This window comes from Pseudomonas sp. C1C7, assembly GCF_013359595.1.
Taxonomy (GTDB): Bacteria; Pseudomonadota; Gammaproteobacteria; order Pseudomonadales; family Pseudomonadaceae; genus Aquipseudomonas.
This window is the reverse complement of record NZ_JABFMP010000014.1, coordinates 1-55,045: the sequence shown is the minus strand read 5'-3', so window position 1 is coordinate 55,045 and position 55,045 is coordinate 1. Positions and strand designations below refer to the sequence as shown.

At 60.9% G+C, this 55,045-nt stretch carries 59 protein-coding genes, 1 tRNA gene and 1 pseudogene (1 of these 61 cut by a window edge); 38 read left to right on the top strand and 23 right to left on the bottom strand.

The features are described 5' to 3' along the window. Positions 1 to 529 carry the 5' portion of a carbonic anhydrase gene (locus HNO86_RS13905; RefSeq protein ID WP_175377599.1) on the bottom strand. It extends 236 nt beyond the left edge of the window, so the window shows 529 of its 765 coding nt (coding positions 1-529); it begins with the start codon at positions 527 to 529; its stop codon lies beyond the left edge, outside the window. Between the two features lie 234 nt (positions 530 to 763). On the opposite strand from HNO86_RS13905, the gene HNO86_RS13900 reads away from it, so the two are divergent. Then, complete coding sequence (locus tag HNO86_RS13900; RefSeq protein WP_175377520.1) at positions 764 to 1,219, top strand: DUF2214 family protein; 456 nt, start codon at positions 764 to 766, stop codon at positions 1,217 to 1,219. A gap of 97 nt (positions 1,220 to 1,316) precedes the next feature. Here HNO86_RS13900 and csrA read toward each other — a convergent pair whose 3' ends face one another. Then, the gene (gene csrA / locus HNO86_RS13895; RefSeq protein WP_077044507.1) at positions 1,317 to 1,511 is read right to left on the bottom strand and encodes a carbon storage regulator CsrA; all 195 of its coding nucleotides are present in this window, start codon (positions 1,509 to 1,511) and stop codon (positions 1,317 to 1,319) included. 250 nt (positions 1,512 to 1,761) lie between these two features. Between csrA and HNO86_RS13890 the strand changes: the two genes are divergently transcribed. Beyond that, on the top strand, positions 1,762 to 2,130 hold the full coding sequence (locus HNO86_RS13890) for an SPOR domain-containing protein (protein WP_175377519.1): 369 nt from the start codon (positions 1,762 to 1,764) through the stop codon (positions 2,128 to 2,130). A gap of 81 nt (positions 2,131 to 2,211) precedes the next feature. On the opposite strand, the gene HNO86_RS13885 is transcribed toward HNO86_RS13890, so the two are convergent. From HNO86_RS13885 to HNO86_RS13875, 3 genes are all read right to left on the bottom strand, one after another. Further along, positions 2,212 to 2,949 carry an endonuclease gene (locus HNO86_RS13885; RefSeq protein WP_372242530.1) on the bottom strand — a complete coding sequence of 246 codons (738 nt, stop codon included), beginning with the start codon at positions 2,947 to 2,949 and terminating at the stop codon, positions 2,212 to 2,214. Further along, positions 2,906 to 3,145, bottom strand: coding sequence for a DUF1654 domain-containing protein (locus HNO86_RS13880; RefSeq protein WP_175377517.1), 240 nt, complete (start codon positions 3,143 to 3,145; stop codon positions 2,906 to 2,908). Before HNO86_RS13880 ends, HNO86_RS13885 begins: the two co-directional genes overlap by 44 nt. A gap of 206 nt (positions 3,146 to 3,351) precedes the next feature. Next, complete coding sequence (locus HNO86_RS13875; protein ID WP_175377516.1) at positions 3,352 to 4,440, bottom strand: asparaginase; 1,089 nt, start codon at positions 4,438 to 4,440, stop codon at positions 3,352 to 3,354. 317 nt (positions 4,441 to 4,757) lie between these two features. Here HNO86_RS13875 and HNO86_RS13870 point away from each other — a divergent pair, with 317 nt between their 5' ends. The 10 genes from HNO86_RS13870 (at position 4,758) to HNO86_RS13825 (ending at position 13,201) form a co-directional block, all read left to right on the top strand. After that, entirely contained in the window at positions 4,758 to 5,192 is a 435-nt protein-coding gene (locus HNO86_RS13870) for a hypothetical protein (RefSeq protein ID WP_175377515.1), read from the top strand. A 201-nt stretch (positions 5,193 to 5,393) separates the two neighbouring features. Continuing rightward, positions 5,394 to 6,347, top strand: a complete 954-nt coding sequence (locus HNO86_RS13865) for a sugar ABC transporter substrate-binding protein (protein ID WP_175377514.1) — start codon at positions 5,394 to 5,396, stop codon at positions 6,345 to 6,347. Positions 6,348 to 6,401: 54 nt separating this feature from the next. Further along, complete coding sequence (locus HNO86_RS13860; protein WP_175377513.1) at positions 6,402 to 7,955, top strand: sugar ABC transporter ATP-binding protein; 1,554 nt, start codon at positions 6,402 to 6,404, stop codon at positions 7,953 to 7,955. Continuing rightward, the gene (locus HNO86_RS13855; RefSeq protein WP_175377512.1) at positions 7,952 to 8,929 is read left to right on the top strand and encodes an ABC transporter permease; all 978 of its coding nucleotides are present in this window, start codon (positions 7,952 to 7,954) and stop codon (positions 8,927 to 8,929) included. The genes HNO86_RS13860 and HNO86_RS13855 overlap by 4 nt, the downstream gene beginning before the upstream one ends. A 3-nt stretch (positions 8,930 to 8,932) precedes the next feature. Next, positions 8,933 to 9,952, top strand: coding sequence for a LacI family DNA-binding transcriptional regulator (locus tag HNO86_RS13850; protein WP_175377511.1), 1,020 nt, complete (start codon positions 8,933 to 8,935; stop codon positions 9,950 to 9,952). Positions 9,953 to 9,976: 24 nt separating this feature from the next. Continuing rightward, complete coding sequence (gene rbsK, locus HNO86_RS13845) at positions 9,977 to 10,894, top strand: ribokinase (RefSeq protein WP_175377510.1); 918 nt, start codon at positions 9,977 to 9,979, stop codon at positions 10,892 to 10,894. Then, positions 10,891 to 11,295, top strand: a complete 405-nt coding sequence (rbsD, locus tag HNO86_RS13840; protein ID WP_175377509.1) for a D-ribose pyranase — start codon at positions 10,891 to 10,893, stop codon at positions 11,293 to 11,295. Before rbsK (HNO86_RS13845) ends, rbsD begins: the two co-directional genes overlap by 4 nt. A gap of 37 nt (positions 11,296 to 11,332) precedes the next feature. Beyond that, the gene (locus HNO86_RS13835; RefSeq protein WP_175377508.1) at positions 11,333 to 12,361 is read left to right on the top strand and encodes a nucleoside hydrolase; all 1,029 of its coding nucleotides are present in this window, start codon (positions 11,333 to 11,335) and stop codon (positions 12,359 to 12,361) included. Between the two features lie 63 nt (positions 12,362 to 12,424). Next, positions 12,425 to 12,730 (top strand): hypothetical protein, encoded by a 306-nt coding sequence (locus tag HNO86_RS13830; protein ID WP_175377507.1) that lies wholly within the window; start codon positions 12,425 to 12,427, stop codon positions 12,728 to 12,730. 150 nt (positions 12,731 to 12,880) lie between these two features. Further along, entirely contained in the window at positions 12,881 to 13,201 is a 321-nt protein-coding gene (locus tag HNO86_RS13825; protein ID WP_175377506.1) for an I78 family peptidase inhibitor, read from the top strand. Positions 13,202 to 13,272: 71 nt separating this feature from the next. Here HNO86_RS13825 and HNO86_RS13820 read toward each other — a convergent pair whose 3' ends face one another. Then, complete coding sequence (locus HNO86_RS13820) at positions 13,273 to 13,485, bottom strand: cold-shock protein (protein WP_003179963.1); 213 nt, start codon at positions 13,483 to 13,485, stop codon at positions 13,273 to 13,275. Between the two features lie 291 nt (positions 13,486 to 13,776). Then, positions 13,777 to 14,079, bottom strand: a complete 303-nt coding sequence (locus HNO86_RS13815; RefSeq protein WP_175377505.1) for a hypothetical protein — start codon at positions 14,077 to 14,079, stop codon at positions 13,777 to 13,779. 373 nt (positions 14,080 to 14,452) lie between these two features. Between HNO86_RS13815 and thrS the strand changes: the two genes are divergently transcribed. The 9 genes from thrS to HNO86_RS13770 all read left to right on the top strand — a co-directional run bounded on the left by thrS (position 14,453) and on the right by HNO86_RS13770 (position 21,910). Further along, positions 14,453 to 16,375, top strand: coding sequence for a threonine--tRNA ligase (gene thrS, locus HNO86_RS13810; protein WP_175377504.1), 1,923 nt, complete (start codon positions 14,453 to 14,455; stop codon positions 16,373 to 16,375). Next, a complete protein-coding gene (infC, locus tag HNO86_RS13805) occupies positions 16,375 to 16,926 on the top strand; it encodes a translation initiation factor IF-3 (protein ID WP_175377598.1) in 552 nt (183 codons plus the stop codon). The genes thrS and infC overlap by 1 nt, the downstream gene beginning before the upstream one ends. Positions 16,927 to 16,986: 60 nt before the next feature. Then, positions 16,987 to 17,181 (top strand): 50S ribosomal protein L35, encoded by a 195-nt coding sequence (gene rpmI / locus HNO86_RS13800; protein WP_002553160.1) that lies wholly within the window; start codon positions 16,987 to 16,989, stop codon positions 17,179 to 17,181. Positions 17,182 to 17,209: 28 nt separating this feature from the next. Next, entirely contained in the window at positions 17,210 to 17,566 is a 357-nt protein-coding gene (gene rplT, locus HNO86_RS13795) for a 50S ribosomal protein L20 (protein ID WP_007905879.1), read from the top strand. 109 nt (positions 17,567 to 17,675) lie between these two features. Further along, complete coding sequence (gene pheS, locus HNO86_RS13790) at positions 17,676 to 18,692, top strand: phenylalanine--tRNA ligase subunit alpha (protein ID WP_175377503.1); 1,017 nt, start codon at positions 17,676 to 17,678, stop codon at positions 18,690 to 18,692. 26 nt (positions 18,693 to 18,718) lie between these two features. Beyond that, positions 18,719 to 21,100 (top strand): phenylalanine--tRNA ligase subunit beta, encoded by a 2,382-nt coding sequence (gene pheT, locus HNO86_RS13785; RefSeq protein WP_175377502.1) that lies wholly within the window; start codon positions 18,719 to 18,721, stop codon positions 21,098 to 21,100. Positions 21,101 to 21,103: 3 nt separating this feature from the next. After that, positions 21,104 to 21,406 (top strand): integration host factor subunit alpha, encoded by a 303-nt coding sequence (gene ihfA, locus HNO86_RS13780; RefSeq protein WP_002553164.1) that lies wholly within the window; start codon positions 21,104 to 21,106, stop codon positions 21,404 to 21,406. Beyond that, positions 21,387 to 21,743 (top strand): MerR family transcriptional regulator, encoded by a 357-nt coding sequence (locus tag HNO86_RS13775; protein ID WP_003179985.1) that lies wholly within the window; start codon positions 21,387 to 21,389, stop codon positions 21,741 to 21,743. The genes ihfA and HNO86_RS13775 overlap by 20 nt, the downstream gene beginning before the upstream one ends. A gap of 90 nt (positions 21,744 to 21,833) precedes the next feature. Then, a tRNA-Pro gene (locus HNO86_RS13770) sits at positions 21,834 to 21,910 on the top strand. A gap of 570 nt (positions 21,911 to 22,480) precedes the next feature. Here HNO86_RS13770 and HNO86_RS13765 read toward each other — a convergent pair. Further along, entirely contained in the window at positions 22,481 to 23,272 is a 792-nt protein-coding gene (locus HNO86_RS13765; protein WP_175377501.1) for a cysteine hydrolase, read from the bottom strand. Between the two features lie 191 nt (positions 23,273 to 23,463). Between HNO86_RS13765 and HNO86_RS13760 the strand changes: the two genes are divergently transcribed. From HNO86_RS13760 to HNO86_RS13750, 3 genes are all read left to right on the top strand, one after another. Continuing rightward, entirely contained in the window at positions 23,464 to 24,432 is a 969-nt protein-coding gene (locus HNO86_RS13760) for a GlxA family transcriptional regulator (RefSeq protein ID WP_175377500.1), read from the top strand. 49 nt (positions 24,433 to 24,481) lie between these two features. Next, positions 24,482 to 25,027, top strand: coding sequence for a LysR substrate-binding domain-containing protein (locus tag HNO86_RS13755; RefSeq protein ID WP_256672637.1), 546 nt, complete (start codon positions 24,482 to 24,484; stop codon positions 25,025 to 25,027). A gap of 84 nt (positions 25,028 to 25,111) precedes the next feature. Then, a complete protein-coding gene (locus HNO86_RS13750) occupies positions 25,112 to 25,336 on the top strand; it encodes a hypothetical protein (protein WP_175377499.1) in 225 nt (74 codons plus the stop codon). A gap of 19 nt (positions 25,337 to 25,355) precedes the next feature. Here the strand turns inward: HNO86_RS13750 and HNO86_RS13745 are convergent, their stop codons facing one another. From HNO86_RS13745 to HNO86_RS13720, 6 genes are all read right to left on the bottom strand, one after another. Next, entirely contained in the window at positions 25,356 to 25,877 is a 522-nt protein-coding gene (locus HNO86_RS13745) for a DUF3016 domain-containing protein (RefSeq protein ID WP_175377498.1), read from the bottom strand. 106 nt (positions 25,878 to 25,983) lie between these two features. Next, entirely contained in the window at positions 25,984 to 26,190 is a 207-nt protein-coding gene (locus tag HNO86_RS13740; protein WP_175377497.1) for a hypothetical protein, read from the bottom strand. Between the two features lie 202 nt (positions 26,191 to 26,392). Beyond that, positions 26,393 to 26,830 carry a hypothetical protein gene (locus tag HNO86_RS13735; RefSeq protein WP_175377496.1) on the bottom strand — a complete coding sequence of 146 codons (438 nt, stop codon included), beginning with the start codon at positions 26,828 to 26,830 and terminating at the stop codon, positions 26,393 to 26,395. 228 nt (positions 26,831 to 27,058) lie between these two features. Further along, positions 27,059 to 27,472: a VOC family protein gene (locus HNO86_RS13730; protein ID WP_175377495.1), complete on the bottom strand. Its 414-nt coding sequence runs from the start codon at positions 27,470 to 27,472 to the stop codon at positions 27,059 to 27,061. Positions 27,473 to 27,606: 134 nt separating this feature from the next. Then, a complete protein-coding gene (locus tag HNO86_RS13725; RefSeq protein WP_175377494.1) occupies positions 27,607 to 28,236 on the bottom strand; it encodes a TetR/AcrR family transcriptional regulator in 630 nt (209 codons plus the stop codon). Then, the gene (locus HNO86_RS13720; RefSeq protein WP_175377493.1) at positions 28,223 to 29,074 is read right to left on the bottom strand and encodes a 3-hydroxybutyryl-CoA dehydrogenase; all 852 of its coding nucleotides are present in this window, start codon (positions 29,072 to 29,074) and stop codon (positions 28,223 to 28,225) included. The genes HNO86_RS13725 and HNO86_RS13720 overlap by 14 nt, the downstream gene beginning before the upstream one ends. 166 nt (positions 29,075 to 29,240) lie before the next feature. On the opposite strand from HNO86_RS13720, the gene HNO86_RS13715 reads away from it, so the two are divergent. Beyond that, positions 29,241 to 30,251, top strand: a complete 1,011-nt coding sequence (locus HNO86_RS13715; RefSeq protein WP_175377492.1) for an AraC family transcriptional regulator — start codon at positions 29,241 to 29,243, stop codon at positions 30,249 to 30,251. A 3-nt stretch (positions 30,252 to 30,254) separates the two neighbouring features. Here the strand turns inward: HNO86_RS13715 and HNO86_RS13710 are convergent, their stop codons facing one another. After that, positions 30,255 to 31,211, bottom strand: a complete 957-nt coding sequence (locus HNO86_RS13710) for an alpha/beta hydrolase (protein ID WP_175377491.1) — start codon at positions 31,209 to 31,211, stop codon at positions 30,255 to 30,257. A 308-nt stretch (positions 31,212 to 31,519) separates the two neighbouring features. Between HNO86_RS13710 and rbsK (HNO86_RS13705) the strand changes: the two genes are divergently transcribed. The 3 genes from rbsK (HNO86_RS13705) to HNO86_RS13695 are packed head-to-tail and all read left to right on the top strand — an operon-like array spanning position 31,520 to position 34,889. Continuing rightward, positions 31,520 to 32,458: a ribokinase gene (gene rbsK, locus HNO86_RS13705; protein ID WP_175377490.1), complete on the top strand. Its 939-nt coding sequence runs from the start codon at positions 31,520 to 31,522 to the stop codon at positions 32,456 to 32,458. A 44-nt stretch (positions 32,459 to 32,502) separates the two neighbouring features. Further along, complete coding sequence (fucP, locus tag HNO86_RS13700; protein ID WP_175377489.1) at positions 32,503 to 33,834, top strand: L-fucose:H+ symporter permease; 1,332 nt, start codon at positions 32,503 to 32,505, stop codon at positions 33,832 to 33,834. Then, positions 33,831 to 34,889 carry an aldose 1-epimerase family protein gene (locus HNO86_RS13695; RefSeq protein ID WP_175377488.1) on the top strand — a complete coding sequence of 353 codons (1,059 nt, stop codon included), beginning with the start codon at positions 33,831 to 33,833 and terminating at the stop codon, positions 34,887 to 34,889. Before fucP ends, HNO86_RS13695 begins: the two co-directional genes overlap by 4 nt. On the opposite strand, the gene deoR is transcribed toward HNO86_RS13695, so the two are convergent. After that, positions 34,882 to 35,652: a DNA-binding transcriptional repressor DeoR gene (deoR, locus tag HNO86_RS13690; protein ID WP_175377487.1), complete on the bottom strand. Its 771-nt coding sequence runs from the start codon at positions 35,650 to 35,652 to the stop codon at positions 34,882 to 34,884. The two genes, HNO86_RS13695 and deoR, sit on opposite strands and share 8 nt — an antisense overlap. Before the next feature lie 121 nt (positions 35,653 to 35,773). On the opposite strand from deoR, the gene deoC reads away from it, so the two are divergent. Continuing rightward, on the top strand, positions 35,774 to 36,457 hold the full coding sequence (gene deoC / locus HNO86_RS13685; RefSeq protein ID WP_175377486.1) for a deoxyribose-phosphate aldolase: 684 nt from the start codon (positions 35,774 to 35,776) through the stop codon (positions 36,455 to 36,457). On the opposite strand, the gene HNO86_RS13680 is transcribed toward deoC, so the two are convergent. Next, complete coding sequence (locus HNO86_RS13680; RefSeq protein ID WP_175377485.1) at positions 36,451 to 37,452, bottom strand: NAD(P)H-quinone oxidoreductase; 1,002 nt, start codon at positions 37,450 to 37,452, stop codon at positions 36,451 to 36,453. The genes deoC and HNO86_RS13680 overlap by 7 nt on opposite strands. 23 nt (positions 37,453 to 37,475) lie before the next feature. Continuing rightward, positions 37,476 to 38,699: a YbfB/YjiJ family MFS transporter gene (locus tag HNO86_RS13675; protein WP_175377484.1), complete on the bottom strand. Its 1,224-nt coding sequence runs from the start codon at positions 38,697 to 38,699 to the stop codon at positions 37,476 to 37,478. Positions 38,700 to 38,812: 113 nt separating this feature from the next. On the opposite strand from HNO86_RS13675, the gene HNO86_RS13670 reads away from it, so the two are divergent. Next, entirely contained in the window at positions 38,813 to 39,688 is an 876-nt protein-coding gene (locus HNO86_RS13670) for a LysR family transcriptional regulator (protein WP_175377483.1), read from the top strand. Positions 39,689 to 39,716: 28 nt separating this feature from the next. Here HNO86_RS13670 and HNO86_RS13665 read toward each other — a convergent pair whose 3' ends face one another. Continuing rightward, positions 39,717 to 40,439, bottom strand: a complete 723-nt coding sequence (locus HNO86_RS13665) for a pirin family protein (RefSeq protein WP_175377482.1) — start codon at positions 40,437 to 40,439, stop codon at positions 39,717 to 39,719. A 242-nt stretch (positions 40,440 to 40,681) separates the two neighbouring features. On the opposite strand from HNO86_RS13665, the gene HNO86_RS13660 reads away from it, so the two are divergent. Together HNO86_RS13660 and HNO86_RS13655 are read left to right on the top strand one after the other, a co-directional pair. Continuing rightward, complete coding sequence (locus HNO86_RS13660) at positions 40,682 to 41,632, top strand: GlxA family transcriptional regulator (protein WP_175377481.1); 951 nt, start codon at positions 40,682 to 40,684, stop codon at positions 41,630 to 41,632. A 162-nt stretch (positions 41,633 to 41,794) separates the two neighbouring features. Beyond that, complete coding sequence (locus HNO86_RS13655; RefSeq protein WP_175377480.1) at positions 41,795 to 43,267, top strand: winged helix-turn-helix domain-containing protein; 1,473 nt, start codon at positions 41,795 to 41,797, stop codon at positions 43,265 to 43,267. Here the strand turns inward: HNO86_RS13655 and HNO86_RS13650 are convergent. Beyond that, positions 43,232 to 46,036: a winged helix-turn-helix domain-containing protein gene (locus tag HNO86_RS13650; RefSeq protein WP_175377479.1), complete on the bottom strand. Its 2,805-nt coding sequence runs from the start codon at positions 46,034 to 46,036 to the stop codon at positions 43,232 to 43,234. The genes HNO86_RS13655 and HNO86_RS13650 overlap by 36 nt on opposite strands. A gap of 282 nt (positions 46,037 to 46,318) precedes the next feature. Between HNO86_RS13650 and HNO86_RS13645 the strand changes: the two genes are divergently transcribed. Next, on the top strand, positions 46,319 to 46,909 hold the full coding sequence (locus HNO86_RS13645; RefSeq protein WP_175377478.1) for a flavodoxin family protein: 591 nt from the start codon (positions 46,319 to 46,321) through the stop codon (positions 46,907 to 46,909). A 123-nt stretch (positions 46,910 to 47,032) separates the two neighbouring features. Here the strand turns inward: HNO86_RS13645 and HNO86_RS13640 are convergent, their stop codons facing one another. Then, positions 47,033 to 47,464 (bottom strand): helix-turn-helix domain-containing protein, encoded by a 432-nt coding sequence (locus tag HNO86_RS13640; protein WP_175377477.1) that lies wholly within the window; start codon positions 47,462 to 47,464, stop codon positions 47,033 to 47,035. A 155-nt stretch (positions 47,465 to 47,619) separates the two neighbouring features. Here HNO86_RS13640 and HNO86_RS13635 point away from each other — a divergent pair, with 155 nt between their 5' ends. The 4 genes from HNO86_RS13635 to ycaC all read left to right on the top strand — a co-directional run bounded on the left by HNO86_RS13635 (position 47,620) and on the right by ycaC (position 52,171). Then, positions 47,620 to 48,546, top strand: coding sequence for a LysR substrate-binding domain-containing protein (locus HNO86_RS13635; RefSeq protein WP_175377476.1), 927 nt, complete (start codon positions 47,620 to 47,622; stop codon positions 48,544 to 48,546). Between the two features lie 466 nt (positions 48,547 to 49,012). Then, positions 49,013 to 49,624, top strand: a complete 612-nt coding sequence (locus HNO86_RS13630; RefSeq protein ID WP_175377475.1) for an antibiotic biosynthesis monooxygenase — start codon at positions 49,013 to 49,015, stop codon at positions 49,622 to 49,624. A gap of 9 nt (positions 49,625 to 49,633) precedes the next feature. Then, entirely contained in the window at positions 49,634 to 51,472 is a 1,839-nt protein-coding gene (locus HNO86_RS13625) for an amidohydrolase (RefSeq protein WP_175377474.1), read from the top strand. A 72-nt stretch (positions 51,473 to 51,544) separates the two neighbouring features. After that, the gene (ycaC, locus tag HNO86_RS13620; RefSeq protein WP_175377473.1) at positions 51,545 to 52,171 is read left to right on the top strand and encodes an isochorismate family cysteine hydrolase YcaC; all 627 of its coding nucleotides are present in this window, start codon (positions 51,545 to 51,547) and stop codon (positions 52,169 to 52,171) included. 207 nt (positions 52,172 to 52,378) lie between these two features. Here ycaC and HNO86_RS13615 read toward each other — a convergent pair whose 3' ends face one another. Next, complete coding sequence (locus HNO86_RS13615) at positions 52,379 to 53,401, bottom strand: alpha/beta hydrolase (protein ID WP_175377472.1); 1,023 nt, start codon at positions 53,399 to 53,401, stop codon at positions 52,379 to 52,381. A gap of 124 nt (positions 53,402 to 53,525) precedes the next feature. Here HNO86_RS13615 and HNO86_RS13610 point away from each other — a divergent pair, with 124 nt between their 5' ends. Then, positions 53,526 to 54,422, top strand: coding sequence for a LysR family transcriptional regulator (locus HNO86_RS13610; protein ID WP_175377471.1), 897 nt, complete (start codon positions 53,526 to 53,528; stop codon positions 54,420 to 54,422). Positions 54,423 to 54,674: 252 nt separating this feature from the next. Here HNO86_RS13610 and HNO86_RS13605 read toward each other — a convergent pair. Continuing rightward, positions 54,675 to 55,045: pseudogene (locus HNO86_RS13605) on the bottom strand (hypothetical protein); the annotation flags it as partial.

The following is a 55,045-nucleotide window of genomic DNA, read 5'->3' as shown; positions in this document are numbered from 1 at the left end:
TGTGATCCTTGACGGCTTTTATGCCGGCCTCGATGGCGCCGCAGCTTTCGTGTCCCAACACCAGAATCAACGGTGCGCCTAGCACGGCGACGCCGTATTCCAGGCTTGCCAGGCCTTCATCCGTGACGAAGTTGCCGGCGACGCGGATGGCGAAAAGGTCGCCTCGTGCGGTGTCGAAGGCGTATTCGGGAGCGATGCGCGAGTCGGAGCAGCTCAGCACTGCCACGAACGGGTTCTGGCCGGAGACCAGCGCTTCGCGTTCGTCCTTGAAGTCGTGGGTTTCGGAGTTGCCGCTGACATAGCGTTCATTGCCTGCCATCAGTCTCTTCAGTGCCTCATCCGGGCTGATGACGTTTTTCGGTTTGGGTGGCGTGGAGGTTTTCTCGGCTGCCTGAAGGAGCCGATCGGGGAGGGCGCCAGCAAGGAGCAGTGCGCCGGCTCCTAATCCGGCAAGACGGAGAAAACGTCGACGTTCATTGTTGTTGGAGGCAGGGTTGGAAGCAGAGTTTGAATCACATGATTTACACATGATTTTGTTCACTCGAGTCAATGCGGTGGGAGTTACTGCGATTGGGGGCAGCGCGGACGGGAGAACATGTCGCACTGGCGTATTGGAGTCTAGTTGCTCTGTGTAACGCGATGTCTTGTGCGACCTGTGGCGCCAGTTCGTACGTATTTGTTAATCATTGCCTGAATGCAAGCCGGCGATTGATGAGCTACTACTGACAGGCTTGATCAACTTGGTCCTGACAGGAGTTACCCAATGCTGGCTCACTGGCTTCTTGCGGCGCTTCACCTGTTGGCATTCGGCCTGGGGTTCTGGGCGGTGCTGACCCGAGGTACGAATTTCCGGCGTCTGGCGACGGGCGCCGGGGAAGCCCGCAGCGTTTTGACCGCTGACAATCTCTGGGGCATTTGCGCGCTGATCCTGTTGGTCACTGGTGGGATGCGCGCTTTCGGCGGGTACGAAAAGGGTACGGATTATTACCTGCACCAGCCGTTGTTCCACCTGAAGATGACCCTTTTCATTTTGATTTTGCTGCTCGAAGTGGCGCCGATGCTGACGCTGATCAAATGGCGGGTGGCGCTGGCTCGCGGCGCGGCAATCGACACCGGGCGCGCGACGCTGTTCGCACGAATCAGCCATGTGGAAGGTTTGTTGATGTTTTTGATGGTGATCGCGGCCACTGGCATGGCGCGTGGCTTCACGTTCGGTTAGCCGGATGACCTTGAGCGGGAGAGGGTGTTGCGGCACATGAATCTTTAGCCAGCCGTCGTTGCAGGGCGAACGGGCTGGCTACTGACTGCATCAGGATTCAAGGAGTCGGTGGTTTCGCCGGAGCGGTCAGGCCAGCCTGAATGCGCTGATAGATTTCTTCACGATGCACCGCAACGTCTTTTGGAGCGTTGATGCCAATCCTGACTTGCTGACCGCTTACGCCGAGGATGGTGATCGTAATGTCATCACCAATATTTATGCTTTCACCGACTTTGCGGGTGAGTATCAGCATGGTCTTCTCCTTAATTGCTTCGTGGGGCACCTGATTCGGACAGTGCAGAAGTCGGTGGTATGTATAGATTAGTGCGAACTCTCACGGTTTGGGTGCCTCTTTCTGACGCGCAGATACAGCATTAATTCCCAAGGCGTAACTATACAGAGGCCGCATCCATCATTCTCGTTGTTTTGCGCCCATTTTGCGGCACTCGGGAAGTATTCATGAGTGCTAAAATCCGCGCTTTTAGCCTTCAGAGGAAAACGCTGTGCGCAAAATGGTCTTGGTAATGGCGGTATTGGCACTGGCGGGCTGTGGTGATGACAAGCGTACCGAAGCGCCCAAGCCCGCGCCGGCCACGCAAGTCGCACCGGCTCAGGCGTCGGCACCGCAATGGGATCTGGAAGTGCGCGGAGCAACGCCCCAGGCTGTGAGCGACCTGAGCGGCTGGATGATCGAGCACCAGTTCATGGCCAATGTCATCCGCGAAGCCGATGGCAAGACCCGAATCCTGATGGGCCCTTACGCCTCGAAAGCTGAAGCCGAAGCCAAGCAGGCAGAAGTGAACGCAGCGATTGTGCGGGCAAAGAAACAGAACATCGAAGTGCTGGTTCTGGAGCGTCCTGCGGCTCAGTAGGGCATCGACCGCAGCGTACAGGCAGTAAAAAAACAAAGGCCTCGGGGATGAATCCGAGGCCTTTGTGCTTTGCGGTGGCGTTCAGCCGCAGGTTTTCATGTCGACGGGACCGACAAACTCGTTGCCGCGTCCCATGACGCACGCCACACGCTGATTGCGTTGGCGTTCCCAAGCCTGGGCCGGATAGGTCTTGTCCCAGGCTTCATACAGTTGCCGATCCTGTTTCGACAGGCGCAACCCGTACTGCTTGCTCATGTAGAAATAAGTCCGCGCGATCATCCCGCGGATGGACGGGCGCGGCATGACCTTCTTCGCCTTGAAGTCGATTTGAGTCAGGCACGAACCATACTGACCCGATTGCTCCGGCAGCCAGCCAAAGCTGAAATTACTGCGATCACCGTTCACCTCACCGATGCTCGGCACCAGGTTGTGCAGGTCGGCCTCGGCCTTCTGATAGACCGAATCGTAGCGTGTGCAGTTCTTGCGTCCGCCTTCCTGCCAGCACTGGCGCTGATGACCGATCTGCCAGGCCGGGACAATGTGTTCCCACTCGATGCGGGCCGCGCGCTTGGCATTCTTGCGCGGCACATAACCGCAGGCCGCCAGGTTCACCTTGTTGCCCGTGTACTTGCAGCCGCAATAGAACTCGGTGGACTGAGGCGCATACAGTTTCCAGGCGACTTTCTTGGCTTCGGTGAACGTGCGCGGCGCCTCGGCCTGGGCGCCCACGGTGAACAGCAAAAACAGCAAACCCAAACAGCGGACACTCTTCAACTCAATCTTCCTTCGGCACAACCCAGAAAACCTGCACACCGCCATCGTCGCGATAGGCGAGGGTGACGTTGTCGTTTTCATCGATCTCTTCGAGCAGACGCTCCCATTCATCCATCGGCTCGTCCGGCAGGCGAAAAATCAGCGCGGCCTTGGCTTTTTGAGCGGTGGGGGAGTTGATGATTTTCTGAACGCGCAGGCCCATGCGGACATAGGCATCAGCGGAAGCGGAAGTGGAGTCCATCGAATTATCCTTGTTAAGCTGTACGTGCATACAGTATTTAACTGTCGGCATTTTCGCAACCGCTTAAAATTCAAGAGAATCCTCTGACAGCGACTTTTCCCATTCGATGTAGGACAAAGAGAATTTTTTTGCAGGAAGGAGCCACTCGCCAAGGTCGGCGAGTGGCGAAACCGGTGCCCGAGCGGAATCGCTCGGGCGAGGGCGAATCAGTATTCCCAGAACATCCGCTGCAGCTCTTTGCTGTCGTTGGTCTTGGTCAGGGCGACCATCGCCAGGATGCGGGCCTTCTGCGGGTTCAGGTCATGGGCCACGACCCAGTCGTATTTGTCGTCAGGCTGCTCGGCGTTGCGCAGTACGAAACCGCCGGCGTTGACGTGGGAAGAGCGGATGATTTGCACGCCATCCTTGCGCAGTGCCTGCAGGGCAGGGACGACGCGCGAGGAGACCGAGCCGTTGCCGGTGCCGGCGTGGATGATGGCCTTGGCGCCCGATTGAGCCAGGGCCTTGTAGGCGGTGTCGCTGACGTTGCCGTAACCGTAGGCGATTTCCACGTCGGGCAGGCTCTTGATGGACTTGATGTCGAACTCGGAATCCATGGTGTGACGCTTGGCCGGCAGGCGGAACCAGTAGGATTTGCCTTCAACCACCATCCCCAGCGGACCCCAGGCGCTTTTGAAGGCTTCGGTCTTGATGTTGACCATCTTGCTCACATCGCGACCCGACTGGATTTCATCGTTCATGGTCACCAGCACGCCTTTGCCGCGCGCCTCTTTACTGCTGGCCACGGCCACGGCGTTGTACAGGTTGAGCATGCCGTCAGCTGACATGGCCGTACCCGGGCGCATGGAGCCGACCACGATGATCGGCTTGTCGGTTTTTTCCACCAGGTTCAGGAAGTAGGCAGTTTCTTCCAGGGTGTCGGTGCCGTGGGTTATCACGATGCCATCGACGTCGTTGCTGTCGGCCAGCTCCGCTACGCGACGGCCCAGTTGCAGCAGGTTGTCGTTGGTGATGCTCTCGGAGGCGATCTGCATCACCTGTTCGCCGCGAACGTTGGCCAGTTGACCGAGTTCGGGCAAGCCGGCGATCAGTTTGTCGACGCCGACTTTCGCCGCTTGATAGGTCGCGCTGTTGGCGCTGCTCGCCCCTGCGCCGGCAATGGTGCCGCCAGTGGCGAGAATCACCACGTTGGCCAGTTTCTGTTGGGTTTCGGCTTCTTTTGCCTGGGAGGCAGTTGGCAGTAGCAGCAGGAGGGCGAGGGCGCCCGGAAGGATGGTCTTGAAAGCAGATGTCATTATTTTTCTCTCTAGGGGTGACGGTGCGGATGCAGGTTCATCTAGATGCGTCCAAGCGAATCTGAGCGTTTGGAGGCATTGTTGAAGAGCAGGATCTGTACCAGTCACATTCTGTGTAGAGAAAAGCGTTTAAATGGCTGATTTGTTTATATTTTTAAACAAATTGAAAGAAGCGCTGCGAGTCCGCTTCGTCCGGGTTTCCGACTGTGCGCCGTGATTTCGTTCGGCTCCCCGAAAACATCTTCATGAATCCCTGCTAAAGAAACCGCTGCCTTGGCCGATGCTGCTGTAAAGGATCTTTTTATCAGGGAGTTCACATGTCACTGACTATCGGCTTTCCACAAGCATCGGTCATCAATATCGGCGGCAAGCCTCCTTCGACGACCGACAGCTTGAGTGAATCGACCTCGGACACCGCCGCGCAAAGGTTGGGGGTGGAGGGGGAGAAATCCACCATTCTGGGCAAGGACATCAACCGCACCGAGAAAGTCGAAAGCGCCGACAGCAACCAGAGCCCGACCGTGCAGGAACTGCTCAAGCGCATGCGCGAATTGCAGGAGCAATTGCGCGAGCAACAGCAGCAACTGGCCGCGACTCAGGCCGCGTCGTTCCCGACGCCGGAAGCGAAAACCACAGCGATCATGGCGATCCAGGCACAGATCATGTCGACGACGGCGGCACTCATGCAGGTGGTGGCCAGTCTGGCGAAGGAATTGGCGGGTTCGGGAAACGTCGTCAACACTACGGCATGATTTCCATTCATTTCCCCAGCACGGCAATCCCGACTTCGACAGGAGCAATTCCTGTCGTTGACAAATTTCGACAAGATTCGCATAGTTCGGTCTACGCAAACGTTTGCGAGATGTTTCCGGTGGACAAAACCAGCCGGTGAACACCAAGCAGTTTACGTCAGCAAGCGTTGCTCACAATAATCATAAGACCGGAGTGAAAACATGAAGCTGCCATTCGCTGGACGTCTTCTCGCTGTCGCTATGCTGGCTGCCGCCTCCGCCGCGCTGCCAGTCTCTTCCGCATTCGCCCAATCCCCGGAAAAACCCAAAGTCGCGCTGGTCATGAAATCCCTGGCCAACGAATTCTTCCTGACCATGGAAGACGGCGCCAAGGCCTACCAGAAAGACCACTCCGGCGAATTCGAGCTGATTTCCAACGGCATCAAGGACGAGACGGACACAACCAACCAGATCCGTATCGTCGAGCAGATGATCGTCTCCAAAGTCGATGCGCTGGTCATCGCCCCTGCTGATTCCAAGGCCATGGTGCCAGTGATCAAGAAAGCGGTGGATGCCGGTATCACCGTGATCAACATCGACAACCAGTTGGACCCTGCGGTACTCAAGAGCAAGAACATCAACGTTCCTTTCGTAGGCCCGGATAACCGCAAGGGCGCGCGCCTGGTCGGTGACTATCTGGCCAAGCAGCTCAAGGCCGGTGACGAAGTCGGCATCATCGAAGGCGTTTCCACCACCACCAACGCCCAGGCCCGCACCGCAGGCTTCAAGGATGCGATGGAGGCGGCGCAGATCAAGGTGGTTTCCGTGCAGTCCGGTGACTGGGAAATCGACAAGGGCAACAAGGTTGCCGCCGCGATGCTCAGCGAGTACCCGCAAATCAAGGCCCTGCTGGCCGGTAACGACAGCATGGCGGTCGGCGTGGTGTCGGCCGTGCGCGCCGCAGGCAAGGCCGGCAAGGTGCAAGTGGTCGGCTACGACAACATCAATGCCATCAAGCCAATGCTCAATGACGGTCGCGTGCTCGCCACGGCCGACCAGTTCGCTGCCAAGCAGGCGGTATTCGGCATCGAAACGGCGCTGAAGATCATCAAGGGCGAAAAGGTCGACAGCGCCAATGGCGTGATCGAGACGCCGGTAGAGCTGGTTACCAAGTAGTCCTCTGGCGACACACTGGCGCTCGTCCGTCCGGGCGAGCGCATGGAGAGTTTTATGTCCGTTCATGCCCCGAACGCTGTCCTGTCGGTCAGCGGTATCGGCAAGACCTATGCCCAACCGGTTCTGACCGGCATCGACCTGACGCTGATGCGCGGTGAAGTGCTGGCGCTGACCGGTGAGAACGGCGCCGGCAAAAGTACATTGTCGAAAATCATTGGCGGACTGGTCACGCCGACCACCGGCCAGATGCAGTTTCAGGGGCAGGACTACCGCCCCGGCAGCCGTACCCAGGCTGAAGACCTGGGCATCCGCATGGTCATGCAGGAACTCAATCTGTTGCCGACGCTCTCGGTGGCGGAAAACCTGTTTCTCGACAACCTGCCCAGCAACGGCGGCTGGATCAGTCGCAAGCAATTGCGCGAGGCGGCAATCGAAGCCATGGCCCAGGTCGGGCTCGATGCCATCGACCCGGACACCCTGGTCGGAGACCTGGGCATCGGTCACCAGCAAATGGTCGAGATCGCCCGCAACCTGATCGGCGATTGCCACGTGCTGATCCTCGACGAACCCACCGCGATGCTCACCGCCCGCGAAGTCGAGATGCTGTTCGAACAGATCACCCGCCTGCAGGCCCGTGGTGTGTCGATCATTTATATCTCCCATCGCCTCGAGGAACTGGCCCGGGTCGCCCAGCGCATTGCGGTGTTGCGCGACGGCAATCTGGTGTGTGTCGAGCCGATGGCCAATTACAACAGCGAGCAGTTGGTCACGCTGATGGTCGGTCGTGAGCTCGGCGAGCACATCGACATGGGCGCGCGCAACATCGGCGCCCCGGCGTTGACGGTCAAGGGCCTGAGCCGCGCCGACAAGGTGCGCGACGTGTCCTTCGAAGTGCGGGCTGGCGAGATCTTCGGCATTTCCGGCCTGATCGGGGCAGGGCGTACCGAGTTGCTGCGCCTGATCTTCGGCGCCGATTCCGCAGACAGCGGCACGGTGGCGCTGGGTTCGCCCGCGCAGGTGGTCAGCATCCGCTCGCCGGTGGATGCGGTGGCTCATGGCATTGCCCTGATCACCGAGGACCGCAAGGGCGAAGGCCTGCTGCTGACGCAATCGATCAGCGCCAACATCGCGCTGGGCAACATGCCCGGCATTTCCAGCGGCGGCTTCGTCAACCAGGGCGATGAAACGTCCCTGGCCCAGCGCCAGATCGATGCCATGCGCATCCGCAGCTCCGGCCCGGCGCAGTTGGTGTCGGAACTGTCCGGCGGCAACCAGCAGAAAGTGGTGATCGGCCGCTGGCTGGAGCGCGACTGTTCGGTGTTGCTGTTCGACGAGCCGACCCGAGGCATCGACGTCGGCGCCAAGTTCGACATTTATGCACTGCTCGGCGAGTTGACCCGCCAGGGCAAGGCATTGGTCGTGGTGTCCAGCGACCTGCGCGAATTGATGCTGATCTGCGACCGCATCGGCGTGTTGTCCGCTGGGCGCCTGATCGACACCTTCGAGCGTGACAGCTGGAATCAGGATGACTTGCTTGCCGCCGCATTCGCCGGCTACCAAAAACGTGATGCGCTGCTCAACGAAGCAGCGCCTGGGGACCTTCGATGAATACCGCATCTTCAGCCGGCAAACGTAGCGGCAACTTTTACGGCCTGGGGACTTACCTCGGCCTGGCCGGTGCCTTGCTGGCGATGGTCGTGCTGTTCTCCATCCTGAGCAGCCATTTCCTGTCCTATGACACCTTCAGCACCCTGGCCAACCAGATTCCCGACCTGATGGTGCTGGCGGTTGGCATGACCTTCGTGTTGATCATCGGCGGCATCGACCTGTCGGTGGGTTCGGTGCTGGCGCTTGCCGCGTCGACCGTCAGCGTGGCAATTCTCGGCTGGGGCTGGAGCGTTCTGCCGGCGGCTCTGCTGGGCATGGCGGCGGCAGCGCTGGCCGGCACCATCACCGGTTCGATCACCGTGGCCTGGCGCATTCCGTCGTTCATCGTGTCCTTGGGCGTTCTGGAAATGGCCCGTGGCGTGGCCTATCAGATGACCGGCTCGCGCACGGCCTACATCGGTGATGCCTTTGCCTGGTTGTCCAACCCGATCGCCTTCGGCATTTCGCCGTCGTTCATCATTGCCTTGTTGATCATTTTCATCGCCCAGGCCGTCTTGACCCGCACCGTGTTCGGTCGTTACCTGATCGGCATCGGTACCAACGAAGAGGCGGTACGTCTGGCGGGTATCAATCCCAAGCCCTACAAAATTCTGGTGTTCAGCCTGATGGGCCTGCTGGCCGGGATCGCGGCGCTGTTCCAGATTTCCCGCCTGGAAGCGGCGGACCCGAACGCCGGCTCCGGCCTGGAGCTGCAAGTGATCGCTGCGGTGGTGATCGGTGGCACCAGCCTGATGGGTGGTCGCGGTTCGGTGATCAGTACTTTCTTTGGCGTGTTGATCATTTCGGTGCTGGCGGCGGGGCTGGCGCAGATCGGCGCCACCGAGCCGACCAAGCGCATCATTACTGGCGCGGTGATCGTGGTCGCGGTGGTGCTCGATACTTATCGCAGTCAACGCGCAAGCCGGCGGAGCTGAGTCATGGCAACAATCAAAGATGTGGCGGCACTGGCGGGGATTTCCTACACCACGGTTTCCCATGTGGTGAACAAGACCCGGCCGGTCAGCGAAGAGGTGCGGATCAAGGTCGAGGCCGCGATCAAGACCCTCGATTACGTGCCCAGCGCCGTGGCCCGGTCGCTCAAGGCCAAAACCACGGCCACCATCGGTTTGCTGGTGCCCAACAGCCTCAACCCGTACTTCGCCGAACTGGCCCGGGGTATCGAGGACTACTGCGAGCGCAACGGCTATTGCGTGATCCTCTGCAACTCCGACGACGACCCGGACAAGCAGCGCAGCTATCTGCGCGTGCTGCTGGAAAAACGCATCGACGGGCTGATCGTTGCATCGGCCGGCGGCGATAGCGGATTGGCCGAAGGCCTGGCGGGTGTGCGTACGCCGATGGTGATCGTCGACCGTGGACTGGAAGGCGTCGATGCCGATCTGGTGCGGATCGATCACGAGTACGGTGCCTACCTGGCGACCCGGCACCTGCTGGAGCTGGGTCATCGCGACATCGCCACCATCAGCGGGCCGACAGCCACCAGCGTGGCGCAGATGCGTCTGGCCGGTTTTTGCCGGGCGCTGAAAGATGCAGGGCTCGAAGTGCACGCCGAGCGCATGGTGGAAAGCGATTTCACTAGCACCGGCGGCTACAACGCCGCTGCGACGTTGCTGGAGCGCAAGCCGCCCAGTGCGATCTTCGCCGCCAACGACATGATCGGCATCGGTGTGTTGCGGGCTGCCGCCGAACGCAACATCCGCGTCCCGACGGAGCTGTCGGTGATCGGCTTCGACGATATCCAGATGAGCCGTTACGTCTATCCGGCATTGACCACCGTCGGGCAGTCGATCCTGCAACTCGGCGAGATGGCCGCCGGCGTGCTGCTGCGCCGGATCGCCACGCCGGACCTGGCCGTCGAGCAACGCATCGTGACGCCCAGCATCGTGATGCGCGAATCGACTGCGCCACTGGCCAGTGTGTTCACCGAATACCGCTAAAACCGAATGAATGAGTAGTGAGAAATGTCAGCAAAAGTAGTGGTGATAGGCAGCCTGAACATGGACCTGGTGACCCGGGCGCCACGGCTGCCGCGAGGCGGTGAAACGCTGATCGGCCAGTCGTTCGCCACGGTATCGGGTGGCAAGGGGGCGAATCAGGCCGTGGCCGCCGCGCGACTGGGGGCGCAGGTGTCGATGGTCGGCTGTGTGGGCAGCGATGCCTACGGTGCCGAGCTGCGCGCGGCCCTGGTGGCCGAGCAGATCGATTGTCAGGCGGTCAGCACCGTGGCCGGTTCCACCGGCGTGGCGCTGATTGTGGTCGACGACAACAGCCAGAACGCGATCGTGATCGTGGCCGGCGCCAACGGTGAGCTGACGCCTGCGCTGATCGGCTGCTTCGATTCGGTCCTTCAGGCTGCCGATGTGATCATCTGCCAGCTGGAAGTCCCGGATGCCACGGTGGGTCACGCACTCAAGCGCGGTCGGGAGCTGGGCAAGACCGTGATCCTCAATCCGGCGCCGGCCAGCGATCCGTTGCCGGCGCACTGGTACGCCAACATCGATTACCTGATTCCCAATGAGAGTGAAGCGTCGGCCCTCAGCGGCTTGCCGGTGGATTCCCGGGCGACGGCTGAAACCGCCGCGACGCGCCTGATCGACATGGGCGCCGGCAAAGTGATCATCACCCTCGGCGCCCAAGGCGCGTTGTTCGCCGATGGTCAGCGCTTCGAGCATTCTCCGGCGCCGACGGTGAAGGCGGTCGATACCACCGCCGCAGGCGATACCTTCGTCGGCGGATTCGCCGCCGCGTTGGCCAACGGCAAAAGCGAAGCCGAGGCGATCCGTTTCGGGCAGGTCGCTGCCGCGTTGTCGGTCACCCGTGCCGGCGCGCAGCCGTCGATTCCTACCCTGTCCGAAGTCCAGGCGTTCAATACACCATGAAAAAGACTCCCTTGCTCAACGTCGCGCTGTCGCGACTGATCGCCTCCCTCGGCCACGGCGACAAAATAGTGATCGGCGACGCGGGGCTGCCCGTGCCGCCCGGCGTCGAACTGATCGACCTGGCCCTGACCCATGGCGTTCCGGATTTCATCGGCACCCTGAAGGTCGTACTCAGCGAAATGCAGGTCGAGAGTCATGTTCTGGCCGAGGAAATCCTGCAGAAGAAGCCGACGGCCCTGGCGACCCTGGACGAGTTGAATGCCGAAGGTTCGCTGGGTCGGCGCGAGTTGCTCAGCCATGAGCAGTTCAAGGTACTCAGTCGACAGGCAAGGGCGGTTGTGCGCACCGGTGAATGCCAGCCGTACTGCAACATCGTGCTGGTCGCCGGAGTGACGTTCTGACGAATTGCTGTTTTCCATTCTGCGCAAGGAGTGCGCCATGTATCGTTGTGCCCGCAAACTGCATCACCTGTTTCGGAGTCTGCTGCTTTTGTCCCTGATGACCGCCACTGGCGCCCATGCGGCGGAAAAAATCGATCTGATCATCGACACCGATCCCGGTGCCGACGATGTGGTGGCCTTGCTGTTTGCGCTGGCCTCGCCGCAGGAGCTGAATATCCGCGCATTGACCACCGTTGCCGGCAACGTGCGCCTGGACAAGACATCGCGCAATGCGCGGCTGGCGCGCGAGTGGGCTGGGCGCGAGGACGTGCCGGTCTATGCCGGGGCGAAAAAACCGATGATGCGCACTCCCATCTACGCCGAGAACATTCATGGCGTGGAAGGGCTGTCGGGCGTTGCTGTCCACGAACCGAAAAAAGGCCTGGCGGAAGGCAACGCCATCGATTATCTGATCGATACGCTGATGGCGGCCAAGCCTCACAGCATCACCATCGCCATGCTCGGACCGCAGACCAACCTGGCGCTCGCACTGATCCAGGAGCCGGGCATCGTTCAGGGCATAAAGGAAGTGGTGATCATGGGTGGTGCGCACTTCAACGGCGGGAATATCACGCCAGTGGCCGAGTTCAACCTGTTCGCCGATCCGCAGGCGGCCGAGGTGGTGCTCAAGAGTGGCGTGAAGCTGACCTATCTGTCGCTGGACGTGACCCACAAGATCCTCACCAGCGACGCCCGCCTGAACAAGATCGCCGCGCTGAACAATCACGCCAGCAAGCTGGTGGTCGATATTCTCAATGACTACATCAAGGCCGACATGGCGCACTACGGCATCCCGGGTGGTCCGGTGCATGACGCGACGGTGATCGCCTATCTGCTCAAGCCCCAGCTGTTCAGTGGGCGCGAGGTGAACGTGGTGGTCGATAGTAGCGAGGGCCCGGCGTTCGGACAGACCATCGTCGACTGGCACGACGGCCTCAGGGCGCCGAAAAATGCGTTTTGGGTCGAGGGCGGCGATGCCGATGGTTTCTTCGATCTGCTGGTGGAGCGTCTGGCGCGTCTGAAGTAGCAGGTTTTTATGCCGGGTTTGCTATGCGACACTGGGGCTTTGAGGACTTTCAAGGACTGCGCTGTGCAGATCGATCTGAACACCCCTGACGGCTTGACCCTTGAAGCCGTGCGTCAAATGCTCGCGTCCGCCAGCGACGATGAGCACACGCAACTGCGTGTGACCAAGGGCGGCATCGCCTATATTTCATCGGGAGTCGTCGGCGGCACCGACATCGATGGCTTGCTGTTTCGCCTGGAAACCTGGGCGAAGGGCTCCGGTTATGTCGGCCGGGTCGCCGCCAGCGACGAGGTCTGGGTCATGCAGATTTTCAATGCGCTGAAGCAGAATTGGCCCAAGCCGGCGTTCGACTATATCGACGTTTATTGAGCGCTGTTCATATTCAGTCACGATTGCAGTGTGAAGGGCAGGGCGATGCTCAGGCAAACTCGCCGTTTATCATCGATAACGGCCTGTGAAACCAATCGCCGTATTGGCGGTCGCAAGATCTCAGCTTAACTCTGGAAATAAGGAGGCTTCATGCCTTGGAAGTTCGCGTCATTGGGTGCTTTGTTGGCCGTTGCCATGCTGTCGGGCTGCAGCACGGGTACATCCGAGTCGACCACAAACCCTGAAACGACGACTGACTCGGGTCATAGCCGTTGTGAGGCCAAGGCGGCCGAATTTGCCGTAGGCAAACAGGCTTCGCCCGAACTGCTGGAGCAGGCGCGTACCCGTTCCGGTGCACAGATGGCCCGGTTCCTCCAGCCTAACGACATGATCACGCTGGAATACCGTTCCGACCGTCTGAACCTCAACACCGATGCCGGTCGGGTCGTGATCCGCGTCAACTGCGGCTGATCGCCCGGGCCTTTGCATCACCCACAAAAAACCCCGTCACATGGACGGGGTTTTTTTAGTGCGCCTGGAAATTACTCTGGGCGAACTTGAGCAGCTTGCATACCCTTTTGGCCTTTCTCAGCCACGAAGGATACGGTTTGGCCTTCTTTCAGGCTTTTGAAACCGTCGCTTTCGATAGCTTTGAAGTGTACGAACAGGTCGTCACCGCCACCTTGAGGAGTGATGAAGCCGAAGCCTTTTTCATCGTTGAACCATTTAACGGTGCCGGTTTGGCGATTAGACATGGTGTATCTCCAAGAAACATATATTTTCAGTAGTACTGTGCTGCTCAGGCCAACTGGGCACACCCGGGTATCATAGTCGAAATGTTCGCTTTGGGAGCCCCCCGTGGCTGCTGTTTGCCCTGCAGTCGCACATTCTTTGTTGCCCGTTATCGCTGAAAGCCCCGTTTTAAAAGGCTTTCAGCCGAACGTAAAGACGATAAAAAAAGCTGTAAAACCTGCATAAATCACAGGAAAAACGACCTTTCCGGGACTTTTTACCCTCGAAAAACCCGTTTGCAGGCTAAGTCAGGCTTATTTTTTCGCCGGATTGTTGGCCTTGCACTTGCTGATCTGGGTCAGGGCCTGTTGTCTCAGGGCGTCACTGGCCTTGTTGTCCATCAGTGCCTGAAGGTCCTTGGCCGGGTACGATTTGATCGCGTCGGCACCGCAGGCGCAGTGGGCTTTTGCCGCCGCGTCACCGATTTGTTCCTTGGCAGCCTGGGTGCACTGCCCCATGTATTGCTCGCGCAGTCCCTTCGGCCAGTCGGCGTGGGCGGCCAACGGCAGCAGCAGAACGATGGGTGCGACTACAGCGAATAAACGATTCAGACGCATGCCTGGGTGCTCCTTGTGGGTCAATGTCTTGTCATCTGAGGGGTAAAGCGGCGATCTAGTTCATCACTCTGGCATAAAAACGCCGGATTTGCGCCGTCGCCAACCTTCGCGCCGCCACGACCGTTCATCTGTGCTAGGATGCTGCGCTCGGGCGCTTGCAGGCGCCGGTCGACCTTCAGTCCCGGCCGCGGCAGAAACCCGAATAATCCTGATTTGAATCCCAGTCACTCTGGTTCGGTTTTCCGGTTGGCCGCAAGGCTCCTGCCGCTGTAAGGCAGGCGTTCGTCATTGAATGGCCTGGATCGGATCTTGTACTGGCTCATCCCAACCCACGTGACCTTTGGTAGGGGTCACCACTAGGAGAGGAGGCGCCATGCCAACTATTACTCTTCCCGACGGCAGTCAACGTTCATTCGACCACCCGGTGTCCATCGCCGAGGTCGCCGCATCCATCGGTGCGGGTCTTGCCAAGGCCACCGTGGCCGGCAAGGTCAATGGCAAGCTGGCCGACGCCAGCGACATCATCGACAGCGACGCTACGCTGCAAATCATCACGCCAAAGGATGAAGAGGGGCTGGAGATCATTCGTCACTCCTGCGCTCACCTGGTTGGCCATGCGGTCAAGCAGTTGTACCCGACCGCCAAAATGGTCATCGGTCCGGTCATCGACGAAGGCTTCTACTACGATATCGCCTACGAGCGTCCTTTCACTCCGGACGACATGGCGTCAATCGAACAGCGCATGCAGCAGCTGATCGAGAAAGATTACGACGTGATCAAGAAAGTCACTCCGCGCGCCGAAGTGATCGAAGTGTTCAAGGCCCGTGGCGAAGACTACAAGCTGCGTCTGGTCGAGGACATGCCGAACGAACAGGCCATGGGCCTGTACTATCACGAAGAATACGTCGACATGTGCCGTGGCCCGCACGTGCCGAACACCCGCTTCCTGAAATCCTTCAAGCTCACCAAGCTGTCCGGTGCCTACTGGCGCGGCGATGCCAAGAACGAGCAGTTGCAGCGCGTCTACGGCACCGCATGGGCCGACAAGAAGCAGCTGGCTGCCTACATCCAGCGCATCGAAGAAGCCGAAAAGCGCGATCACCGCAAGATCGGCAAGCGCCTGGGCCTGTTCCACACCCAGGAAGAAGCGCCGGGCATGGTGTTCTGGCATCCGAACGGCTGGACCCTGTACCAGGTGCTCGAGCAGTACATGCGCAAAGTGCAGCGCGAAAACGGCTACCTCGAGATCAAGACACCTCAGGTCGTTGATCGCAGCCTGTGGGAAAAGTCCGGCCACTGGGCCAACTACGCCGACAACATGTTCACCACCGAGTCGGAAAGCCGCGACTACGCCATCAAGCCAATGAACTGCCCTTGCCACGTGCAGGTGTTCAACCAGGGCCTGAAGAGCTACCGCGAGCTGCCGATGCGCCTGGCCGAATTCGGTGCCTGCCACCGTAACGAGCCATCGGGTGCCTTGCACGGCATCATGCGCGTACGTGCGTTCACTCAGGACGACGCCCACATCTTCTGCACCGAAGAGCAGATGCAGGCCGAATCCGCCGCTTTCATCAAGCTGACCATGGATGTCTACGCCGACTTCGGCTTCAAGGACATCGAGATGAAGCTGTCCACTCGTCCGGAAAAACGCGTCGGTTCCGACGAGTTGTGGGATCGCGCCGAAGCTGCCTTGGCCGCAGCCCTCGATAGCGCGGGCCTGCCGTACGATCTGCAGCCGGGTGAGGGTGCGTTCTACGGTCCGAAGATCGAATTCTCGCTGAAAGATTGCCTGGGTCGTGTCTGGCAGTGTGGTACCCTGCAGCTCGATTTCAACCTGCCTGTCCGTCTGGGTGCCGAATTCGTATCCGAGGACAACAGCCGCAAGCATCCGGTGATGTTGCACCGGGCGATTCTGGGCTCGTTCGAGCGTTTCGTCGGAATTCTGATCGAACACTACGAGGGTGCATTCCCTGCGTGGCTCGCGCCGACGCAGGCTGTGGTGATGAATATCACTGATAAACAGGCAGATTTTGTCACCCAGGTAGAAAAAACTCTCAACGAAAGCGGGTTTCGTGCCAAGTCTGACTTGAGAAATGAAAAGATCGGCTTTAAAATCCGCGAGCATACTTTGCTCAAGGTTCCATTCCTCTTGGTTATTGGGGATAAGGAAGTCGAGACGCAGACTGTCGCTGTGCGCACTCGTGAAGGTGCTGACCTGGGCTCGATGCCCGTCGCCCAGTTCTCCGAGTTCCTCGCGCAAGCGGTTTCCCGGCGTGGTCGCCAAGATTCGGAGTAATTATTATTAAGCGTGATATGAGACAAGATAAACGAACTGCACCGAAAGCCCCGATCAACGAGAATATCTCGGCACGCGAGGTTCGGTTAATTGGCGCTGACGGCGAGCAGATTGGCATCGTCTCGATTGATGAAGCGCTTCGTATTGCTGAAGAAGCCAAGCTTGATCTGGTAGAAATTTCCGCTGACGCAGTCCCGCCTGTTTGCCGGGTGATGGACTACGGCAAATCGATCTTCGAAAAGAAGAAGCAGATTGCAGCGGCGAAGAAAAACCAGAAGCAGATTCAGGTAAAAGAAATCAAGTTTCGTCCAGGGACGGAGGAAGGGGATTACCAGGTAAAACTACGCAACCTGGTACGTTTCCTGAGTGACGGGGACAGGGCCAAGGTATCCTTGCGATTCCGCGGCCGTGAGATGGCCCACCAGGAGCTGGGGATGGAACTCCTCAAGCGAGTTGAAGTTGACTTGCAAGAGTACGGTTCGGTCGAACAGCATCCGAAGATGGAAGGACGCCAGCTGATCATGGTCATCGCCCCGAAAAAGAAGAAGTAATCAACAGGGCACGGCAGGCCTTCTGATTATGTTTATCAATTGAATGCGGAGTATCCGAACATGCCAAAAATGAAAACCAAAAGTGGTGCTGCCAAGCGGTTTCTGAAAACTGCTAACGGCATCAAGCACAAACACGCTTTCAAGAGCCACATCCTGACCAAAATGTCGACCAAGCGTAAGCGTCAACTGCGTGGTAGCAGCCTGCTGCACCCGTCTGACGTGGCAAAAGTCGAGCGCATGCTGCGCCTTCGTTAATTTTAGTCAAGAATAGAGGAAGTAACTCATGGCTCGTGTAAAGCGTGGCGTCATTGCCCGTAAGCGTCACAAAAAAATTCTGAAACTTGCTAAAGGCTACTACGGCGCTCGTTCGCGCGTATTCCGTGTTGCCAAGCAAGCGGTAATCAAGGCAGGCCAATACGCCTACCGTGACCGTCGTCAGAAAAAACGTCAGTTCCGCGCTCTGTGGATCGCTCGTATCAACGCTGGTGCTCGTATCAACGGTCTGTCCTACAGCCGTTTCATCGCCGGCCTGAAAAAAGCGTCCATCGAGATCGACCGTAAGGTTCTGGCTGATCTGGCAGTGAACGAAAAAGCGGCGTTTGCTGCGATTGTCGAGAAAGCTAAAGCCACCTTGGCTTAAGTACCCCCGACAGTCACCCGGCCTCACCTCTGTGGGGCCAGGTGTTAAACGTCATAAATAGGGGAAGAGCCTTCAAGCTCTTCCCCTATTTCGTATCTGGAGTCTGTACATGGAAAACCTGGACGCGCTCGTCTCGCAAGCACTAGAGGCTGTGCAAAGCGCTGAAGATATCAATGCCCTGGAGCAAATCCGGGTTCACTACCTTGGCAAAAAGGGTGAATTGACTCAGGTGATGAAGACCCTGGGAAATTTGCCGGCAGAAGAGCGTCCGCAAGTCGGCGCGCTGATCAACGTTGCCAAGGAGCGTGTCACAGAGGTTCTCAATGCGCGCAAGGCGTTGTTCGAGGAGGCCGAACTTGCGGCCAAGCTCGCCGCCGAATCCATTGACGTGACCCTGCCTGGCCGCGGCCAGACCTCTGGCGGTCTGCATCCGGTTACCCGGACTCTGGAACGTATCGAGCAGTTCTTCACCCGCATTGGCTACGGCATCGCCGAAGGCCCGGAAGTCGAAGACGACTATCACAACTTCGAAGCGCTCAACATCCCAGGCCACCACCCGGCCCGGTCGATGCATGACACCTTCTATTTCAATGCCAACATGTTGCTGCGCACCCATACCTCGCCGGTACAGGTCCGCACCATGGAATCGAAACAGCCGCCGATCCGCATCGTCTGCCCAGGCCGTGTGTACCGCAGCGACTCCGATATCACCCACTCGCCGATGTTCCACCAGGTCGAAGGCCTGCTGGTCGATCGCGATATCAATTTCGCCGACCTCAAAGGCACCATCGAAGAATTCCTGCGCGTGTTCTTCGAAAAAGAACTGGCCGTGCGTTTCCGTCCTTCCTACTTCCCGTTCACCGAGCCATCGGCTGAAGTCGACATGGAATGCGTGATGTGCAGCGGCAAAGGTTGCCGCGTGTGCAAGCAGACCGGCTGGCTGGAAGTCATGGGCTGCGGCATGGTTCATCCGAACGTGCTGCGCATGTCCGGGATCGACCCGGAAGCCTTTTCGGGCTTTGCCTTCGGCATGGGCGTCGAGCGTCTGGCCATGCTGCGTTACGGCGTGAACGACTTGCGTCTGTTCTTCGACAACGACTTGCGGTTCCTCGCGCAATTTCGCTAGTCGTAACGAATTCTTAGGAGAGCAGGATGAAATTCAGTGAACAATGGCTGCGTGGCTGGGTTAGCCCGCAGGTAAGTCGCGATGAGCTGGTTGCTCGTCTGTCGATGGCCGGTCTCGAGGTCGATAGCGTCACTCCGGCCGCCGGCGAATTCAGCGGCGTGATCGTGGGTGAGGTGCTGAGCACCGAGCAGCACCCTGATGCCGACAAACTGCGCGTTTGCCAGGTCAGCAACGGCTCGGAGACTTTCCAGGTCGTGTGCGGCGCGCCAAACGTGCGTCCAGGCCTGAAGATCCCGTTCGCCACCCTCGGTGCCGAACTGCCGGGCGACTTCAAGATCAAGAAAGCCAAGCTGCGTGGCGTTGAGTCCAACGGCATGCTGTGCTCTCAAGCCGAACTGCAAGTAGGCGAGGGCAACGATGGCCTGATGGAACTGCCGGCCGATGCGCCAGTGGGCCAGGACATCCGTGAATACCTGAAACTGGACGATGCCAGCATCGAGGTCGACCTGACCCCGAACCGTGGCGACTGCCTGTCGCTGGCGGGGCTGGCCCGTGAAGTCGGCGCCCTGTACGCCGCTCCAGTGACTCGTCCGGTCGTGGCCGCCGTGCCGGCTGCGCACGACGAAGTTCGCCCGGTTGAAGTGCTGGCACCTGCTGCCTGCCCGCGTTACCTGGGTCGTGTGATCCGTAACGTCGACCTGTCCAAGCCAACCCCGCTGTGGATGGTTGAGCGTCTGCGTCGTGCCGACGTGCGCAGCATCGACGCTGCCGTCGACATCACCAACTACGTGATGATCGAGCTGGGTCAACCGCTGCACGCCTTCGATCTCGCCGAAATCAACGGCGGCATCCGTGTGCGCATGGCCGAAGAAGGCGAGAAGCTGGTACTGCTCGACGGTCAGGAAGTCAGCCTGCGCAGCGATACGCTGGTGATCGCCGACCACACCCGCGCCCTGGCGATTGCCGGCGTCATGGGTGGCGAGCACAGCGGCGTCAACACCGCGACCACTCGCGACATCTTCCTGGAAAGCGCGTTCTTCGATCAGATCGCCGTCGCTGGCAAGGCCCGTTCCTACGGCCTGCACACCGATGCCTCGCACCGTTACGAGCGCGGCGTGGACTGGCAACTGGCCCGTGAAGCCATGGAGCGCGCCACTGGCCTGCTGCTGGAAATCACCGGTGGCGAAGCCGGCCCGATCATCGAGACCGTCAGCGAGCAGCACCTGCCGTCGGTTGCCCCGGTCACCCTGCGTGCCCAGCGCATCACCCAGATGCTGGGGATGGAAATGGATTCGGCCGAAGTCGAAAGCCTGCTGAGCGGCCTGGGTCTGGTTGTCACGGCTGAAGGGGCAGGGCAGTGGCGCGTGGAAGTACCAAGCCATCGCTTCGACATCAGCCTGGAAGTCGACCTGATCGAAGAGCTGGCTCGTCTGTACGGCTACAACCGCCTGCCGGTTCGTTACCCGCAAGCGCGCCTGGCGCCACAAGCCAAGGCCGAAGCCCGCAGCGATCTGCCGGAGCTGCGTCGTCTGCTGGTTGCCCGTGGCTATCAGGAAGCGATCACCTACAGCTTCATCGATCCGAAACAGTTCGAGCTGTTTAATCCAGGTGTCGAGCCGTTGCTGTTGGCCAATCCGATCTCCAACGACATGGCGGCCATGCGTTCGTCGCTGTGGCCAGGTCTGGTCAAGGCGCTGCAGCACAACCTGAACCGCCAGCAGGATCGCGTTCGTCTGTTCGAGAGCGGTCTGCGTTTCGTGGGGCAGCTTGAAGGCCTCAAGCAAGAGCCGATGCTGGCGGGTGTGGTTTGCGGTAGCCGTCTGCCGGAAGGCTGGGCACAGGGTCGCGACGTCGTCGACTTCTTCGACGTCAAGGCTGACGTGGAAGCGGTACTGGGCTTCGCCGGTGCGCTGGATGCGTTCACGTTCGTACCGGGCAAGCACCCGGCGCTGCACCCGGGTCAAACCGCGCGCATCGAACGCGAAGGTCGTCTGGTCGGTTTCATCGGCGCCATCCACCCGGAACTGTCGAAAACCCTGGGCCTGGATCGTCCGGTATTCGTTTTCGAGCTGGTTCTGGCGGAAGTGGCTTCGGGCAAAATGCCGAAATTCCACGAGTTGTCGCGCTTTCCTGAAGTGCGTCGTGACCTTGCACTGATTGCGCACCAGGACGTTGCAGCCTCGGCGGTACTGGACGTAATCCGTGAAAATGCAGGCGAATGGCTGACAGACCTCAGGCTATTTGACGTGTATCAGGGTAAAGGCATTGATCCTGATAGAAAAAGCCTTGCCGTCGGCTTGACCTGGCAGCATCCATCGCGCACTCTTAATGACGATGAGGTGAATTCCACGACGCAAAACATCCTCACCTCGCTCGAACAAAGGTTGAACGCCACGTTAAGGAAGTGACGTATGGGGGCTTTGACGAAAGCTGAGATGGCGGAACGTCTGTATGAAGAGCTGGGCCTGAACAAGCGGGAAGCCAAGGAGTTGGTCGAACTGTTTTTCGAGGAAATCAGGCACGCTCTTGAAGACAACGAGCAGGTCAAATTGTCCGGTTTCGGCAATTTCGACCTGCGGGACAAACGCCAGCGGCCTGGCCGCAATCCGAAAACCGGGGAAGAAATTCCAATCACGGCTCGCCGTGTGGTCACCTTTCGTCCAGGGCAGAAGTTAAAGGCCCGAGTTGAGGCTTATGCTGGAACCAAGTCATAACGACGAGCTTCCCGTCATCCCAGGCAAACGCTACTTCACCATTGGTGAAGTCAGCGAGCTGTGTGCGGTAAAACCGCACGTGCTGCGCTACTGGGAGCAGGAGTTTCCTCAACTCAACCCCGTCAAACGCCGCGGAAACCGCCGGTATTATCAGCGCCAGGATGTGCTGATGATCCGGCAGATCCGCGCGCTTCTTTACGATCAAGGATTCACCATCGGCGGCGCGCGCCTGCGCTTGTCCGGCGATGAAGCCAAAGACGACACCACGCAATACAAACAAATGATCCGCCAGATGATCGCTGAGCTCGAAGATGTTCTGGTGGTCCTCAAGAAATAAAATTACTGCTTTTAAATACTTCCAGTTTTCAAAAGCTTGCGATATATTCTTGAGCGTTCTTCGAGGTGAAGAACAGGTTTCACGCCTAGTCGGGGCGTAGCGCAGTCCGGTAGCGCACTAGCATGGGGTGCTAGGGGTCGAGTGTTCGAATCACTCCGTCCCGACCATTTAATTCTAAGAAATCCAGTCACTTAGCGGTGACTGGATTTTTTTATGCCTGTGCTTTTTGTATACCTTCGAATCTAGGGCACATATAGGGCACAACGCCATTCGAGGTTGATCTGCATGTGCCCTCTGTGTTGACTCCAGAACCTTACCGCTTTGGTTTCTGTCGCAATGACCTAACTCCAGCTTCCTCACGATCCCGTGATGCCTTCGAAGCCGAGTATGCAGGCCTCTGGTAGCGTCAAATTGCCTCCGATTAACGTATCCACCTCTTCCATACGTAAGCAGAAGGTTTTGTCGGATCTTAATGCGAACTCTGGAGAGTCTTTCGGCCACCAGGTGAATCGCCCTCAGACTGATCCATTTTCGCTGCCCGCATATGAGAAAAATGGAGAGGCGCTCAAAGCGAAAGCCAGAGCTGATATGCTCGGTTCAACAGCAAACCGAGGGTCAAAACCTTCCTGGATCTTAATGGTATTTACGATTAGAACCCTCTGGGAATTACACCTCATCCAATGAAATGGGAGCCGCAAGGGCTCCCATGTTGCTGTGAAGCTGGGCGGCGCCAAGTGTTAGCGTTTTTCCAGTTTTTTCACGACTTCGTCGGTGGTCATCACGCCGTTGGCGATGTAGCGGAAATTGACCAGCGCACTACCGTAACCGTCGCCGTCTGGCAGCTTCGGTCCAGCGACAGCATCACGTACGACCACAACTTCAAAACCGCGCTCCAGGAACTCGCGAAGGTGTGATTCGACGCAAAGGTTGGACGCCATGCCGGCAAGTACGATTTTATCGATCCGCTTCTTGCGAAGTTGCAGCATCAGGTCGTTGCTCTGTGGGCCGTACAGCTTGTGTGGCGAAGCAACAATTGTATTGCCGTCTTCGATGAAGGGCTTGAACTCCTGCATGAAGTCAGCCCCCGAGTTACGGAAGCCATCCAGAGTCAGGGCGCCTTTGCGATCAAAGAGTCCAAGTTTGTGCTGTACGGTTTCCGCAGGAGCTTCAAACTCCCATTTGTGATCATGGGGATAGTAGTAGTGTGGTGAGATGGCCACCGTGGATCCGGCTTGCTTGAACGCTTTGAAAAGCTTGGTGAGATGTGGCACCAGTTTTTGTTCGGTAACGCTTTGTCCAAAAATGGACCAGCCCGCCCCCTCAGGGCTCATGAAGTCAATCTGCGGATCGATCACGACCAGAGCTGTACGACTGGAATCCCATTCGAAAGTCGAGGCTGGAAGTGCCGGCTTGGCAGGATCTGCGTATGGGTCCTCAGCGGCGGAGCTAATGCCTGAAGCCATCAGCAATGCTGCCAGCAGGGCGGAGCAGGAGAACACTTTAGCTGGGTGAATTCTATTGAAGTTCATTTGCAAGTCCTCTGGAGTGGAAGTGCGTTTACGATATGTTCAGAGGACGCCAGCGATTGGACATTAATCCTTAGATTTCGGCCTACAGCGTCTGAAACTCCGATGTGCCCGTACGTAGCAACGCCTCTCGTGACCTGCCCACACGCAAGCGCGTACCATGGCTCACTTCATTCAGGCTGAGTGTTCCGCTCATGCAGCGTCATATCTGTTTTCTGGTCTATTCAGGCTTCGTATTGCTTGATCTGAGCGGCCCGCTCGAAGCCTTCACCAACACCAATCGTGCGCGCCCTTTGAGCTATCGCTTCAGCATCGTTTCACTGGAGGGGGGATTGATCCCAGCATCGAGCGGATTGCAAATCGCGACTGAAGCCATACAGGTAGTCGACCGCTTCGATACGCTCATCATCGTCGGTGCACCAACAGCACCGATCGATGACAGGATGCCTTCATTGGCCGCTGTGATTAGGAAGATGTCCGAGTGCTCGCGCCGTACTGCGAGTGTTTGTACGGGGGCGTTTTTGCTCGCCGAAAGTGGCCTGCTTGATGGTCGTGTCGCGACCACGCATTGGAACTACGCACCGCAGTTGCAGGCACGCTACCCATCGTTGCGCGTCGACGGAGACCGAATCTGGACGGTGGACGAGAATGTCTGGACGTCCGCGGGTATGTCGGCGGGCATCGACATGGCGTTGGCAATGATTGAGCAAGACCATGGCAAGGAGGTGTCGCGTTCGGTGGCGCGGATGCTGGTGCTCTACTATCAACGACCTGGTGGTCAGTATCAGTTTTCTTCATTGCTGGATCTCGATCCTGGCTCAGATCGCATCCGTGCGGTGCTGAGTTATGCACGTGATCATCTGCACGAGGATCTGCCTGTCGAGCGCTTGGCAGATGTCGCACATATGAGCGTGCGCCAGTTTGGCCGCGTATTCTCGGCGGCTGTTGGGGTAACCCCTGCGAAAGCTATTGAACGCTTGCGTATAGAAGCGGCGCGGCCGCTGGTTGAGGACGGGAACAAAACTTTTGAGGGAATTGCCAGGAGCTGCGGATTCGGTGATGCGGATCATATGCTTCGTAGTTTCCTGCGAGTGGTGGGGCGCACGCCACAAGAATTGCGCCGCAGTACTCGACAGGCAAAAGTCGACAGCTTTCGCGTCTGATCAGTGCACTAAATATTTGTGCCGAGTTTTCCTTGTTGAGTTGCCAAAGTTGCTCTCACGCTTCACGAAGCTGTACCCCGATCTGCAACTGGAGCTCACCACCGGGTTGAGCACCGATCTGTTGGCCGATTACGAAGCCGGGCAGCTTGACGTGGTGATTGCCAAGCGCAAGAAAAGCTCCACGGTGCAACGCGGCCGGATCATCTGGCGCGAGCCACTGGTATGGATCTGCGCGAAAGACTATGAAATCGAGCTGTCTCGTCCCGTGCGGCTGGTGATGATGCGTCCACCGTGCGCTTACCGCGCGATCATGATCGAGGCGATGGCTTCGGTGCGTCGCGAATGGTCTTCGGCCTGTCTTGCCAGCAATCTGATCGGCGTGCAGGCGGCGGTCGCGGGTGGGCTCGGTATCACTGCGCTCGGTACGTCTTTCCTGCAGGAAGGCATGCGGATCATCGAGCCTTCGCAAAAGTTGCCGACCCTGCCCACCACCGAAGTCGCGGTCATCGGCGACGAATCCCGCACCCAGCATCTGGTGCAACCACTGGTGTCGTTGCTGACCGAGGGCTTGATGTCGAGCGGCAGCCTGACCTGATCGACCATTGTGCTTTGCGCAAACTGACGACAAGCTGGCGGGGTTTGTGCGCGCTCAAGTAAAACGGATCAAGGAAGACAGCAAATGACCCAATGGCGACACCAGGGATTCTGGAGCAAGGTTTGGTATTACACCGTTCTCGTGGGCGGCGCGTTGTTCATCTTGTACAGCGGCGCGATGTGGATGGGCGACGGCACTTCTTCTGGTCGCAAGCGCGTTTTCAGCACCGGCTTTATCGTGTTTTGCGTCTTCGTGGCTGTTGTTGAACTGATACTGCTGAACCACTTCTTTGGCGCGAAAGGGCGATGATCCCCGGTCGCGCGACTGTTCAATTCACCCCAACCTGATGTTGTCCCTTGAACTGTCTCTGGAACCAGTCCGAGAGCATGGCTTTCTCTGAATAGAGGCGGTCGCTCCTGCTGGCGCGACCCGGACGTTGCAGGTAGTTCTGATCAAGGACACGGGCGTCTTCCTGGCTCACGATCTGGCCATTTTGTTTGAGCACGTAGTGCAGGTCGATGCTCGGCCAGGTGATTTCGCGCATGAAGCGCACTTCATAGGCATCGGGATGCCAAGGCTCGAAGCGGCCGGCCAGGTCGATGTTGCGTATTTCAATTTGCAGTTGCTGGCCCTGTGGCAGATAGCGTTCGCCCAGCTTCTGGAAGTAGCTGCGCAGCTCTTTCATGACGTAGGCGTCGGCACCGCGCTCGTAGCCCGGGCTGTCCAGGCTGGCATCGGTGTATTTTTCGGGGTTCTTGAAGTCGACTTCGACCGAGGACGCTGCGCTGGCGGGCGGCAGCATGAACAGCGAGAGCAGTGCGATCGAGGCGCTGGCGATTGTTGAACGCATGACATCACCTCCAGGTGCAGCACTATTTATGCGTGCCGCACCTGTTCAGTTTACGCTCAAGGTGTATTTCGAACAGTTCCCGTCCGGTAAATCCTGCCCTGGGAAATCAGATCAAAAAGCCGACCACCTGACCACCCAGGCCATCTTGCGCCCCGGCGATCAGATGCAGCGGCACTTTCTGTTCATTCTCCAGCGACGGGATTTCGATGCTGCCCACGATGTGCAGCTGTCGCTCGCTCAGTCGAAGCGCCTCCTCTTCCTTTGCCTTGGCCATTCTCGCGTGGTTCGCTGCGATTTCATTGAGAGTTGACACGTTCCTTCTCCGGTGACTGACCAAGCGTGTTGCTGGTGCCCTTAAGCGTTAGTTTGAGGTGCTGCCGTGTCAGAAATATGTCGTTCTGCGGCTGCTACGCCCGCCTGTGCAAGCCGCAAGCCAGAGCTGGCGGCGGATTGCGCCCCTCGTTTGATTTACGACGAAAGGTTATGCGACAGAGTCGGGGCCGAGCTGTCAGCGACTACAACCGGTATTTGATGACGATTCCCTTGAGCTTGCGACCTTCCACGGCTCTCACGTCGCGGGCCCACAGTGGCCCGCTGGCATAGGCGCCGACGGTGCCGATATGGTCGTAGACCACCACCACGGCGTCACCGCCGAGCTTGGCGGCTTCCTCGCGCAGTTTCTGTTCGACTTCGGTAATCGGTGGGGCGGGGTCGACGCTGGCGTCGATCAGCACTTCACCCAGGCGGATGTGCGGGCGAAGGGGTTCGGAGCGCAGTACGGTGACTTCGCTGGGCAACGTCGGCGCCGGGTGTTCGACGCCCACGTAGGCGGTGGTCTGGGCGTCGACGGTGGCGCAGCCGTTGAGCGCGAGCAGGGTGGCGATGAGGCCGCCCGCCAGGAGCGAAAGTTTGACGCGGGCAGACCAGGACGCGGCAGGGGCGAGTGCGGGCATGGCTGATCTCCTCCGGACGAACGGCTGCTGAGCGAACGTTGCAAGGTTGACGTTAGCAGACGAGCGGGGAGTTGCCAGAAAGCCTCCCGTTGTCGTACCCATGGATCTGTGTAGGGATGTGTAGGAGCTGTCGGGCGAAACGAGGCTGCGATCTTTTGATTTTTCAAAGGGCAAGATCAAAAGATCGCAGCCTTCGGCAGCTCCTACAGGGGGTAATGCGCAGGCGAATTACTGATCCTTTTCGCAATTGACCATCCACGACACGCCAAAGCGATCCACCAGCATGCCAAAGCGTGCCGCCCAGAACGTGGCTTCCAGCGGCATTTGCACCGTGCCGCCCTCCGCCAGCGCGCAGAACACCTGTTCCGCCTCTTTGATGCTGTCGACATTCAGCGATACGGAGCAGCCGCTCATGGCATCGACCGGCCGGTCCGGTGTGGTGTCCGAGCCCATGATCGCCTGGTCGCCCACGGACAGGCGGGTGTGGATGATCAGGTTGTGCAGGTCCTTGGGGAAGTGTTCGGCGGCAGGGGATTCGCCGAAGGTCATCATGACTTCGAGCTGGCCCTTGAGGGCTTGGGCGTAGAAGGTGAAGGCTGCTTTGCAGTCGCCGTTGAAGATGAGGTAGGGATTGATTTTCATGGCTCGGCTCCCGATGGTTGATGAAATTCATCGATCTTCTGTAGGAGCGAGCTTGCTCGCGATGCACGCCTGGGCACCGCGGGGCGTCAGGCTGCCAGCGGAATCGTTCACGTCCATCGCGAGCGTGCTCGCTCCTACAGGATAGGGGACGGTCTTGCCAGGGTGAGGGTTTCGGACGCACGTCGTGGGGCCAGCACGCGCTCGATCGCGCCGCTGAGCATGTTTTCCAGCAGCTCGTCCTGCGCCTGTTCATCCAGCGAATGGTCGGACATCCAGCTCGGCGCATTGTTGAGCAGCGCGGCAATCGCATGCCCGGCCGCCAACAGGCCAGGCTCCTCGAGGCGGGAGCGGGCGACGAGCATCTTCAGCAACCGCCGCTCGTACTGCTCGCGCAGCTTCCGAACCCGCGCCTGCTGCTCTTCGTTCAGGCAGCCACCGTCACGCTCCACCAGGCGGAAATGACAGGGCATTTCACGATGCAGGTTCAGGTGCGCGCGGATCAGATTGGCGAGCCGGTCACGCTTGGCTGGCGCCTTCTGCTCGATCCGGCCGAGGGTGGCCAGCAGTTCCTCGTAGAACTCTTCGATCAAATCCAGCAGCAGGTGCTGTTTGCTCGGGTAATGGTGATACAACGAGCCCGGGGACAGCCCCAGGCACGTGGCGAGCTCACGCATGCCGACCTGACCGAAACCCTTGCTGGCGAACAACTCCAGCACCTTGTCCCGGTATTCGGCGAAACGCGAGCAACGCTCAGGCATAGGCATGGAAGCCGCGCCCCGTTTTGCGTCCCAGATAGCCGGCGGCAACCATTTCCTTGAGCAGTGGCGCCGGGCGGTATTTGCTGTCGTTGAAGCCGTCGTAGAAGGCTTGCAGGATCGCCAGCAGGGTATCCAGGCCGATCAGGTCGGCCAGGGCCAGCGGGCCGATGGGCTGATTGCAGCCAAGGCGCATGCCGGCGTCGATGTCTTCGGCGCTGGCCAGGCCTTCCTGGAACACCAGAATCGCTTCGTTGATCATCGGCACCAGAATCCGGTTGACCACGAACCCCGGACGGTTGCCGGCGGTGATGGCGGTCTTGCCCAGAGCGGTGGCCATGTGCAGCGCCAGGGCGTGGGTGGCGTCGCTGGTCTGCAGGCCACGGATTACTTCGATCAGGCCCATCACCGGCACCGGGTTGAAGAAGTGCAGGCCGATGAAACGTTCGGGCTGGCTGACGCTGGCGGCGAGCTGGGTGATCGACAGCGACGACGTGTTGGACGCGATCACGCAATCGGCGCTGACCTGCGCGGCGATCTGTTGCAGCACGCGCAGTTTCAGTTCGAGGTTTTCGGTGGCGGCTTCGATCACCAGCTGCGCGTTGGCCAGTTGGCTGTAGTCGGTGCTGGTGCGGATCTTGTCCAAGGCAGCGGCTTTCTGTTCCTGGGTCAGGGTCTCTTTGGCCACCTGACGATCGAGGTTCTTGCCAACAGTGGCGACGGCTTTTTGCAGCGCGCTCTCGGAGATGTCGAGCAGGGTCACGTTGAAACCGGCCAGCGCACAGACTTGCGCAATACCGTTGCCCATGGTGCCAGCGCCGATCACGCCGATGTTTTGCAGGTTCATCTTGCCGTCCTTCGTCCTAACCGCTGCGATACCTTCGCCGCAGTGGCGGTCGAAAGCGTACTATTGCCGCGAGTCTAGAGCTGGCAGGTCGGTTGTCCTATGCCGAAACTGTTCAACGGCGCTGGCGTTTTTTGCCATTTCCAACCCTGGGGAGAGAAGCATTTACATGCGGGAAAAGGACTCGGTGGCCGCCTATTTCGTGCAGGCAATGATTCACGGGCTTCGCGATCCGCGGCGGGTGCAGGCCGTGCTGGAGGAGGCCGGAGTGGATCCGACGCTGATCGGGCAGCCCACCGCGCGGGTGCCGGCCAACGCCTTCGCGGCGTTGTGGCTGATACAGATCCGCGAATTCAATGACGAGTTCTTCCGGCTCGACTCCCATGGCATGCCGCCGGGCGCGTTCGCGCTGATATGCCGCGCGCTGATCCAGGAGCCGGACCTGCACAAGGCCATGCGCCAGTGCCTGGCCAATTTCGCCCTGTTCCTGCGCGACTTTCGCGGCACCCTGATCGTGCGCGGCAAGAGGGCGGTCATCAGTCTGGAAAGCCAGGCAGCAGACGATGACGTCAGCCGTTTCGGCGAAGAAACCTTCCTGGTGCTGATGATCAGCCTGTTGTGCTGGCTGGGCGGCCGACGCATTCCCATCGACCGCGCCGACTTCCGCCACCAGCGCCTGCCCCTGAGCGACGATCCGTTGCTCTGGGGACCAAACCTGACCTTTGGCGCCGAGCGCACCGAGATCGAATTCGCCAGCCACTTCCTGCGCCTGCCGGTGGTTCAGGACCTGGCGTCGCTCAAAGTGTTCCTGCGCACCGCGCCGCAATGGCTGGTGATCCGCTTCCGCAACCAGCATGGCCTGGCGTCACAGGTGCATCAGCGCCTGCGCAAAAGCCATTACAGCGACTGGCCGACCCTGCAGGCCTTCGCCCTCGAACAGCACCTGAGCCCCAGCACTTTCCGCCGAAAGCTGGAGCGTGAAGGCTGCTCCTATCAGGAGATCAAGGACGAAGTGCGCCGCGCGGTGGCGTTCGAGCAGCTGCGCCAGAGCCGGGCGAGCATCAGCGACATCGCCGAACACCTGGGTTTTCAGGAGCCGAGTGCGTTTCATCGGGCTTTCAAGAAATGGACCGGGGAAAGCCCGGGGCGTTATCGGGCGAGGTTTCAGGATGAGGGGTAGACCTCAGGATTCCCGGGCGGGCTTTGGCGCGGTGGATCCTGCCATCTGCGGCGGCCTGGTTTTCAGCAAACCATCAAGCGCCTGACGATACTGGCTGCCGCCCAGGCTCATGCTGTTGTTGTGCGTGCCGCCGGGGATCAGCAGCAGGCGCTTGGGTTCGTTGGCGGCATTGAACAGTTGCTGGCTGAAGCGCGACGGCATGAACGGATCGGCCAGGCCGTGGACCACCAGCAGCGGCATGTCGATGTCGGTGATCTTGTCGATGGAATCGAATTTCTGCGACAGCAGCCAGCGCACCGGCAGCCAGTTGACCGGCAGATTGTTGCCGGCGACTTCGGCCACGGCATCGCCCAATGACGTGAAGGTCGACTCGATCACCAGACCGCGCACCGGGACTGCGGTCTTGTCCTTTTTCGCTTGTGCGGCCAGCTCTGCCGCAAGGTCGATGGCCACGGCGCCACCCAGGGAGTGACCGTAGATCAGGCGTTTGTTGGCGTCCGGTTGCATCTGCGTGAAGCGCTCCCAGGCTGCCCGGGCGTCTTCGTAGACGCTGGCTTCGGAGGGCAGGTCGCCCTTGCTCTGGCCGAATCCACGGTAGTCGATTGCCAGCACCGAATAGCCCATGGCGCGCAATTGTTCGATGCGGAAGGCCTGGCCGGTGAGGTTCCAGCGCACGCCGTGCAGGTAGAGGATCGATGGCGCGTCACGACGGGCGGCCGGCCACCACCAGGCGTGCAGGCTTTGCCCGGCCTTGAAGCTGGCGGGTTTGATGTCGAACTCCTGCACATCCTGCGGCAAGCCGCGATACCAGCTCGCCGTGCCCGGCTCGATGCGGAACAGCAGTTCGCGCTCTTTGTATTTGAGTGCGCCGCAACTCACCGGCAGGCCGACGACCAGCGCAGCCATGCACAACGTCGCCAGCCAGCGACGGCGCAGACGAGTGAAAAGGGCGGTTGGCATCAAGAGCGGCACCGGCATGGAGGGAAAGACCGCGTTTTAACAGATGCGCGCAGCGGGCGGGGAAAATTTCGACCATCCGCATGATCTGCACGCACCCATTCCCGCCCGTAACCCCAGACCCTGCAGGAGCGAGGCTTGCCCGCGAAGGCGGTGTGTCAGTCACCATCAATGTTGGCTGTACACCCGCCTGTCCAGCAAGCAAGGCATGCTTAATGAAAAAGATTGAATAATCACAAAAAATGTTATTTAAATAACAAAACAAAAACGCCAGGCAGCATCCTGGCCAGCCGGATCAAGGTGGGAAAGCAATGAGCAAGATCGCAGTCATCGGCAGCAACATGGTGGACCTGATCACCTACATCGATCGCATGCCGGCTCAGGGCGAGACGCTCGAAGCGCCGGGATTCGCCCTCGGTTGCGGTGGCAAGGGTGCCAATCAGGCGGTGGCGGCAGCCAAGCTGGGCGCCGATGTGTTGATGCTGACCAAAGTCGGCGATGACATGTTTGCCGACAATACCCTGGCCAACTTTCAGCGCTTTGGCATCGACACCCACCATGTGCAGCGGGTGCCGGGTGTGTCCAGTGGCGTGGCGCCGATCTTTGTTCAGGCCGATTCCCATAACAGCATCCTCATCGTCAAAGGTGCCAACGCGCACCTCGTGCCGACGGACATCGACAACGCCGCCGACGCGCTGCGCGAGTGCTCGCTGATCGTTCTCCAGTTGGAAATCAACCTCGAGACCGTTTACCACGCCATCGAGTTCGCCCGTGAACACAACATTCCTGTGCTGCTCAATCCGGCGCCAGCCCTGGCAGGCCTGAGCCGTCAACACTTGGCGCAGCTGGATTTCCTGGTGCCCAACGAATCTGAACTGGCGCTGATCAGCGGCCAGCCCGTGAACTCGCCGGAATCGGCGCGCAACGCCGCCCGATCGCTGGTGGCCGACGGAATTCGCCATGTGATCGTGACCCTCGGCGAGCAGGGCGCGCTGTATGTCGGCGAAGAAGGAGAGTTTCAGATTCCCGGCCTGCGGGTTGCCGCCCGCGATACCACCGGGGCAGGGGACGCGTTCATCGGTTGCTTCATCCAGCACTGGAGCCAGGAGCGCGACATTCGCGCCGCCATGACCCGCGCCGTGGCGTACTCCGCCTGTTCGGTCATGGGCCTGGGCACTCAGACGTCTTACCCGGACGCACCCGCATTCGCTGAATTTCAGCGCAGCTTCGGCGCTTCGGCGTCGAAGTGATTCAACTCGCTGCACCTTTCCCACATTGATCACGGAGAACAACAATGACAAAGCCTCCGCTCCAACAGACGCCCGATGGCTTCTACCTGAACCGCACGCCGTGGTTCGCCTTTATCCTGCTGTGCAGCATCTTCGCGTTGTGGGCAGCAGCCGCGAGCATGAACGACGTGCTCATCGCGCATTTCAAGAAGGCCTTCCTGCTCAGCGATTTCCAGACGGCATTCGTGCAGTCGGCGTTTTACCTGGGGTATTTCTTCGTGGCGATCCCCGCCGCTTTGGTGGTTCGCCGGTTCAGTTACAAGACCACCATCCTGATCGGTCTGATGTTGTACATGTTCGGTTGCCTGCTGTTCTTCCCCGCGGCCTCCACAGCCAAATACGGCATGTTTCTGTTGGCGCTGTTCGTGATCGCGGCCGGTCTGTCGTTCCTCGAGACCGCTTGCAACACCTATTCGACCTTGATGGGGCCACGGGAAACCGGTACCCGTCGCCTGAACATTTCCCAGACGTTCCACCCGTTCGGCGCGATGGCCGGGGTCTACGTCGGCAGCTTCGTGATGTTCAAGGACACCGATGCGACCCATGAGCAGCTGACGCAAATGAGCGCGTCGGAGGCCGCCATTCAGCAACTGCAAATGATCCAGTCCACCTTGCTGCCGTACAAATGGATGATTGCGGTGCTGGTGCTGATGTTCATCCTGATCGCCATCACCCGTTTCCCCTCCTGCAAAGGCAACCAGCCGGTCAGCAAGAAAACCACCCGCCTGGGGGCGAGCCTTTCGCGTTTGCGCCGCAACCCGCGTTTCACCTTTGGCGTGTTGGCGCAGTTCCTGTACGTCGGTGCCCAGGTGGGCGTTTGGAGTTTCACCATTCGCCTGGCCATGCAACTGGGTGGCATGAACGAGCGCAGTGCCTCATGGTTCCTGTTGACCACGTTCGCCGCTTATTTCGTCGGCAAAATGATCGCCAATGTGCTGATGCGCAAGTTGCACCCGGCCAAGGTACTCGCGGTGTACGGCGTGCTGTGCATCCTGTTGCTGGCTTACACCATTGTGGTGCCGAACATCACCGCGGTGTATGCGGCGGTGGGCGTTAGCGTGTTCCTCGGCCCGTGCTGGCCAACCATCTACGGCCTGACCATTGACGGCCTGGGCGAAGACACCGGTGTCGGTGGTTCGCTGCTGGTGATGAGCATCGTCGGTGGCGGGGTGATTCCGATCTTCCAGGGCCTGCTGTCCGACTACAGCGGCGGCAACATGCAACTGGCCTATAGCGTGCCGTTGCTGTGCTTCATCGTGATCGTGATGTACGCGGTACGTTGCCTGCGTCACTGCGAGAGTGAACGCGCGCCGGTGGGTGCGGCGGTGGCGTCATGAGCACGCGGATCAATCTTCATCAGGCGATGTTCGGCGAAGCGCGCAAGACGCTGCTGGAGTCTGCGGCTTTCAAGGTCAGCGCCTGGGTTTATCCCGGCGGAGTGCTGGCGGTTGAGGTGGCGAACAGTCGCGGGCATGTGATCGTGCTGCCCTATCAGGGGCAGATGATCTGGTCCGCCGTATTCGACGGTTGCGACCTGACCATGAAAAACCTGTTCAGTCAGCCCCGACCCAGTCCGACGGTGATCGGCACCTATGGTTGTTTCATGTTTCACAGTGGTTTGCTGCGCAATGGCTGCCCGAGCCCCGAGGACGATCATCCGCTGCACGGCGAAATGCCTTGCGCGGCCATGGACAGTGCCTGGCTGGAGGTGGGCGAAGGGGAGGAAGGGAGTTTCCTGCGAGTAGGCGGCGAGTACGAATACGTGCAGGGTTTTGGCGATCGCTATCGGGCCAGTCCGAGCGTGACATTGCGTGCGGATTCGGGGCTGTTCGACATCGACATGCGGGTGAGCAATCTGGCGGCAAAACCCATGGACCTGATGTACATGGCGCACATGAATTACGCCTACGTCGAAGGCGGGCGATTCGTCGAACCCCTTGGATTGGAACGCGTGCGCTTGCGCACCAGCGTTCCGGCGCACGTCAAGCCAACGCCGGCATGGAGTGCTTACATGGATCAGTTGGCGCTGAAACCCGAGCAGTTTCAGTGCCTGGATCAGCCGGAGCTTTACGATCCGGAAATCGTGTTCTTTTTCGACGGCGTACGGGCCGACTCTACGGGGCATGCGCATTTTCTGCTGAGCCATGCCGATGGCGCGGCGTTCTATACCCGCTATCGCCCTGACCAGTTCGAGCATGCCGCCCGCTGGATTTTGCACAATCCGGATCAGCAGGTGGCGGCGTTCGTATTGCCTGCCACCTGCGAGCCGGAAGGTTATCGCGCAGAGTCGGCAAAGGGCTATGTTCGCACGTTGGCAGCCGGAGCGAAGGCGGCGTTCAGCGTCACCACCGGCTACCTCAGTGCCGAGGAACAACAGGCCCTGATCAGATGATCAATTGCGCACCATTGGCAGCAATGGCGTCGCGATAAGCCTTGGGGATTTTCTTGTCGCTGACGATGTATTGGAAGTCTTCCAGGGCAGCGAAATGTGCGGTACGCACAGTGTCGAACTTGCTGTGATCGGCCAGCAGCAAACGCTGCTGCGCCTGGCGCAGGACTTTCTGCTTGACTTCCACTTCATTGAAGTTGAAGCAGGTCACGCCGAAGTCCTGGCTGATCCCGGCAGCGGACACAAAGGCCCAGGTCAGGCGCACGCTGTCGAGGATGCCGGTTTCGCTCTGGTTCTCGAACACCTGGTTCTTGCGGTGGAACGTGCCGCCGCAGACCACGATGTGGCAGTTGGGCTTTTGCGAGAGTTTGAGCAGCACGTTCAGGGAATTGCACACGGCGGTGAACTCCAGTTCGTCGGGAATGAAGTCCACCACGAAAGGCGTGGTGGTGCCGCAGTCGAAGAACACCGTATCGCCGGGCTGAATGAAACCGGCCGCCAGCTTGCCGATCCGGCGTTTCTCCTCGACGTGCCGGGTGTCCTGTTCGGCCACCCGGTAATCGCCGGGTTCGTTGCCGTCGTGGATTTTGGTGATGTACCCGCCCAGCAGTCGCAAGTGCTCGGTGTACTTGCTCAGGTCGCGGCGCAGGGTCATCTCCGAAACGTCCAGCAAGGCCGCCATTTCGCGCAGGTGAATGGCGCTCTGGTCTTGCAGGGCTTGTTGAATAAGCTTGAGGCGCTCGGCTTTTTTACTGTCCACAGGCATTCCGGGGTTGATTGTTGGTGTTAAATAAGTAACATTAAATGTGATTTTTGTAACGTTTTTGCGCGATTGATCCATGATTGTGGCGCAGGGGCATTTGAATACACAAACAGGAGTTTTCGCGATGGCACACCTTGAACCTCAGGCCTTGGCGCAATTCATCGATCATACGCTGCTGGCACCCGATGCTTCCCGCGAACAAATCGCGACCCTGTGCCGTGAAGCGCAGGAGCACGGTTTTTATTCGGTGTGCGTGAACTCGGGGCAAGTGCCCCATGCGGCGCAGAGCCTGGCCGGGCAGAGCGTCAAAGTGTGCGCGGTGGTGGGTTTCCCGCTGGGGGCCGGTCTGAGTGACAGCAAAGCCTTCGAGGCCGAGCGGGCGATTGCCGCCGGGGCGGGGGAGATCGATATGGTGTTGAACATCGGTTGGTTGAAGGACGGTCTGTTCGATCTGGTCCACGACGATATCGCCCTGGTCAAGCAAGCCTGCGGCAGCGTGCCATTGAAAGTCATCCTGGAAACCTGCCTGCTCAACGACGCCGAAAAAGTGAAGGCCTGCGAGATTTGCCGCGAGCTGAACGTAGCGTTCGTCAAAACCTCCACCGGTTTCAGCCGCAGTGGCGCCACCGTGGATGACGTGGCGCTCATGCGTCGGACGGTGGGGGCCGGAATCGGCGTCAAGGCCTCGGGCGGTGTACGTGATTACCCGACCGCAGTGGCGATGATCGAAGCGGGTGCCACGCGTTTGGGCACCAGTTCCGGTATCGCCATCATCAGTGGCGCGCAGGCAGCGGGTGAGGGTTACTGAGAGACGCTCAACACAATCTTGCCAACGTGATCGCCGGCCTCCATCCGCGCATGGGCCAGCGACGCGTCGGCCAGCGGGTAGACCTTGTCGATCACGGGCAGGCATCGACCGGCAGCCAGCACCGGCCAGACGTTTTCGCGCAACTGTCGGGCAATCTCGGCCTTCTCTTCCTTCGTCCGTGAACGCAACAACGACCCTGTGACCGAAGCACGCTTGGCCATGATCGCCAGCAAGTTGACATCCTTGGCCACCGCGCCGCCGAGGAAGCCCAGCATCACCAGCCGACCTTCCATTGCCAGGGCCGTGACGTTGTCGTTGAGGTACGAGCCGCCCATGATGTCGAGCACCACATCGACTCCGCGCCCCGAGGTTTTTTCAGCGATGACCTGTGCAAAATCCTGCTCGCGATAGTTGATCGCTTCGGCACCCAGTTCGCGCACGACTGCGCATTTTTCCGCGCTGCCCGCCGTGGCGAAGGCTTCGATGCCGAACTCGCGGCAGAGCATCAGCGCGGTGGTGCCGATGCCGCTGGTGCCGCCGTGAATCAATGCGCGCTGGCCCTTTCGTGCGCCGCCCATTTCGAACAGGTTGGCCCAGACGGTGAAGCAGGTTTCCGGAATCGCCGCGGCGTGCAGCCAGTCCATGCCTTCGGGGATCGGCAAGGCCTGGCTGGCCGGCACCACGCTGTATTGCGCATAGCCACCACCGTTGGTCAGCGCACAGACCCGGTCGCCGACGGCGAATTCGCTGACACCGGCACCGACGGCCACCACTTCACCGGCCACTTCCAGCCCGGGAATCGGGTTCATGCCGGGTTTCATCGGGTACTGGCCGGCGCGTTGCAGCACGTCGGGGCGGTTGACCCCGGCGGCGTGTACGCGGATCAGCAGTTCGCCGGCCTCCGGGGTGGGGACCGGTACCTGGCGCGGTTGCAGGACGTCGGGGGCGCCGGGGTGGGTGATTTCGATGTGGGTCATGGTTTGGGGCAGTGTCATGTTGGGTACCTATCAAGAGAATTTCAGTTCATACACCGATCAAGTGTGGGAGCGGGGCGTTCTTGCGAATGGCGTAGCAACCGCGCCACCCCCTCCAGCACCAGCGCCAGCACAATCGCCCCCGCCGCAATCGCGAACATCAGCGCGTGCTGCCCGCCACTGGCATTGAACAGTGCCGAATAGGCGAACCCGCTCAAGGCCTGGAACGTGGCGAAGGACACGGTGGCTCGGCTCCAGGCGATCTGTTGCTGGTGATGTTCGGGAATCAGTTCATGCACCCGGGCCAGCGCCAGCGGCACAATGCCTGGTGGAAAGGAGCCGATGATCACCGCCAGCAGGGCCAGTGCCGCAAAGGTGCTGGAAACCGACAGCAGGCCGACCGCGATCGCCTGCACCACCAGCACCACGCGAATGCTCAATCGGCCGCCCAAGCGGTCGGCCAGAAACCCGTAGCTCACCGGTCCCACAATCGCGCCAAGGCCGTACATCACCCAGACCATCGCGCCGACCTGTTGCCCGGCACCGAGGCCGCGGGCCACGTAATCCACCAGGAACACCATCGCCGGCACCAGCCCGGCCGCCATCAGCGCGTATTGGGCGAACAGCAGGTACACGCCCGGATTCATTGGCTTCGGTTGGGTCGTGACTGTCGCTGCAGTTGCATGGGGCGCGGAGGAGGGCCAGCCAAACCAGCTCATCGACGTCAGCACCAGCGCCAGCGCGCCCAGGCCCAGCCAGGTTTGCTGCAAGCCCAGGCTCAGCAGCGGCGGCACGAGGGTCCCGGAGCCCGCGATGCCCAGGCCGATGCCGAGAAAGATCGCGCCACTGGCCAGGCCCCGGCGCGCGGCCGGCACATGGGGCAGCACCGTCGCCGCCACCAGCACCATGATCGCGCCGCCGGCGATCCCGGACAGCAGGCGCCAGCCGAAGAACCAGCTCACCGAGAGCGGGAAGGCACAGGCGAAAAATGCCAGGGTCACCGCCAGCATCATCAGGCGCAGGGCGGTTCTGTTCGACGTGCGGCGAGCGAGGGGATGACCGATCAGGGCGCCGATCAGGTAACCCACCAGGTTGGCGGCACCGAGGTACACCACGTCGCTGGCGGAAAACCAATGGGCCTGGATCAGCGAGGGAATCAGCGGCGTGTAGGCAAATCGCGCCAGGCCGATGCTCACCAGGCTGGCGCAGAGGCCGGCGAGGATCGGCAGCCAGATCGCATGGCGGGGTTGGTTGGAAGTGCTGGCCATGAAGGGTGTCCCTGTCAGGTTTCAATGGCGTCCAGCATATCGGGGATCGACGATGCATTAATGCTGCGATTACACTTCGTACTGATGCACAAATGCATCGACGGGAGGAAAGCATGAACTGGGATGACGCACGGGTGTTTCTCGCGGTCTGTCGCGAATCGACGTTGCGCGGCGCCGCGCGGGTGCTGGGGGTGGATCAGGCCACGGTCGGGCGGCGGATCACCGCGCTGGAAAAGTCCCTGAGCGCGACGCTGTTCCTGCGCACCTCCGAAGGTTACGCGCTAACGGCCGTGGGGGAAGCGGCGATGCGCGCCGTGGAGAAAATGGAGCATTCGGCGCTGGAGCTGGAGCGGCGGATTCAGGGGCTCGATGATCGCCTGACCGGCACCGTGCGCGTCACCACCACCGATTCGCTGGCCATCGATTTTTTGATCCCGGCCGTTGCCCGTCTGCATCAGAAACACCCCGACGTGCGGGTGCAGCTGGACGCCTCGACGCAGATCTTGAGCCTGGCCAAGCGCGAGGCCGATATCGCCGTGCGCAACACCCGGCCCGATAACCCGGACCTGATCGCCCGGCGCATCGCCCGTTGGCCGTTGGGGTTGTTCGCTTCGCAAGCCTATGTGGATGCCCACGGCATACCGGAGCCGGGAACGGCATTCGAAGGGCATGATCTGGTGGCGTATCAGCCGTATTTGCAGAGTGGCCGGGACATGACGCTGGTGGGAGAGCCGATGGGCCGTGGGCGGATTGTTTCGAGCCTGAGTTCCAGCCTGCTGGTGCGTCGTTCCATTGCGGCGGGGATCGGGATCGGGGAGATTCCGGTGCCTGTGGGGCAGAGGGATGGATTGGTCAGGCTGTGGCCGGAGCGTACCCGGCCGTTGCCTTATGACGTGTGGCTGGTGACCCATGCCGATTTGCGGCACACCGCGCGGGTGCGGGCGGTGATTGAGGAGATTGTCGAGGCTTTTGCCGAGCCCACCCTGTAATCCACAAATGTCATTGCATTCAGAAACTTTATGGCATTTCCGGCAATTCCTTCGGCCGCAGATCGAACACCAGTACTTCCGCGTCCACCCCGTTGCTCAAGGTCAGTACCTGTTCCTCACGAACCCGCACGCCGTCGCCTTCCTTCAGGCTCAGACCGTTGAGTTCGACGCTGCCCCGCGCTACGTGCACATAGGCGTAGCGATTGGCAGCCAGTTCCAGGGTGGCGCTTTCCTGGCCGTCGATCAGGCCGGCGTAGACCCGCGCGTCCTGGCGCACCTTCAGCGAACCGTTGGCGCCGTCGGGGGAGATGATCAGTTGCAGGCGGCCGCGTTTTTTCTGCGGGCTGAAGTGCTCCTGCTGATAGCGCGGTTTGGCGCCGCTGACCTCGGGCACGATCCAGATCTGCAGGAAGTGCACCGGGCGTTTGTCCGAGTGGTTGAACTCACTGTGGGCCACGCCGCTGCCGGCGCTCATCAACTGCACATCGCCGGGGCGGATCACCGAACCTGTGCCCAGGGTGTCCTTGTGTTCCAGGGCGCCGTCGAGCACGTAGGAAAAGATTTCCATGTCGCGGTGCGGATGCTGGCCGAAACCCTTGCCGGCGGCCACACGGTCATCGTTGATCACCAGCAGATCGGAAAAACCCTGTTCTTTCGGGTTGCGGTAGTTGGCGAAGGAGAAGGTGTGGAACGACTTCAACCAGCCATGATTGGCCATGCCGCGATCAGAAGCTTTACGAAGGGTCAGCATGATGAATTCTCCTGTGGGGACGTTGATTCGTCCGAGTGAGGAGAAGGTTAATGGTTACTGGTAGGTGCAATAAGTAGGTGGAAATTGAAATACTGTCTCATTCGGGTTGACAGTAATCCTCGCAGGACGTTGCTCTTTCACTGCGCCATAATGCGCAACATGAACCCCGGCTGGACGCCGCCCCCACACGGGATCTGTGTGCAGTCAGTGATTCCATTTTATTTTTTGGTGATATCCAACCCATGAAAACCGTGGCCATGGTGCTGTTCCCCGATTTTCTCCTGCTCGACATGGCCGGGCCCATGGAGGTGTTTTCCATTGCCAATCGGTACCTCAAGCCCGACGACCACTACGTGCTGACCACCCTCGGCACCGAGCCCGGTCCGTTGCGCGCGTCCAATGGCGTCAGCGTGCACGCCGACCTGCACATCGACCAGGCCTGCGACGGTTACGACCTGCTGCTGGTGCCCGGCGGTCCCGGTGCCTACAACGAACGGCATCCGCCGCTGCTTGACTGGCTCCGGCACAACGCCAGCCGTTCCAAAGCCTACGGCTCGATCTGCACCGGCGCCTTTGTCCTGGGCCACGCCGGGCTGATCGACGGCTACCGCGTAACCACCCACTGGCACTACATCGAACGCCTGATCAAGGCCTTCCCGAACACCACCGTCGAGACCGACCTGATCTATGTGCAGGATCGCAACCTGATCACCTCCGGCGGCGTCACCGCCGGTATCGACCTGGCGCTGTCGGTGGTCGCCGAAGACCACGGCAAGAAAGTCGCCCAGGACGTGGCCAAGGTGTTGCTGGTGGTGATGAAACGCCAAGGCGGCCAGGCGCAGTTCAGCCCGTTGATGGCCACCGTGGCGCCTCAGGAAACCGCGATCACCCGGGTGCAGAACCATGTGCTGGAACACCTGGACGAAAGCTTCAGCATCGAACGCATGGCGGGCCTGGCGAACATGAGTGCCCGGCATTTCGCCAGGGTCTTTGCTCGTGAAGTGGGCATGACCCCCATGGAATTTCTGCAAGGCGCGCGGATCGATTGCGCACGCGCACTGCTGGAAACCAGTGAGCTACCGCTCAAGACCGTGGCCTTCAAGAGCGGTTTCGGCAGCGTGCGCCATATGCGGTTTCTGTTCGGTGAAAAGCTCGGCCTGACGCCGACCCAGTACCGCGAACAGTTCAGTTGACGCCAGGGTGTCCGTTGCGCGCATCGCAATGGCCGTGACGCTCCCCCCTGGATGGTTGTACCGTCATCAGAGCCTGCCAAGATAACCCTGAACTCATTACAAGGAAGGTACGGAGCCTGGATGGACTCGCGTGCCGGGCCGGCTCCTGGTGGATGACGTCAGATGAACAGCCTTGGAAATACCCACAGCGACACGGTGCTGCGCTTCGGCCCCTATGCATTCCACATGCAGCAGCGGCTGGTGCTGGATGGCGACGAGCCGATGCGCCTGGGCGGGCGTGCGCTGGATATCCTGCAGGTGCTGGTCGAACACGCCGGCTCCGTGATCAGCAAAGAGCAGATCATCGCCCAGGTGTGGCCGCGCTCGGTGGTCGAGGAAATCAACCTGCGGGTGCACATCGCGGCGCTGCGTCGGGCCTTTCGCGACGGGCAGGACGGCCACTGCTACATCGTCAACATTCCCCAGCGCGGCTACAGCTTCGTGGCACCGGTGCAGCAGGCCGCGCAAATCACTCCGATCCCCCTCGAACACCTGCATGAACTCCAGCACAACCTGCCGGCGCGACTGACCTCGATCATCGGTCGCGATGCGGTGGTGGGCAGTCTGATGCGACTGCTGCCGACGCGCCGTTTGATGACCCTGGTCGGCCCCTGCGGCATCGGCAAGACCACGGTCGCGCTGCGGGTCGGCGAGTTGCTGTTGCAGCATTTTCATGACGGTGTGTGGCGGGTGGATCTGGCGCTGATCGATGACCCGCAGCAACTGGCCGATCACATCGCACAGACCCTTGACCTCAGCCTGGAGGCGCTGGAACAACGGCACGTGCTGTTGATCCTCGATAACGGCGAACACCTGCTGGAGCAATGCCGGTCGCTGGTCGAAACGCTGCTGGCCTCGGCGCCGCGCCTGTCGATCCTGGTGACCAGCCGCGAACCGCTGCTGGCCACCGGCGAAACCCTGTTGCCATTGCCGCCGTTGGTGGTGCCGTCGGCCTCGGCGTTGCGCAGTGTCGAGGAAGTCATGGGCTATTCGGCTGTGCAGCTGTTCGTCAGCCGCGCCCGTGCCCGTCAGCAGGGGTTTGTCCTGCGCGAGCAGGACCTGCGGGTGGTACGCGACATCTGCCGGCGTCTCGATGGCTTGCCCCTGGCCATCGAACTGGCGGCCGCGCAGATCGACGCGCTGGCGTTGGTGGGCGTGCAGGCGCAACTGGATAACTGCTTTCAACTGCTGACCCAGGGCCGACGCACGGCGGTCCCCCGGCACCAGACCCTCAAGGCGGCACTGGACTGGAGTTACGAACGCCTGAGCCCGGTGGAGCAGACCGTGTTGCAGCGCCTCGCGGTGTTCAAGTCCGCATTCACCCTGGAGGCGGCGCTGGCTGTGATCAGCTGCGACACACTGGTGCCCGCCAGTCTGACCAAGGTGCTGGACAGCCTGGCCCTCAAATCACTGTTGTCGCTTGAGCAGGACCGGGGCGTGAGCCGTTACCGCTTCCTCAACACCACCCGCCGTTATGCCCTGGAAAAACTCGAGCACAGTGGCGACTTGCGCAGGTTCCAGACCCGCTACGCCGGCTTCATCGGCCAGGGGCAGCGGCCGTCAGAGCCGCAGGTGATTCTGCAACTGGCCGAGTAAGCCACCCACGGCGATCAGGTCGGGGGTGTGATGGCCTTCGGTGAAGCGCCGGTAGATCGGCGCCAACAAGTCATGGGCCTGACGGTAACGTCGCTGACGCTGCCACAGCCGTGCGAGCGACGTGGCACTGCGCAACTCCCACGCCAATGCACCTTGCGACCTGGCCACGTTGAGCGCCTTGAGCAGCACGGTTTCGGCGGTGCAATCCTTGATCGGGCAGTCGTCGGCCAGCAGCGCATCGGCCCTGGCCCGCAGAATCTCCGCGGTACTCCAGCCCGCCGCGCCGCTGTCGGCGCGCTTGAGCAGGTGCTCGTCGACGAAGCCGCCGTCCAGCGTGACCATGATCTCCTTGATCAAGCCGATGCCCGGACCTGGCGCGGCCTGTCCGTCGCCAGCGTCGATGACCTGCGCATAGTGCTGCGCCCAGGTGTAGAACAGCATCACCGAGTGTTTTTGCGCCTGCTCCAGCAGCATGCGCAGCAGGTCGCGGGCGGTTTGGCTGTCGCCGTTGTAATGGGCGATCAGGCAACCCGACAGGGCCAGGGTGTAGCAGATCGACGTGCCGTGGTTGATCTGCAGGGCGATGTCCAGCGCCTGTCGGGCGGTGCGCCAGGCCTGTTCCGGTTGTCCCTGGAGCCAGAGAATGCGCGCCAGGATGGTCAGGGCCGCCACGCTCTGGTCGTACTGCACGCCAAAGCCGTGGGTGAAGCGGTTGAGATGGCCGCTGTGGGCCATGCGCTGGATGACTTCTTCGGCATTGAGCCGCGCCCGTGACTGGTCGCCGGCAAAATGCAGCGCCAGCACCCGCAGGCGATGGGTACTGAGCGACAGCAGCGGATCGCCATGCAGGCCCAGGCGGTCGAACTGCTGAGTCTGCTCCAGGGCCATCTGGTACTGGCCGCAACTGAGGTTGACCGCCATGTGCCCGGAGACGGCGCGCAATTCTCCGACCACGTCATCGCATTGTCGGGCCAGGGCGCGGGCGGTGACGAAGGCGCCGATGGTTTCCGCGGTGCCACCCTGAACGTGATAGCAGGCGCTGCCCAGGGCCAGTTTCAGGGCCATTTGCAGGCGCGGGCAGGGTTCGGGCGCGGCTTCCAGCAAGGCCAGGGCCTTGCGCACATAACCGCCGTGTTCCTTGAGCAGCGACAGCTCCTGCCAGAGCGGCGTGGACGCCGCGGTCAGGCGGATCGCCAGCGCCTGCGGCCCCAGGGCATTCAGGCCCCAATCGAGCGCCGCGCGGATGTCTTCCAGGCCCCGGGCATAGCGCTCGATCCACAGGCTGGTCGGCGTGCGTTCCCATTCCTTTTGCGCCTGTTGCATCAAGGCCAGGCAGCGCTCGGTGTGGCGCTCGCGGGTGGCGGGCAGTTCGGCGGCCTGTTCGAGTTTTTCCAGGGCGTAGCGGCGGGTGGTGTCGAGCAAGCGGTAGAACACCTCCTCGTCGCCGACGTCCACGCTCAGCAGGGACTTGGCCACCAGTTGCGTGATCGAACCAAATACCTCGCGAGGTTCGATGTGTTCGCCGACGATCACCGCTGCCGCCGAGGCCAGGGTGAAGCCGCCACGGAAAATCCCCAGTCGGCGCAAACAAGTCTGTTCGCAGGGGCTGAGCAGCTGGAAGCTCCAGTCCAGTGTGGCGCGCAGGGTCTGGTGGCGGCCCGGGGAGGGCTGGCTGCTGTGAGGGAGCAGGCGGAAACTGTGGTGCAGTTGCCCCAGCAAACCATCAAGACCCAGGCTGGCGACTTGCGCGGCGGCCAGTTCCAGAGCCAGAGGAATGCCGTCGAGGCGTCGGCAGATGTCGATCACCAGCGGCAACTGGGCATCGCTGAATTCGAAGCTGTCATGGCTGGCCATGGCCCGTTCGATGAACAGCTGCAACGCGGAAAAACTCATGGCCTGGGCGCGGTCCGGAACGGCGATGGGCGGCGGGCAGTCGAGGGATTCCAGACGCTGCACGAACTCGCCTTCGGCCCGCAGGCTCTCGCGGCTGGTGGCCAGGATGTGCACCTGCGCCGCGCCTCGCAGCAGGCTCTCGCAGAGCACGGCCACGTCGTCGAGCAGGTGCTCGCAGTTATCGATGACCAGCAGCATCTGTCGCTCGCGCAGGAACAGGGCGAGGCTGGTCAGCGGTTCGGCGTCGTGCAGGGACAGTTCCAGCAGCGCGGCCAGATGGCCGCTGATCATCAGCGGGTCGGTGATCGGCGCCAGGTCCAGCAGGCGGATGCCGTCACGGTAGCGACCGATCAGTTGTTCGGCGACGCTCAGGGCCACAGTGGTCTTGCCGATGCCGCCGGGGCCGATCAAGGTAATGAAGCGCTGGCGCGGCAGTTGCTCCACCAGACTGTCGACCAGCGCCTGGCGACCGATCAGGCGGGTGCTGCGCAGGGGCAGGTTGTGCCCGCGGGATGCAAGCGGCTCGCCGGGTGGGCTCGGCCGGGTCTGCTCGAGAAAGAACGGGGCGACGAAGCTGTAGCCACGCTGGGCCACGGTGACGATATAGCGCTGGCCGGCCTGGCCATCGCCGAGGGCCTTGCGCAGGGCCGCCATGTGCACCCGCAGATTGATCTCCTCGACCACCGTGTCGGGCCAGACGGCGGCCATCAGTTGCTGCTTGCTGACCACGTTCCCGGCGTGTTCCAGCAGGATCAACAGGATGTCCATCGCCCGCCGCCCCAGGCGCAGGGGCTGGTCGGCCTCCATCACCAGGCGTTGCGCGGGGTAGATCCTGTAGGGGCCGAAATGCACGGCCTTTTCGAGGGAAAGGGTCAACGGGTCACTCCTGTCACAGCCGTCTGTTACGCGGCTTTCAGGCATGTTCTCAGGTTTTTGCGGCAGTGCAATGCGTGGCGGGCCTGACTGCGCGGTGTTCACTTCGACTGGCGGTTGTCCGGGAGTGGAGAAGGCTCCGTGTTTATTGGGTGTCGCCTGGGTTAAGCGGATGTCGAGGCGTTGGGCGGCCCAGGAAAATTAACAACGTTTAACTCGTCGTACTTTCGTTCCGGTTCAACACTGGCCCCGTGTTGGGATTTCATTCATCGGAAGGACGCCGTAATGATCAACGTGGTGGTGGTCTATCACAGTGGCTACGGGCATACCCGGGTCATGGCCGAGGCGGTGGCCCAGGGGGTGGAACGCCATCCCGGCAGCCAGTGCCGGCTCGTCTGCATCGAAGATGTGAACGACCACTGGGACCTCCTGCACCGAGCCGACGCCATCATCTTCGGCGCGCCCACCTACATGGGCAGCGCCTCGGCGGCGTTCAAGGGTTTCATGGAAGCTACTGCCGCCTTCTATCTGGCGCAACCCTGGCGCGACAAGCTGGCTGCCGGCTTCACCAATTCCGGCTGCCTGTGCGGCGACAAGCTCAACACCTTGCTGCAGATGGCGGTATTCGCGGCCCAGCATTCGATGATCTGGGTCGGCCTCGACGTGCTGCCTGCGCGTTCGGGTGTCGGGGTGTTCGACGGTCAGCTCAATCGCCTCGGCAGTTCGCTGGGCGCAATGGCCCAGTCCAATGTCGAGCAGTCACCCGAGCAGGCGCCGCCGGTGGAGGATCGCTGCACGGCGGCGCATCTGGGGGCGCGGGTGGCGCGGTTGGCGGCGCGGATGGCGATAGATCCGGATAAGCGCACGGTCATGTAGCAGCTGGCGAAGCCTGCGTCCGGCTGCGCAGCAGTCGCAAACCCTGTGCACCGGATTTACCTGATAGACCGCAGTGCATGATTTTACGACTGCTGCGCAGCCGGACGCAGGCTTCGCCAGCTGCTACAAAACCGCGCTGGCGCTGGGTCTGCTTTTCGGGCCCTGCATCACCCGGCAGCGCCAGGCAAACGGGTTGATGCCTTCGCTGCGGGTGAACATGTGGCAGAAGTGCGCCTGATCGCAGAAGCCGCATTCCAGGCTGATCTGGGTGAGACTCAGGTCCGTGTGCTGGATCAACAGCTTGGCCCGGGCGATGCGTTGCTGGCGGATCCAGTCCTGGGGCGAGAGACCGGTGCTGCACTTGAAAGCGCGGGAAAAATGACTGCGTGACAACGAGCAGGCGAGGGCCAGTTCGGTCACTTCCAGGGGGTCGCCGAGCCGCTCGAGAATCAGTTGTTTGACCAGTCGCTCACGTTGAGGGCTGAGGCCCCCGGCGTTCTTCTTCAGGGAATCTGCGACTGTCGCGAGGACGGCGTTTTGCTGTAATTGAGCCATGGCAAAGGTCCGTATCGGTAGACCTCATTTTTGAAGCCGGGCGCTCTGGCTTGCGAGTTAAACGTTGTTAATTCCTCGGCCATCGCGGGAAGACTCGCGTAAAGTCGGCCACATTCACCCCCGTACCTGGCCTGACACACAAGGAATCCGTGCCTGTGAATCGAAATGATCTGCGTCGCGTCGACATGAACCTGCTGGTGATTTTCGAAGCGCTGATGTTCGAGAAAAACCTCACCCGCGTTGCGGAAAAACTGTTCATGGGCCAGCCGGCTGTGAGCGCCGCGCTCGGTCGCTTGCGTGACCTGTTCGATGATCCGCTGCTGTTGCGTCAGGGCCGTGGCATGGAGCCGACGGGGCGGGCGCTGGCGATCCTCAAGGAACTGCAGCCGGCGATGGACGTGATTTCCGGCGCGGTCAGCCGGGCCAAGGAGTTCGATCCGGCGACCAGCAACGACGTGTTCCGCATCGGGCTGTCGGACGATGCCGAGTTCGGTCTGTTTCCGCCGCTGTTGCGTCAGTTGCAGGAAGAGGCGCCGGGGATCGTGGTCGTGGTGCGCCGCGCCAACTACCTGTTGATGCCGGCGCTGCTGGCGTCCGGGGAGATCTCCGTGGGGGTGAGTTACACCACGGAGTTGCCGGCCAATGCCAAGCGCAAGAAGCTGCGGGATATTCCGTGCAAGGTGCTGCGCGGTGATACTCGGCCGGGGACGCTGACACTGGATGAATACTGCGCGCGGCCCCATGCGATGGTGTCGTTCTCCGGGGACTTGAGCGGCAATATCGATCTGGACCTGGCCAAGGTCGGACGCTGCCGCAAGGTGGTGCTGGGCGTGCCGCAATTCAGCGGTCTGCGGGCATTGCTGGCGGGCACTGAGATGATTGCTACCGTGCCGGATTACGCGGCCTGCGCCTTGGTCGAAGGCTGCGGCCTGCGCGCCGAAGACCCGCCCTTCGAAATCGAAGCCGCGCAACTGTCCATGGCCTGGAGCGGCGTGCACGACAACGACCCGGCCGAACGCTGGCTGCGCTCGCGCATCAGCCAGTTCATGTCCGCGCCGCTGGACACCTCCGGCAGCGCCTGACCCACCGCCATCCTGTAGGAGCGAGGCTTGCCCGCGAAGGCGTTGTGTCAGTCAACATCGATGTCGCCTGAACCACCGCCTTCGCGGGCAAGCCCGCTCCCACAGGGTTATGTGTTGATCACAAAATCCGGGAGCACCGCGATCACTGTGGGAGCGAGGCTTGCCCGCGAAGGCGTCCTGTCAGGCAACATCGATTTCAGCTGACCCGCCGCCTTCGCGGGCAAGCCCGCTCCCACAGGGTTATGTGTTGATCACAAAATCCGGGAGCACCGCGATCACTGTGGGAGCGAGGCTTGCCCGCGAAGGCGTCCTGTCAGGCAACATCGATTTCAGCTGACCCGCCGCTTTCGCGGGCAAGCCTCGCTCCTACAGTGCTCGTGCCGCTTGCGCAAAAAGAGCACGTACATCCAATTTTTTCTCCCCCCACCCCGGCAATCTCTTTACTCGATTTGCCGGAGCCTTGCGTATGTCTGATTTCAACCGACCAGAACCCACCAGCCCCGGAGCGGGCGAAGTCGTCACCCTGATCGTCAAACACCGGATCAAGGCCGGGTTTGAAACGCCTTATGAAGCCTGGCTGCGCAACATCGTCAAGGTGGCGGGGCAGAGCGAGGGGCATTTGGGGGTGGATGTGGTCCGTGGCAAGCAGGCGGGCCTGCATCTGTTCACCTGTGTACTACGCTTTTGTTCCACCGAGGCGATGCAGCGCTGGCTCGATTCGCCGCAGCGCCAGGCGCTGGTCGACGAAGCCGCGCCGATGCTGGCCGACGGCGACCAGACCGAAGTCAATCCGGTCAACGAGTTCTGGTTCGCTCCGCTGGCCGATGCGGCTTCACCTCCGCCGCGCTGGAAGCAGGCCGTGGTGACGCTGCTGGTGATCCTGCCGCACACCTTGCTGGTGCCGCTGCTCTGGGGGCCGTTGCTTGCCCTCAATACGTTTCTGTCCAGCTACGTGGTCGCGACCTTCCTGATCACCCTGACCATCGTGCTGTCGGTGGTGTACGTCTTCATGCCGATGGCCACGCGCCTGTTTGCGCCCTGGCTGGAAGCCGGCCAATCCCATTCCTCTCAATCTTAAGGAAACGCGATGAACGCCGATCTGATTTTGTTCAATGGCCAGTTCCATACCGTTGACCGGGAAAATCCGCGCGCCAGCGCCGTGGCCATCCGCGAGGGTCGCTTCGTGGCGGTCGGCAGCGATGCCCAAGCCATGGCCCTGCGCGGCTCGGGCACCCAGGTGATCGACCTCAAGGGCCGCTGTGTGATTCCTGGCCTGAACGACTCGCACCTGCACCTGATCCGTGGTGGCCTGAACTACAACCTGGAACTGCGCTGGGAAGGCGTGCCGTCGTTGGCCGACGCACTGCGCATGCTCAAGGAGCAGGCCGACCGCACGCCGACCCCGCAGTGGGTGCGAGTGGTGGGTGGCTGGAACGAATTCCAGTTCGCCGAAAAGCGCATGCCGACCCTGGACGAACTCAACCAGGCCGCACCGGACACCCCGGTGTTCGTGCTGCACCTGTACGACCGCGCCTTGCTCAACCGTGCCGCGCTGCGCGTCGCCGGCTATACCCGCGACACGCCGAACCCGCCGGGTGGCGAGATCGTCCGTGATGCCAACGGCAACCCTACCGGCATGCTGGTGGCGCGTCCCAACGCGATGATCCTGTATTCGACCCTGGCCAAGGGGCCGAAGCTGCCGCTGGAGTATCAGGTCAACTCGACCCGCCAGTTCATGCGCGAACTCAATCGCCTGGGTCTGACCAGCGCCATTGATGCCGGCGGCGGTTTCCAGAACTATCCGGACGATTACCAGGTGATCGAGCAGTTGGCCAAGGATCAGCAACTGACCGTGCGCATCGCCTACAACCTGTTCACCCAGAAGCCCAAGGAAGAACTCACCGACTTCAAGAACTGGACCAGCAGCGTGAGCCTGCACCAGGGCGACGACTTCCTGCGGCACAACGGCGCCGGGGAAATGCTGGTGTTCTCGGCGGCGGACTTCGAAGACTTCCTCGAGCCGCGCCCCGACTTGCCGCAAAGCATGGAAGACGAGCTGGAGCCGGTGGTGCGCCATCTGGTCGAACAGCGCTGGCCGTTCCGTCTGCACGCCACCTACAACGAATCCATCAGCCGCATGCTCGACGTGTTCGAGAAGGTCAACCGCGACATTCCGTTCAACGGCCTGCCGTGGTTCTTCGACCACGCCGAAACCATCACCCCGCAGAACATCGAGCGGGTGAGGGCGCTGGGCGGCGGCATCGCTATTCAGGACCGCATGGCGTTCCAGGGCGAGTACTTCGTCGAGCGTTACGGCGCCAAGGCCGCCGAAGCCACGCCGCCGATCAAGCGCATGCTGGCCGAAGGTGTGCCGGTGGGTGCCGGTACCGATGCAACGCGGGTTTCGAGCTACAACCCGTGGACCTCGCTGTACTGGATGGTCAGCGGTCGCACCGTGGGTGGCCTGGAGCTGCACGCCGAAGGCCTGTCGCGCCAGACCGCGCTGGAACTGTTCACCCACGGCAGCGCCTGGTTCTCCTCGGAGCAGGGCAAGAAGGGCCAGATCAAGGTCGGGCAACTGGCGGACGTGGCGGCACTGAGCGCGGACTTTTTCAGCGTCGACGAAGAAGCGATCAAGTGGATCGAGTCGGTGCTGACCGTGGTCGGCGGCAAGGTCGTGTACGCCGCGGGTGATTTCGAGAAGCTGGGCCCGGCCAGCTTGCCGGTGCTGCCGGACTGGTCGCCGGTGGTGAAGGTGCCGGGCCACTGGCGCCCGACCTCACCGATGCAGGCCCAGGTTCATCAGTGCAGTGGTCCGTGCGCGGTGCATTCTCACAGTCATGAACGGGCGCGCCTGTCGAACGCGCCGGTCAGCGATTTCGCCGGTTTCTGGGGCGCGTTCGGCTGCTCCTGCTTTGCCTTCTGACGCATAACCAAAAACGCCGACGCTCTTGCGTCGGCGTGACAAGCAATAACCATCCACCAAGGAGTTTTTCCAATGAGCAACGTTCCTTACAAGCGCCTGAACAAAGATGACGCCGTTGTACTGCTGGTCGATCACCAGACCGGTCTGATCTCGCTGGTGCAGGATTTCTCGCCCAACGAATTCAAGAACAACGTGCTGGCTTTGGGCGACATCGCCAAGTTCTTCAACCTGCCGACCATCCTGACCACCAGCTTCGACAGCGGTCCGAACGGCCCGATCGTGCCGGAACTGAAAGCCCAATTCCCGGATGCACCGTTCATTGCCCGTCCAGGCCAGATCAACGCCTGGGACAACGAAGACTTCGTCAAGGCCATCAAGGCCACCGGCCGCAAGCAACTGATCATCGCCGGTGTGGTGACTGACGTTTGCGTAGCGTTCCCGACCCTGTCGGCCCTGGCCGAAGGTTTTGACGTGTTCGTGGTGACCGACGCTTCCGGCACCTTCAACACCACCGTGCAACAAGCTGCCTGGGCACGCATGTCGGCCGCCGGTGCACAACTGCTGAACTGGTTCTCGGTAGCCTGCGAGCTGCAAGGCGACTGGCGCAACGACATGGAAGGCCTGGCCAACCTGCTGTCCGAGCGCATCCCGAACTACCGCAACCTGATCAACAGCTACACTACCTTTACCGCAAAATAAGCCGCCAGGCTTACTGTAGGAGCCGAGCTTGCTCGCGATGGTCGTTAACGATAACGCTGGGCATCTGATGCTCCGCGGCGTTTCTGAATCCATCGCGAGCAGGCTCGCTCCCACAGGTAAAGCGTTAAAAGATCGCAGCCTGCGGCAGCTCCTGCAGGGGATTGGGTTCCCGTGCAGGAGCTGCCGCAGGCTGCGATCTTTTGCTGTTTAAGGTTTCAGATGAGTCTTGAGTTCCAGCCCCGCCTGGCGTACTGCCGCTTTCACCGCCGGAATCTGGCTCAGCGGGTTGAGCAGGCCGAAGTCGTGGATCATCCCGTTGTAGCGCACCGAGGTCACCGGCACGCCAGCGGCATCCAGGTGCCGGGCATAACCTTCGCCTTCGTCACGCAACACGTCGAACTCGGCGGTCTGCACCAGCGCCGCAGGCAGGCCCTTGAGTTGTTCGGCGCTGGCCTTGAGCGGCGAGGCGTGGATCTGGGCGCGTTCGCCCGGGTTGGTGGTGTAGTTGTCCCAGAACCACTGCATCATGCCCTTGGTCAGGAAATGGCCCTCGGCAAATTGCTGGTACGAGCCGTTGTCGAACCCGGCGTTGGTCACCGGCCACATCAGCAACTGAAAGCGCAGGGCAGGGAAGTTCTGTTCCTTGGCCATCAGCGCCACCACCGCCGCCATGTTGCCACCGACGCTGTTGCCTGCCACGGCCAGGCGCTTGCCGTCGACACCGATCTCCCGTCCATGCTCGGCCACCCAGCGGGTCGCGGCGTAGGCCTGGTTGATCGCAGTCGGGTAGTGCGCTTCCGGCGACGGCGTGTAGTCGACGTACACCGCTACGGTGCCGGACTCCACCACCAGGTCGCGAATCAGGCGCTGGTGAGTCGGGAAGTCACCCAGCACCCAGCCGCCACCGTGGAAGAACATGAACACCGGCAACTCGCCCTTGATCTTGGCCGGGCGGACGATCTTCAGGTTGATGGTCTGCTCACCGACCTTGATCGCACGGTCACTGACTTCGACACCGGACAAGTCCACCTTCACCGACGCCTGGGCACCGGTCAGCACCGCACGGGCGTCTTTCGGGCTCAGCTGTTCGAGGGGCTTGCCGCCACCTGCGGCGAGGGCTTCGAGGAAGGCCTGGGTGTTGTGCTCCACGCCCGGGCTGCCGGCGGCAAAAGCGTTGCCGACAGCGAAAGCGAGCAGTGTGGTGGTCAGGGTTTTCTGGACGATGTTCATCGGGTAATTCCTTTTAGTCTGTTGGTTGGCAGCTCGTGTACCGAGCCGATGTGTGCAGATTAATGAGGTGCCCGAATGAGAAAAAGCCGCTATAAAGCGTTTGACTGTCAACCAAGGTGTGACAATGAACCCGTTCGAAGACATGCGTATCTTTTGCCAGGTCATGGACTCCGGCAGCTTCACCGCCGCCGCTGATCAACTGGGCCTGTCCAAGCAATTCGTCAGCCGCCGGTTGATGCAGCTCGAAGAGCGGTTGGGCGTGCGTTTGCTCAACCGCTCCACGCGACGGCTGGACGTCACGCCGCTGGGGCAGAGTTACTACGAGTCGGCCTTGCGCCTGCTGGGTGAGATTGAGCAGGTGGAGCAGGGCATTGCCGGGCAGACCACGGAGCCGCGTGGAACCATTCGGGTGAGCGCGCCGCTGTCGTTTGCACTGGCGCATCTGGGGTGTCTGCTGCCGTTGTTTTTGCAGCGGTATCGGGATGTCACGGTGGAAGTGGATTTGAGTGATCGGCCGGTGGATCTGCTCGGTGAAGGTTATGACCTGGCGTTGCGTATCGGCACGCTGGAAGATTCGACGCTGATTGCCCGACGCATCGCATCGATCGAGCGTGTGTACTGCGCCAGTCCTGCTTATCTGGCTGAGCGTGGTACGCCGCTCAAACCCGAAGACCTGCATGACCATGACTGCCTGCCTTACGGCCACGGCCGCCAGGTGCAATGGCGCTTCGCCGGGCCGGGCAAGCCCATGGCCGTGAACGTCACCGGGCGGATGCGGGTCAACAATGGCGAGCTGCTCAAGGATGCGTCGGTGGCCGGGATGGGTATCACGTACCTGCCGACCTTTATCGTCGGCGCGGCATTGAAGGAGGGCAGGCTGGTGCCAGTGCTGGACGATTTCCGCCCCGAGCCCCTGACTCTGTCGGCGGTCTATCCGCAGCACCGCCAATCATCGCGACCGGTGCAGGCGTTGATCGAGTTTTTGCGCGAGCGGCTGAATCAGGCTGAATGTGAGCTCTAAACACCGGCCCCTGTAGGAGCGAGGCTTGCCCGCGAATTGGCCGGCACATTCAACATTGATGGTGCCTGACACACCGCCTTCGCGGGCAAGCCCGCTCCCACAGGTTCGGTGTGTAAATGAAGAATTTGCTGACAACCACAACCATTGTGGGAGCGAGGCTTGCCCGCGAAGAGGTCGGTACATTCAACCTTGATGTTGCCTGACACACCGCCTTCGCGGGCAAGCCTTGCTCCTACGGGTTCGGCGGCTGAATCAGTTGCTGCGTTTGTCGTCGCCGGGTTCACCGCCGGCGTGCAGGCCGCGGTCGTCGCCGACTTCACCGGCGCGGTGGGTGCCGTTGTCGTCGCCAGAGCGGTGGACGCCATTGTCATCGCCCGAACGATGTACGCCGTTGTCGTCACCTGAGCGGTGAACCCCGCGGTCGTCACCGGGTTCGGAGTGGGTGCCGCTGCGGCCGGAGTTCGAGGCGGTGCCGTCGGAATGGTCGCTGCCGCCATGGCCGCTGCCGCTGCTGCCGCCACTGCTACCACCATGACCACTGCCGCTTCCGCCACTGCCGCCGCTTCCACCACCGCCACTTCCGCCGTGACCGCCGCCATTGCCGCCACCACCATGACCGCCGC

Coding starts and splice junctions, on each gene's coding strand:
- HNO86_RS13710 (WP_175377491.1), bottom strand. CDS start 31,211: ATGCCAACCGCCCTTTTCACTCGTCTGCGCCGTCGCTGGCTGGCGACG.
- HNO86_RS13765 (WP_175377501.1), bottom strand. CDS start 23,272: ATGAACTTCAATAGAATTCACCCAGCTAAAGTGTTCTCCTGCTCCGCC.
- rpmI (WP_002553160.1), top strand. CDS start 16,987: ATGCCAAAAATGAAAACCAAAAGTGGTGCTGCCAAGCGGTTTCTGAAA.
- HNO86_RS13820 (WP_003179963.1), bottom strand. CDS start 13,485: ATGTCTAATCGCCAAACCGGCACCGTTAAATGGTTCAACGATGAAAAA.
- HNO86_RS13860 (WP_175377513.1), top strand. CDS start 6,402: ATGTCCGTTCATGCCCCGAACGCTGTCCTGTCGGTCAGCGGTATCGGC.
- HNO86_RS13660 (WP_175377481.1), top strand. CDS start 40,682: ATGAAAACCGTGGCCATGGTGCTGTTCCCCGATTTTCTCCTGCTCGAC.
- HNO86_RS13615 (WP_175377472.1), bottom strand. CDS start 53,401: ATGAACATCGTCCAGAAAACCCTGACCACCACACTGCTCGCTTTCGCT.
- HNO86_RS13695 (WP_175377488.1), top strand. CDS start 33,831: ATGAGCACGCGGATCAATCTTCATCAGGCGATGTTCGGCGAAGCGCGC.
- pheS (WP_175377503.1), top strand. CDS start 17,676: ATGGAAAACCTGGACGCGCTCGTCTCGCAAGCACTAGAGGCTGTGCAA.
- HNO86_RS13825 (WP_175377506.1), top strand. CDS start 12,881: ATGCCTTGGAAGTTCGCGTCATTGGGTGCTTTGTTGGCCGTTGCCATG.
- HNO86_RS13665 (WP_175377482.1), bottom strand. CDS start 40,439: ATGCTGACCCTTCGTAAAGCTTCTGATCGCGGCATGGCCAATCATGGC.
- HNO86_RS13775 (WP_003179985.1), top strand. CDS start 21,387: ATGCTGGAACCAAGTCATAACGACGAGCTTCCCGTCATCCCAGGCAAA.
- HNO86_RS13675 (WP_175377484.1), bottom strand. CDS start 38,699: ATGGCCAGCACTTCCAACCAACCCCGCCATGCGATCTGGCTGCCGATC.
- HNO86_RS13625 (WP_175377474.1), top strand. CDS start 49,634: ATGAACGCCGATCTGATTTTGTTCAATGGCCAGTTCCATACCGTTGAC.
- HNO86_RS13750 (WP_175377499.1), top strand. CDS start 25,112: ATGACCCAATGGCGACACCAGGGATTCTGGAGCAAGGTTTGGTATTAC.
- fucP (WP_175377489.1), top strand. CDS start 32,503: ATGACAAAGCCTCCGCTCCAACAGACGCCCGATGGCTTCTACCTGAAC.
- HNO86_RS13715 (WP_175377492.1), top strand. CDS start 29,241: ATGCGGGAAAAGGACTCGGTGGCCGCCTATTTCGTGCAGGCAATGATT.
- csrA (WP_077044507.1), bottom strand. CDS start 1,511: ATGCTGATACTCACCCGCAAAGTCGGTGAAAGCATAAATATTGGTGAT.
- deoC (WP_175377486.1), top strand. CDS start 35,774: ATGGCACACCTTGAACCTCAGGCCTTGGCGCAATTCATCGATCATACG.
- deoR (WP_175377487.1), bottom strand. CDS start 35,652: ATGCCTGTGGACAGTAAAAAAGCCGAGCGCCTCAAGCTTATTCAACAA.
- HNO86_RS13745 (WP_175377498.1), bottom strand. CDS start 25,877: ATGCGTTCAACAATCGCCAGCGCCTCGATCGCACTGCTCTCGCTGTTC.
- ihfA (WP_002553164.1), top strand. CDS start 21,104: ATGGGGGCTTTGACGAAAGCTGAGATGGCGGAACGTCTGTATGAAGAG.
- HNO86_RS13760 (WP_175377500.1), top strand. CDS start 23,464: ATGCAGCGTCATATCTGTTTTCTGGTCTATTCAGGCTTCGTATTGCTT.
- HNO86_RS13885 (WP_372242530.1), bottom strand. CDS start 2,949: ATGGCGGTGTGCAGGTTTTCTGGGTTGTGCCGAAGGAAGATTGAGTTG.
- HNO86_RS13725 (WP_175377494.1), bottom strand. CDS start 28,236: ATGCCTATGCCTGAGCGTTGCTCGCGTTTCGCCGAATACCGGGACAAG.
- HNO86_RS13870 (WP_175377515.1), top strand. CDS start 4,758: ATGTCACTGACTATCGGCTTTCCACAAGCATCGGTCATCAATATCGGC.
- HNO86_RS13835 (WP_175377508.1), top strand. CDS start 11,333: ATGTATCGTTGTGCCCGCAAACTGCATCACCTGTTTCGGAGTCTGCTG.
- HNO86_RS13855 (WP_175377512.1), top strand. CDS start 7,952: ATGAATACCGCATCTTCAGCCGGCAAACGTAGCGGCAACTTTTACGGC.
- HNO86_RS13720 (WP_175377493.1), bottom strand. CDS start 29,074: ATGAACCTGCAAAACATCGGCGTGATCGGCGCTGGCACCATGGGCAAC.
- HNO86_RS13815 (WP_175377505.1), bottom strand. CDS start 14,079: ATGCGTCTGAATCGTTTATTCGCTGTAGTCGCACCCATCGTTCTGCTG.
- ycaC (WP_175377473.1), top strand. CDS start 51,545: ATGAGCAACGTTCCTTACAAGCGCCTGAACAAAGATGACGCCGTTGTA.
- rbsD (WP_175377509.1), top strand. CDS start 10,891: ATGAAAAAGACTCCCTTGCTCAACGTCGCGCTGTCGCGACTGATCGCC.
- pheT (WP_175377502.1), top strand. CDS start 18,719: ATGAAATTCAGTGAACAATGGCTGCGTGGCTGGGTTAGCCCGCAGGTA.
- rbsK (WP_175377510.1), top strand. CDS start 9,977: ATGTCAGCAAAAGTAGTGGTGATAGGCAGCCTGAACATGGACCTGGTG.
- HNO86_RS13865 (WP_175377514.1), top strand. CDS start 5,394: ATGAAGCTGCCATTCGCTGGACGTCTTCTCGCTGTCGCTATGCTGGCT.
- HNO86_RS13730 (WP_175377495.1), bottom strand. CDS start 27,472: ATGAAAATCAATCCCTACCTCATCTTCAACGGCGACTGCAAAGCAGCC.
- HNO86_RS13655 (WP_175377480.1), top strand. CDS start 41,795: ATGAACAGCCTTGGAAATACCCACAGCGACACGGTGCTGCGCTTCGGC.
- HNO86_RS13850 (WP_175377511.1), top strand. CDS start 8,933: ATGGCAACAATCAAAGATGTGGCGGCACTGGCGGGGATTTCCTACACC.
- rbsK (WP_175377490.1), top strand. CDS start 31,520: ATGAGCAAGATCGCAGTCATCGGCAGCAACATGGTGGACCTGATCACC.
- HNO86_RS13610 (WP_175377471.1), top strand. CDS start 53,526: ATGAACCCGTTCGAAGACATGCGTATCTTTTGCCAGGTCATGGACTCC.
- HNO86_RS13680 (WP_175377485.1), bottom strand. CDS start 37,452: ATGACACTGCCCCAAACCATGACCCACATCGAAATCACCCACCCCGGC.
- HNO86_RS13645 (WP_175377478.1), top strand. CDS start 46,319: ATGATCAACGTGGTGGTGGTCTATCACAGTGGCTACGGGCATACCCGG.
- HNO86_RS13735 (WP_175377496.1), bottom strand. CDS start 26,830: ATGCCCGCACTCGCCCCTGCCGCGTCCTGGTCTGCCCGCGTCAAACTT.
- rplT (WP_007905879.1), top strand. CDS start 17,210: ATGGCTCGTGTAAAGCGTGGCGTCATTGCCCGTAAGCGTCACAAAAAA.
- thrS (WP_175377504.1), top strand. CDS start 14,453: ATGCCAACTATTACTCTTCCCGACGGCAGTCAACGTTCATTCGACCAC.
- HNO86_RS13880 (WP_175377517.1), bottom strand. CDS start 3,145: ATGGACTCCACTTCCGCTTCCGCTGATGCCTATGTCCGCATGGGCCTG.
- HNO86_RS13670 (WP_175377483.1), top strand. CDS start 38,813: ATGAACTGGGATGACGCACGGGTGTTTCTCGCGGTCTGTCGCGAATCG.
- HNO86_RS13900 (WP_175377520.1), top strand. CDS start 764: ATGCTGGCTCACTGGCTTCTTGCGGCGCTTCACCTGTTGGCATTCGGC.
- HNO86_RS13630 (WP_175377475.1), top strand. CDS start 49,013: ATGTCTGATTTCAACCGACCAGAACCCACCAGCCCCGGAGCGGGCGAA.
- HNO86_RS13875 (WP_175377516.1), bottom strand. CDS start 4,440: ATGACATCTGCTTTCAAGACCATCCTTCCGGGCGCCCTCGCCCTCCTG.
- HNO86_RS13640 (WP_175377477.1), bottom strand. CDS start 47,464: ATGGCTCAATTACAGCAAAACGCCGTCCTCGCGACAGTCGCAGATTCC.